Source organism: Saccharothrix sp. (assembly GCF_031180885.1).
GTDB lineage: Bacteria > Actinomycetota > Actinomycetes > Mycobacteriales > Pseudonocardiaceae > Actinosynnema.
The window spans coordinates 115,226-158,216 of record NZ_JAPSLK010000016.1; the positions used below are offsets into that span (position 1 = coordinate 115,226).

At 70.6% G+C, this 42,991-nt stretch carries 42 protein-coding genes and 1 tRNA gene (1 of these 43 only partly in view); 25 read left to right on the forward strand and 18 right to left on the reverse strand.

Features of this window, described 5'->3' with window-relative positions; genetic code table 11:
- From RIN75_RS20500 to RIN75_RS20515, 4 genes are all read left to right on the forward strand, one after another.
- Window positions 1–1,110: the end of a glycoside hydrolase family 2 protein gene (locus RIN75_RS20500; protein ID WP_309113588.1), read on the forward strand. It extends 1,332 nt beyond the left edge of the window; 1,110 of the gene's 2,442 nt are visible here — the last part of the coding sequence; the start codon falls outside the window, past its left edge; the stop codon is at window positions 1,108–1,110.
- Window positions 1,107–1,943, forward strand: coding sequence for a substrate-binding domain-containing protein (locus RIN75_RS20505; protein WP_309113589.1), 837 nt, complete (start codon window positions 1,107–1,109; stop codon window positions 1,941–1,943). The genes RIN75_RS20500 and RIN75_RS20505 overlap by 4 nt, the downstream gene beginning before the upstream one ends.
- 8 nt (window positions 1,944–1,951) lie before the next feature.
- Window positions 1,952–2,938 (forward strand): aldo/keto reductase, encoded by a 987-nt coding sequence (locus RIN75_RS20510; protein WP_309113590.1) that lies wholly within the window; start codon window positions 1,952–1,954, stop codon window positions 2,936–2,938.
- Window positions 2,939–3,014: 76 nt separating this feature from the next.
- The gene (locus RIN75_RS20515; RefSeq protein ID WP_309113591.1) at window positions 3,015–3,950 is read left to right on the forward strand and encodes an ROK family protein; all 936 of its coding nucleotides are present in this window, start codon (window positions 3,015–3,017) and stop codon (window positions 3,948–3,950) included.
- 107 nt (window positions 3,951–4,057) lie between these two features.
- On the opposite strand, the gene RIN75_RS20520 is transcribed toward RIN75_RS20515, so the two are convergent.
- The 3 genes from RIN75_RS20520 to RIN75_RS20530 form a co-directional block, all read right to left on the reverse strand.
- A complete protein-coding gene (locus RIN75_RS20520) occupies window positions 4,058–4,723 on the reverse strand; it encodes a lytic polysaccharide monooxygenase (RefSeq protein WP_309113592.1) in 666 nt (221 codons plus the stop codon).
- 136 nt (window positions 4,724–4,859) lie between these two features.
- Window positions 4,860–5,297, reverse strand: a complete 438-nt coding sequence (locus RIN75_RS20525) for a nucleoside deaminase (protein ID WP_309113593.1) — start codon at window positions 5,295–5,297, stop codon at window positions 4,860–4,862.
- The gene (locus RIN75_RS20530; RefSeq protein WP_309113594.1) at window positions 5,294–6,094 is read right to left on the reverse strand and encodes an LLM class flavin-dependent oxidoreductase; all 801 of its coding nucleotides are present in this window, start codon (window positions 6,092–6,094) and stop codon (window positions 5,294–5,296) included. The genes RIN75_RS20525 and RIN75_RS20530 overlap by 4 nt, the downstream gene beginning before the upstream one ends.
- 93 nt (window positions 6,095–6,187) lie before the next feature.
- On the opposite strand from RIN75_RS20530, the gene RIN75_RS20535 reads away from it, so the two are divergent.
- Window positions 6,188–6,631: an Lrp/AsnC family transcriptional regulator gene (locus RIN75_RS20535; protein WP_309113595.1), complete on the forward strand. Its 444-nt coding sequence runs from the start codon at window positions 6,188–6,190 to the stop codon at window positions 6,629–6,631.
- A 4-nt stretch (window positions 6,632–6,635) separates the two neighbouring features.
- On the opposite strand, the gene RIN75_RS20540 is transcribed toward RIN75_RS20535, so the two are convergent.
- Window positions 6,636–7,517, reverse strand: coding sequence for a hypothetical protein (locus RIN75_RS20540; protein WP_309113596.1), 882 nt, complete (start codon window positions 7,515–7,517; stop codon window positions 6,636–6,638).
- Window positions 7,514–8,113, reverse strand: coding sequence for a sigma-70 family RNA polymerase sigma factor (locus RIN75_RS20545; protein ID WP_309113597.1), 600 nt, complete (start codon window positions 8,111–8,113; stop codon window positions 7,514–7,516). The genes RIN75_RS20540 and RIN75_RS20545 overlap by 4 nt, the downstream gene beginning before the upstream one ends.
- An 88-nt stretch (window positions 8,114–8,201) precedes the next feature.
- Here RIN75_RS20545 and RIN75_RS20550 point away from each other — a divergent pair, with 88 nt between their 5' ends.
- Together RIN75_RS20550 and RIN75_RS20555 are read left to right on the forward strand one after the other, a co-directional pair.
- Window positions 8,202–8,780, forward strand: a complete 579-nt coding sequence (locus RIN75_RS20550) for a DUF6891 domain-containing protein (protein WP_309113598.1) — start codon at window positions 8,202–8,204, stop codon at window positions 8,778–8,780.
- 163 nt (window positions 8,781–8,943) lie between these two features.
- A complete protein-coding gene (locus tag RIN75_RS20555; RefSeq protein ID WP_309113599.1) occupies window positions 8,944–11,562 on the forward strand; it encodes an exo 1,3/1,4-beta-D-glucan glucohydrolase in 2,619 nt (872 codons plus the stop codon).
- A gap of 10 nt (window positions 11,563–11,572) precedes the next feature.
- Here RIN75_RS20555 and RIN75_RS20560 read toward each other — a convergent pair whose 3' ends face one another.
- Entirely contained in the window at window positions 11,573–11,866 is a 294-nt protein-coding gene (locus RIN75_RS20560) for a hypothetical protein (RefSeq protein ID WP_309113600.1), read from the reverse strand.
- Window positions 11,867–11,910: 44 nt separating this feature from the next.
- On the opposite strand from RIN75_RS20560, the gene RIN75_RS20565 reads away from it, so the two are divergent.
- The gene (locus RIN75_RS20565) at window positions 11,911–12,036 is read left to right on the forward strand and encodes a hypothetical protein (RefSeq protein WP_309113601.1); all 126 of its coding nucleotides are present in this window, start codon (window positions 11,911–11,913) and stop codon (window positions 12,034–12,036) included.
- Here RIN75_RS20565 and RIN75_RS20570 read toward each other — a convergent pair.
- Window positions 12,033–12,641 carry an NAD(P)H-binding protein gene (locus RIN75_RS20570; protein ID WP_309113602.1) on the reverse strand — a complete coding sequence of 203 codons (609 nt, stop codon included), beginning with the start codon at window positions 12,639–12,641 and terminating at the stop codon, window positions 12,033–12,035. The genes RIN75_RS20565 and RIN75_RS20570 overlap by 4 nt on opposite strands.
- The gene (locus tag RIN75_RS20575; protein WP_309113603.1) at window positions 12,565–13,500 is read right to left on the reverse strand and encodes an EamA family transporter; all 936 of its coding nucleotides are present in this window, start codon (window positions 13,498–13,500) and stop codon (window positions 12,565–12,567) included. The genes RIN75_RS20570 and RIN75_RS20575 overlap by 77 nt, the downstream gene beginning before the upstream one ends.
- A 66-nt stretch (window positions 13,501–13,566) precedes the next feature.
- Here RIN75_RS20575 and RIN75_RS20580 point away from each other — a divergent pair, with 66 nt between their 5' ends.
- Window positions 13,567–14,052, forward strand: a complete 486-nt coding sequence (locus RIN75_RS20580; RefSeq protein WP_309113604.1) for a MarR family transcriptional regulator — start codon at window positions 13,567–13,569, stop codon at window positions 14,050–14,052.
- A 4-nt stretch (window positions 14,053–14,056) separates the two neighbouring features.
- Here RIN75_RS20580 and RIN75_RS20585 read toward each other — a convergent pair whose 3' ends face one another.
- Genes RIN75_RS20585 through RIN75_RS20595 form a run of 3 tightly spaced genes read right to left on the reverse strand, consistent with a single transcriptional unit; the run spans window position 14,057 to window position 15,152 of the window.
- Window positions 14,057–14,452: a hypothetical protein gene (locus tag RIN75_RS20585; protein WP_309113605.1), complete on the reverse strand. Its 396-nt coding sequence runs from the start codon at window positions 14,450–14,452 to the stop codon at window positions 14,057–14,059.
- Window positions 14,445–14,825 carry a hypothetical protein gene (locus tag RIN75_RS20590; protein ID WP_309113606.1) on the reverse strand — a complete coding sequence of 127 codons (381 nt, stop codon included), beginning with the start codon at window positions 14,823–14,825 and terminating at the stop codon, window positions 14,445–14,447. Before RIN75_RS20590 ends, RIN75_RS20585 begins: the two co-directional genes overlap by 8 nt.
- Window positions 14,826–14,852: 27 nt before the next feature.
- Window positions 14,853–15,152, reverse strand: a complete 300-nt coding sequence (locus RIN75_RS20595; protein WP_309113607.1) for a hypothetical protein — start codon at window positions 15,150–15,152, stop codon at window positions 14,853–14,855.
- Between the two features lie 269 nt (window positions 15,153–15,421).
- On the opposite strand from RIN75_RS20595, the gene RIN75_RS44165 reads away from it, so the two are divergent.
- Together RIN75_RS44165 and RIN75_RS20610 are read left to right on the forward strand one after the other, a co-directional pair.
- A complete protein-coding gene (locus RIN75_RS44165; protein ID WP_375295991.1) occupies window positions 15,422–16,513 on the forward strand; it encodes an endonuclease in 1,092 nt (363 codons plus the stop codon).
- 135 nt (window positions 16,514–16,648) lie between these two features.
- Window positions 16,649–18,541 (forward strand): acyl-CoA dehydrogenase family protein, encoded by a 1,893-nt coding sequence (locus RIN75_RS20610; protein ID WP_309113608.1) that lies wholly within the window; start codon window positions 16,649–16,651, stop codon window positions 18,539–18,541.
- Between the two features lie 759 nt (window positions 18,542–19,300).
- Here RIN75_RS20610 and RIN75_RS20615 read toward each other — a convergent pair.
- Complete coding sequence (locus RIN75_RS20615; protein ID WP_375295992.1) at window positions 19,301–20,503, reverse strand: ROK family protein; 1,203 nt, start codon at window positions 20,501–20,503, stop codon at window positions 19,301–19,303.
- Between the two features lie 213 nt (window positions 20,504–20,716).
- Here RIN75_RS20615 and RIN75_RS20620 point away from each other — a divergent pair, with 213 nt between their 5' ends.
- On the forward strand, window positions 20,717–24,982 hold the full coding sequence (locus RIN75_RS20620; protein ID WP_375295987.1) for a GH92 family glycosyl hydrolase: 4,266 nt from the start codon (window positions 20,717–20,719) through the stop codon (window positions 24,980–24,982).
- A gap of 110 nt (window positions 24,983–25,092) precedes the next feature.
- Here the strand turns inward: RIN75_RS20620 and RIN75_RS20625 are convergent, their stop codons facing one another.
- Complete coding sequence (locus RIN75_RS20625) at window positions 25,093–25,995, reverse strand: cation diffusion facilitator family transporter (protein WP_309113611.1); 903 nt, start codon at window positions 25,993–25,995, stop codon at window positions 25,093–25,095.
- Window positions 25,996–26,037: 42 nt separating this feature from the next.
- A complete protein-coding gene (locus tag RIN75_RS20630; RefSeq protein ID WP_309113612.1) occupies window positions 26,038–27,714 on the reverse strand; it encodes an SDR family oxidoreductase in 1,677 nt (558 codons plus the stop codon).
- Here RIN75_RS20630 and RIN75_RS20635 point away from each other — a divergent pair.
- The 3 genes from RIN75_RS20635 to RIN75_RS20645 all read left to right on the forward strand — a co-directional run bounded on the left by RIN75_RS20635 (window position 27,688) and on the right by RIN75_RS20645 (window position 29,588).
- A tRNA-Arg gene (locus RIN75_RS20635) sits at window positions 27,688–27,759 on the forward strand. The genes RIN75_RS20630 and RIN75_RS20635 overlap by 27 nt on opposite strands.
- A gap of 296 nt (window positions 27,760–28,055) precedes the next feature.
- Window positions 28,056–28,202: a hypothetical protein gene (locus tag RIN75_RS20640; RefSeq protein WP_309113613.1), complete on the forward strand. Its 147-nt coding sequence runs from the start codon at window positions 28,056–28,058 to the stop codon at window positions 28,200–28,202.
- Window positions 28,203–28,919: 717 nt separating this feature from the next.
- Complete coding sequence (locus RIN75_RS20645; RefSeq protein WP_309113630.1) at window positions 28,920–29,588, forward strand: FMN-binding negative transcriptional regulator; 669 nt, start codon at window positions 28,920–28,922, stop codon at window positions 29,586–29,588.
- Between the two features lie 180 nt (window positions 29,589–29,768).
- Here RIN75_RS20645 and RIN75_RS20650 read toward each other — a convergent pair whose 3' ends face one another.
- From RIN75_RS20650 to RIN75_RS20660, 3 genes are all read right to left on the reverse strand, one after another.
- Window positions 29,769–30,251 (reverse strand): MFS transporter, encoded by a 483-nt coding sequence (locus RIN75_RS20650; RefSeq protein ID WP_309113614.1) that lies wholly within the window; start codon window positions 30,249–30,251, stop codon window positions 29,769–29,771.
- 36 nt (window positions 30,252–30,287) lie between these two features.
- Window positions 30,288–30,770: a carboxymuconolactone decarboxylase family protein gene (locus RIN75_RS20655; RefSeq protein WP_309113615.1), complete on the reverse strand. Its 483-nt coding sequence runs from the start codon at window positions 30,768–30,770 to the stop codon at window positions 30,288–30,290.
- Window positions 30,771–30,850: 80 nt separating this feature from the next.
- A complete protein-coding gene (locus RIN75_RS20660) occupies window positions 30,851–31,255 on the reverse strand; it encodes a TetR/AcrR family transcriptional regulator C-terminal domain-containing protein (protein ID WP_309113616.1) in 405 nt (134 codons plus the stop codon).
- A 12-nt stretch (window positions 31,256–31,267) separates the two neighbouring features.
- Here RIN75_RS20660 and RIN75_RS20665 point away from each other — a divergent pair, with 12 nt between their 5' ends.
- The 5 genes from RIN75_RS20665 (at window position 31,268) to RIN75_RS20685 (ending at window position 34,505) form a co-directional block, all read left to right on the forward strand.
- Window positions 31,268–32,323 (forward strand): MFS transporter, encoded by a 1,056-nt coding sequence (locus RIN75_RS20665; RefSeq protein ID WP_309113617.1) that lies wholly within the window; start codon window positions 31,268–31,270, stop codon window positions 32,321–32,323.
- 107 nt (window positions 32,324–32,430) lie between these two features.
- Window positions 32,431–32,769 (forward strand): DoxX family protein, encoded by a 339-nt coding sequence (locus RIN75_RS20670; RefSeq protein ID WP_309113618.1) that lies wholly within the window; start codon window positions 32,431–32,433, stop codon window positions 32,767–32,769.
- Window positions 32,770–32,972: 203 nt separating this feature from the next.
- Window positions 32,973–33,338 carry a hypothetical protein gene (locus RIN75_RS20675; RefSeq protein WP_309113619.1) on the forward strand — a complete coding sequence of 122 codons (366 nt, stop codon included), beginning with the start codon at window positions 32,973–32,975 and terminating at the stop codon, window positions 33,336–33,338.
- A 42-nt stretch (window positions 33,339–33,380) separates the two neighbouring features.
- Entirely contained in the window at window positions 33,381–33,944 is a 564-nt protein-coding gene (locus RIN75_RS20680) for a DUF1062 domain-containing protein (protein ID WP_309113620.1), read from the forward strand.
- Window positions 33,945–34,133: 189 nt separating this feature from the next.
- The gene (locus tag RIN75_RS20685) at window positions 34,134–34,505 is read left to right on the forward strand and encodes a type VII secretion protein EccB (protein ID WP_309113621.1); all 372 of its coding nucleotides are present in this window, start codon (window positions 34,134–34,136) and stop codon (window positions 34,503–34,505) included.
- A gap of 6 nt (window positions 34,506–34,511) precedes the next feature.
- On the opposite strand, the gene RIN75_RS44170 is transcribed toward RIN75_RS20685, so the two are convergent.
- Window positions 34,512–34,787 carry a TetR family transcriptional regulator gene (locus RIN75_RS44170; RefSeq protein ID WP_375295988.1) on the reverse strand — a complete coding sequence of 92 codons (276 nt, stop codon included), beginning with the start codon at window positions 34,785–34,787 and terminating at the stop codon, window positions 34,512–34,514.
- 197 nt (window positions 34,788–34,984) lie between these two features.
- On the opposite strand from RIN75_RS44170, the gene RIN75_RS20690 reads away from it, so the two are divergent.
- The 5 genes from RIN75_RS20690 to RIN75_RS20710 all read left to right on the forward strand — a co-directional run bounded on the left by RIN75_RS20690 (window position 34,985) and on the right by RIN75_RS20710 (window position 42,778).
- The gene (locus tag RIN75_RS20690) at window positions 34,985–38,038 is read left to right on the forward strand and encodes a S8 family serine peptidase (protein ID WP_309113622.1); all 3,054 of its coding nucleotides are present in this window, start codon (window positions 34,985–34,987) and stop codon (window positions 38,036–38,038) included.
- Window positions 38,039–38,166: 128 nt separating this feature from the next.
- A complete protein-coding gene (locus tag RIN75_RS20695) occupies window positions 38,167–39,354 on the forward strand; it encodes a helix-turn-helix domain-containing protein (protein ID WP_309113623.1) in 1,188 nt (395 codons plus the stop codon).
- A 242-nt stretch (window positions 39,355–39,596) separates the two neighbouring features.
- Entirely contained in the window at window positions 39,597–40,352 is a 756-nt protein-coding gene (locus RIN75_RS20700) for a glycosyltransferase family 2 protein (protein WP_309113624.1), read from the forward strand.
- Window positions 40,353–41,729 carry a glycosyltransferase family 4 protein gene (locus RIN75_RS20705; RefSeq protein ID WP_309113625.1) on the forward strand — a complete coding sequence of 459 codons (1,377 nt, stop codon included), beginning with the start codon at window positions 40,353–40,355 and terminating at the stop codon, window positions 41,727–41,729. It abuts the gene before it with no gap.
- 17 nt (window positions 41,730–41,746) lie between these two features.
- On the forward strand, window positions 41,747–42,778 hold the full coding sequence (locus RIN75_RS20710; RefSeq protein WP_309113626.1) for a DUF3068 domain-containing protein: 1,032 nt from the start codon (window positions 41,747–41,749) through the stop codon (window positions 42,776–42,778).
- The last annotated feature ends 213 nt before the right edge of the window (window positions 42,779–42,991 follow it).

Here is a 42,991-nt window from a genome sequence, read left to right on the forward strand (position 1 = left end):
TACTACCGGGAGCTGCTCCCCGCCATCGTCGCCGAACTCGACCCCACCCGGCCCTACGCGCCGGGCAGCCCGTACAGCCCGGGCGACCTGCACCCGAACCTCGACACCCACGGCACGCGTCACGAGTGGGAAGTCTGGAACCGGATCGACTACACGCGCTACCGTGATTTCACGCCCCGGTTCTGCTCGGAGTTCGGGTTCCAGGGTCCACCGACCTGGGCCACGCTCACCACGTGGATCCACGACGAGCCGCTGTCGCCCACCAGCCCGGCGTTCCTGCTGCACCAGAAGGCCGAGGACGGCAACGGCAAGCTGGCCCGCGGCCTGGCGCCGCACCTGCCGGTGCCCGAGGCGTTCGAGGACTGGCACTGGGCGACCCAGCTCAACCAGGCCCGCGCGGTGGCGTTCGGGGTGGAGCACTTCCGGTCGCACTGGCCGCGCACGGCAGGGGCGCTGGTGTGGCAGCTCAACGACTGCTGGCCGGTCACGTCGTGGGCGGCCGTCGACAGCGAGGAGCGGCCGAAACCGCTGTACTACGCCCTGCGGCACGCCTTCGCGCCGCGCCTGCTGACCGTGCAGCCGCGGGACGGGCGGGACGTGCTGGTCGCCGTCAACGACACCGACGAGGTGTGGACCGGCGAGGTCACCGCCACGCGGCAGACGTTCGCGGGGGAGGAACGGGCGGCGGCTAAGCTCGTGCTGGACGTGCCCGCCCGGTCGGTGGCCGTCCTGGACCTGGCGCCGGAGCTGCTGACCCCGGCGGACGCGGAGCGGGAGGTGCTGGTGGCGACCACGGCGGACGCGCGTGCCGTGCACCTGTTCCGCGAGGACGTCGACCTGGCCTACGACCCGTCGCCGCTGACCGCGACCGCCGTCGCGGTGCCCGGCGGGTACCGGGTGGACGTGCGGGCCACGTCGTTCGCGCGGGACGTCGCCGTGCTGGCCGACCGGGTGGCGCCCGACGCCGAGACCGACGACGCCCTGGTCACGCTGACCGCCGGCGAAACGCACTCGTTCACCGTCCGCACCGCCCGCGCCGTCGACCCGTCCGCGCTGACCGGTCCGCTGGTGCTGCGGTCGGCGAACAGCCTGTGCGCGGTGCGGGCATGAGCACCGGATCCATCGGCCTGGTCCTGGCCCGGCCCGCGCGGCTGCTGGGCACCGAGCCGTTCTTCATGGAGTTCATCGCGGGCATCGAGGAGCGGCTGGCCGAGCGCGACCAGTCCGTGCTGCTGCACGTCGTGGGCGCGGAGGACGCGGAGATCGCGGCCTACCGGCGCTGGGCCGCGGGCGGCGTGGTGGACGCGGTGGTCGTGGTGAACCGGACCGCGGACGACCACCGCCCGGCCGTGCTGCGCGAGCTGGGCCTGCCCGCCGTGTACGTGGGGGAGCCCGACGACCTGGCGGTGCCGGCCGTGCGCACCGACGACGCCGGGCCGGTCCGCGAGGCCCTGTCCTACCTGCTGGAGCTGGGCCACCGCCGGATCGCCCGGGTCAGCGGCCCGGAGAACCTCCTGCACACCCGGGCGCGCACCGCCGCGCTGCTCGAAGGGTGCGCGGAGGCCGGGGTCGAGCCGGTGATCGTCGAGGGCGACTACTCGGAGGAGTCCGGCGCGAAGCTCACCGCCGCGCTGCTGGACGCCGCCGAGCCGCCGACCGCGATCCTGTACGACAACGACGTCATGGCGGTCGCCGGCCTGGGCGCCGCCAAGTCCCGCGGCGTGGCCGTGCCCGACCGGCTGAGCCTGGTCGCCTGGGACGACTCCACGCTGTGCCGGCTGGCCTCGCCCGCGCTCACCACCATGAGCGTGGACGTGCACCAGTTCGGCGTGACGGTCGCCGAGTCCGTGCTGGAACTGATCGACGGCTCGCCGGTCACCGAGCGCTGGTCGCCGACCGCGACCCTGGTGCCGCGCGAGAGCACCACCGCACCTCCCCCCTGAGGAGAACCATGAGCCACACCGCCGCGCCGACCCGGTACGACGCCATGCCCTACCGCCGTTGCGGCCGCAGCGGCCTCAAGCTGCCGGCGGTGTCGCTGGGCCTGTGGCACAACTTCGGCCACGACAAGGCGCTGGACGGCCAGCGGGCGATCGTGCGCCGGGCGTTCGACCTCGGGGTGACCCACTTCGACCTGGCCAACAACTACGGCCCGCCGCCCGGTTCGGCGGAGGAGAGCTTCGGCCGGATCTTCGCCGACGACCTCAGCCGCCACCGCGACGAGATCCTGATCTCCACCAAGGCGGGTTACCACATGTGGGAAGGCCCCTACGGAGAGTGGGGCTCCCGCAAGTACCTGGTGTCCTCTTTGGACCAATCCCTGCGCCGCCTCAAGGTCGACTACGTCGACATCTTCTACCACCACCGCCCGGACCCGGACACCCCGCTCGAAGAGACGATGGCCGCGCTGGACCACGTTGTGCGGCAAGGCAAAGCTCTCTACGTCGGCATCTCGAACTACTCCGCCGACCAGACCCGCGCCGCCGCCGCGCTCCTGCGCGACCTGGGCACGCCGCTGCTGATCCACCAGCCGTCGTACTCGATGGTCAACCGGTGGATCGAGGACGGCCTGCTGGAGGCGCTGGACGAGGTGGGCGCGGGCAGCATCGCGTTCTCCCCGCTGGCGCAGGGCATTCTGACCGACCGCTACCTCGGCGGCATCCCCGAGGGCTCGCGGGCGGCCGGTCCCAGCCCGTTCCTGGGCACCGCGAACCTCGACGAGGGCACCCTGGCCAAGGTCAAGGCGCTCAACGACATCGCGGCCCGCCGCGGCCAGACCCTGGCCCAGACGGCGATCGCGTGGGTGCTCCGCAGCGTCACCTCGGCCCTGGTCGGCGCGTCCAGCGTGCGCCAACTGGAGGACAACGTGGCGGCGACCGGCAACCTCGACTTCACCGTCGCCGAACTGGACGAGATCGAACGGGCGCTCCGTGGCTGAACCGCTTGCCCCGCCGGAGATTCCTGTCCTGTTTGTCATCTTGCCCCGACCCTGCTTAATCGGTTAACTCGACGACATGGCCTCAGCACACGACCCGCTCGCGCTCGCCGTGGACGTCGGCGGCACGAAGCTCGCCGCGGCGCTGGTAGCCCCCGACGGCACGATCACCGCCCGCCGCACCACGCCGACGCCCGCGGGTGCCGGCGAGGTCGTGTGGCGGGCGTTGGCGGACATCGTCCGAGACCTGCTCGCCCTCGACCCGGTCCTGCTGGGCGCGGGCATCGCGTCCGCCGCGCCGATGGACCTGCGCACCGGCACGGTCAGCCCGGTGAACATCGCGGGCTGGCGCGGGTTCCCGATCGTGGATCGGGTCGGCGAGCTGGTGCCGGGCCTGCCGGTCCGGCTGGGCGGCGACGCGCAGTGCATGGCGCTGGCCGAGTACCACCACGGCACCGGCCGGGGGAGCCGGTGCCTGCTCGGCATGGTGGTGTCCACCGGCATCGGCGGTGGTTTCGTGTTCGACGGCAAGGCCCACTTCGGCACGTCCGGCAACGCCGGGCACGTCGGCCACTTCGTCGTGGACCCGGCCGGCCCGGAATGCCGTTGCGGCGCAAGGGGTTGCGCGGAGGCGATCGCCAGCGGCCCGTCCATGGTCCGCTGGGCGACCGACCAGGGCTGGCGGCCCGTCGGCCAGGCCGACGGCGTGGCACTGGCGGCGGCGGCCCGCGCCGGCGACCCGGTGGCGCGCGCCGCGTTCGACCGGTCCGGCAAGGCGGTGGCCCACGTGATCACCGTGGCGTCCGCGCTGTGCGAGATCGACCGGGTGGTGATCGGCGGCGGCGTGGCCCAGGCGTGGGACCTCTTGGAGCCCGCGATCACCGGTGCGCTGGGTCAGTGGCCGGGTCTGGAGTTCATGCGCGCGGTGGAGGTCCGCCCCGCGACCCTGGGCGTGGACGCCGGGCTCATCGGCGCGGCGGCACTGGTGGGGGACCGAACCCCGGCGGTGCTCTGAGTCGGCCTTCCTGCCCACGGCCGCAAGACCGAGGTGACCGGGCTCCGGCCAGGCCCGCTGGGCGACGACGGGCGCCTGAGCACCCGTCGTCGCCCTTACCCGAGCGGTCACTGGAAGATGACGTCACTGCACAGGTAGTAGGCCTGGTCCATGTGGCTGGCCTGCCAGATCGTGAACACCACGTGTCGCCCGGTCCGGCTGCCCGCGTTGACCTGGGCCTGGTAGAGGCCCGTGGTCGGGTAGCGGCCGGTGGAGGCGACCAGCTCCAGGTTGCTCCAGCTCAGCGGCTGGGTGGTCGGGTTGAACCCCTGGCGCGTGATGTAGATGCGCAGGTAGTCCGCACCGTGCCGGGCCTGGTCGGTGATGGTGAGCGTGAACTGGCGCGGCTTGGTCGCGGCCTGCCAGGCGCCGACGGCGTCCAGCGCCCGGTACCGGCCGCCCTCGGTGAGCCCGCCGCTGCACAGCTGGCCGTTGGGCAGCGCGCCCTGGTGGTTGCCGCCGACGCCGTTGCGGTACAGGCCGTTCCAGTTCCACATGGCGTTCGGGTCGGTCTTCCACGCCTGGGCGCACATCGGGTCGGTCTGGCCCATGTTCGGGTTCAGGTGGTCGCTGCCCCAGCGCTGCCAGCAGCCGTAGTTGCGCGACGGCGGGTCGGTGACCGACCCGTGCGCACCGGCCACGCCCGGCGTGAACAGCGCGACGAGCCCTGCGGCGAAGACCGCCAGTACCGCCGAAACGACACCGAGGCTCCGGAAACCGCGTCTGAAGGTCATGTGTGTCCTCCACGATGAGGATGTCCTCTGACTGGGAGCGCTCCCAGTTCCTCAAGGTAGCGGAACCATCACCAACTGTGAACCCCAGCCGCCAGTCGAGACGCACCCGGGGAAGGCGATTCCGCAGCGCGCGGGCCTAGGGGTAGTACCCCGCCACGGGAACACGGGCTTCGTCGTACAAGTACGGCCCCTCCGTCGGCACCACCGGGAACCCGCCGGACGTCTTCAACCCGTTGAGCTGGTCGGCCGACAGCGCGAACACCACCCGCCCGATCCCCGACCGCGCCAACGCCCCCGCGCACATCCCGCACGGCTCGCAGCTGGTGTACATGGTCGTGCCGGCGGCCGTCTCGGCGTCCAGCTCCCGCCCCGCCCACCGCGCCAGCTTCAGCTCGGGGTGGGCGGTGATGTCCGAGTCCGTGATGCTGGAGTTCCGCTCCTCCACCAGCACCGACCCGTCCGGCCCGACCAGCAGCGACCCGAACGGCGGGTTCCCGCCCTCCCTCGCCTCCGCCGCCAGGGCGATCGCCCGCCGCAAGTGCCCTTCCGCCACCGCACCGATCCCCGAACTCACCGGATCTCCTTCCGCACCGTCGCCAACGCCTGCCAAGCCACCTCGGGGTGCCGGGTCTCGTCCGGATCTCCCACGAACGGGTCCAGCACCACCGCCTCCACCCCGTCCTCCCGCAACGCCTCCAGATCCGCCACGACGTCCTCAATGGACCCTTCGCCCATCCGCCGATCCGCCCCCACCGAATCGGTCAGCCGCAACAGGATCCGGGGCGCCAACGCGGGCATCGGCCGGTCCTCCGCCACCGCGACCGCCGCCAACCGGTCCACCCCTTCCCGCCAGGCCGACCGGGTGAGCCGCAACGGGTGCCACGCGTCGCCCAACCGCACCGTTCGCCGCAACGCCCCGTCGCTCTGCCCGCCGACCCACACCGGCACCCCGACCTCGCGCAGGGCGGTCACCACCTCGTCCGTCAACCGCCCGCGAGCGGAGAACGGCACCCCCAGCGCCTCGAACTCCTGCCGAGCCCACCCGACGCCGACCCCCATCACCAGCCGGTCCCCGCTCAACGCCCGCAGGTTCGCCGCCATCCGCGCCACCAGCAACGGGTGCCGGTAGGGCGCGATCAGGACGGTCGTCCCCAACGTGATCCGCTCGGTCACCCCGGCCAGCCAGGACAACGTGGTGAACGGCTCGTAGAACGGCTCCGGGTACTGCTCCGCCACGTCCGGCGTGACCACCACGTGGTCGGACACCATGAGCAGGTCGAACCCGAGCCCCTCCACCGTCCGCGCCCAGTCGCGCAGCACCGCGGGGTTGGTCCCGGGCCCGAAGTTCGGGACGTTCACACCGATTCGCACGACCCCAACACTAGGCCCGCCAAACCGTGACCCAAAGGCAGAACTCACGGTCTGAAGCGGCCAACGCCGCAAAATCCACGGTAATCTCGGCCGATGACCCTCGACCCCACCGACTGGGCGATCCTGACCGAACTCCAGTCCGACGGCCGGATCGCGCTCACCGAACTGGGCCGCCGGGTCAACCTCAGCCCCTCCGCGACCACCGAACGGGTCAAGCGGCTGGAAGCCGCCGGCGTCATCACCGGCTACCGCGCCACCGTCGACCTGGCCAAGGCGGGTTACGCGGTGTTGGCCGTGGTGCGCCTCAAGTACCCCGGCAACCGGCACGAACCCCTGCACCGGCTGCTCGCCGAACGCACCGAGGTGCTGGAGTGCCTGCGCGTCACCGGCGAGGACTGCTACACGCTCAAGGTCGCCGCCACCTCCATGCCCCACCTGGAGCGGGTGGTCAACGAGCTGACCGCGTTCGGCAGCACCACGACCAACGTCGTCTACCGCGAGACCCTGCCCTACCGGGGCGTCGCCGACCCCGGTTGACAACTCACTTCCAGCGAGCGGCGGGTTCGCACTTCGTGGTGTCGTCGTCCTTCATGTTCCACGCGCCGAAGACGACCCGGTTGTCCGGCGCGACGAAGCACTTCTTCCCCAGGTCGACGCTCGACGCCAGCAGCTTCCCGTTCCGGTCGTACGCGCGCACCTCGAACCCCTCCGACTCGGGGATCGTCCAGTGGGTGGGGAAGATGTTGCGGGCGACGAAGGTGCCGTTGGCGATGGTGGCGTCCACGGTCTGGCCGTCGTAGGTGAAGGTCACCCGGCCGACCTCGGGGGTGACCCGGCCGCCGGCCGTCGCGGTGCCGTGCTGTCCCCGGTAGATCTCCTTGTTGCCCGGGACGTCACCGCCCGCGCTGCCGCCGTTGGTGTCGATCGCGATCGGGTTCGACATCCACTCCAGGTCGAAGCCGCTGGTGAAGCCCGCGTTGTAGGGCATCCCGGGTCCGTCGATGGTGCACAGCAGCGCGGCGTTCTCGGTGTAGATCAAGGCCCACTTGCCGGCCTCGTCCTCGCCGTACTGGTAGAGCGTGCCCTTGCCGGAGCCGGTGGAGATCTGGACGCAGCCCGCCTCGATCTCGGCGATCCGCTCGGGGGTCAGCCCGTGGACCACCGGCTTCGTCGGCGTGGGGGCCGGCGCGGAAGTCGGCACCGACGTCGTGGTCACCTGCTGGGCCGGGCCGACCGCCTCGGTCCGCTGCCACGGCTGGACGAACGCCACGACCGCGACCACCGCGCCCACCGCGGTGACGGCCGTGACCAGGGGCGCGAAGCGGAACGGCCGGCGCGCGGTCACGGCGCGCTCGACCTCGGCGCGGATCTCGGCCCGGCGACCGGGGGGCAGGTCGCGGGCCGGGGGGAGCGTGGTGTTCATCGGTCCTCCACGGTGAGAGCGGCGAGCGGTACGACCTCGGGACGCTGGGCGAACATCCGGCCGAGCCGAGCCTTGGCCTTGCTGACCCGGGACCGGACGCTGACCTCGGCGATGCCCAGCACGGCCGCCGCGTCCTGGTAGGACACGCCGGACCACACGCACAGGGCCAGCGCCTCGCGCTCGCTGCGCGGCAACCGGTTCACGGCCTCCAGCAACTGCCGCATCCGGTGCTGGTCGTCGACCCGTTCGGCGACCAGGTCGGCGTGGTCGGGCACCCGGTCCTCCACCGGGACGCGGTGGAACAGCCGCAGCCGCCGCGCCGCCGAGCGCCGGTCGCTGCGCACCACGTTGGTGGCCACGGCCAGCAGCCACGGCAGGGCCGAGTCGCGCTCCAGCCGCAGCCGGTCCCGCTTGCGCCAGGCCAGCAGGAACGTGGCCTGGAGGTGGTCCTCGGCGGCGGCCCAGGACGCGGTGAGCCGGAAGCAGTGGTTGTAGACCGCCTTGGCGTGCCGGTCGAACAGCACCCCGAAGGCGTGCCCGCTGCCCGCCGCGGCCTGGGCCCACAGCGCGCGGTCGTCGGGGTCTTCGGTCGTCATGCCTCTTCGTGCCCGCCGGGAGGGGATGTGTTGCCGCCCAGTTTCGTCGGTGCCGGTTTTGTCGGGGATGGCCGGCAGGATTCCGCGGGTGGAGAACACGAACGACAAGCCGCTGCCCGAGGACGTCCGCGCCGAGGCGGTGGAGTTCGCCCTGGAACTGGTCCACGGCGGGTTCCGCTCCCGCGAGGAGATCGTCTTCAACGTGCTCGACCACGTAGAGGACGTGCTGCCGGAGTCGGAGGTGACCGCGACGGTGGACCGGCTGTGGGCGGCGCGGGTGGCCGAGCAGGCGGGCTGGCCCGCGACCACCGACGTCGACCGGCTGCTCACCGCCTTCGAGAAGCTGGACGTGCAGGGCGTGGTGGCGCGGGCGGACTTCGCGTGCTGCCGGTCGTGCGGGCTGGCCGAGATCGGGGACGAGGCCGGGCCGGGCGCCCGCGGGTTCGTGTTCTTCCACCAGCAGGACACCGTCCGGGCGGTCGCCGGCGGCGGGTTGTACCTGGCCTACGGGGCGCTGCCGGGCTCGCCGGACGACACCGCCGCGGTGGGCCGGGAGGTGGTCGCGGCGCTGCGGGCGGTCGGCCTGCCGGTGGAGTGGGACGGTTCGCCCGACACGCGCATCCACGTCGAGCCCCTGGACTGGCGGGCCCGGCTGCCGGTCGGCTGAGCGGCGGCGAGCGGCGCTGTCGGCTGAGCGGCCCAGTCCCGGTACGCGACCCGGAGTACCGAAACGCTGACCTGCGCGGAAACGCTCCCACGAAACTCTTGACCGAGACAGTGGGGCCGATCAGGATCGGGCGCGACAAAGCCGTCGAGGAACGGACGAACCGATGTCCCGCACACGTCGCAGACACCTGAGCGCCCTGCTCGCCGCCGCGGTCCTGACCTCGGTGACGTCGGCGGTCGCGACCGCCGAGCCCGAGTCGCGGCAGCCCGTGGTCGGCGAACCCCGCACCGAGCACGGCTGCGCCCGGATCGAGAAGACCCTGCCCGCGCTGCCCGACTGGCCGAAGGTGACCAGCCGGGTCAAGTCGTCACCGGGCGACGAGCGCCGGATCAAGCAGATCGTCGAGGGCATGACGCTGGCCGAGAAGGTCGGCCAGATGACCCAGCCGGAGATCGGCGCGATCACCCCGGACGAGGTGCGCGAGTACCACATCGGGTCGGTCCTCAACGGCGGCGGCTCGTGGCCGAACCGGGACAAGCACGCCTCCCCGCAGGCGTGGCTGGACCTCGCCGACGCGTACTGGAACGCGTCCAAGGCCACCCGCACCGGCATCCCGGTGGTCTGGGGCATCGACGCCGTCCACGGCAACAACAACGTCTACGGCGCCACGCTCTTCCCGCACAACATCGGCCTGGGCGCGGCGCACGACCCGTGCCTGATCCGGGACATCTCGAAGGCGACCGCCGACCAGGTCCGGGCCACCGGCCAGGACTGGGCGTTCGCGCCGACCCTGGCCGTGGTCCGCGACGACCGCTGGGGCCGCACCTACGAGGGCTACTCGGAGGACCCGCGGATCACCCGCGCCTACGGCTACGAGGCCGTGAAGGGCCTTCAGGGCGACAGCCGCCGCCGGGTCGACGTGCTGGCCACCGCCAAGCACTTCATCGGCGACGGCGGCACGATCGGCGGCAAGGACCAGGGCGTGAACCCGTCGTCCGAGGCCGAGATGATCAACCTGCACGGCCAGGGCTACTACGGCGCGCTCGCGGCCGGCGCCCAGACCGTCATGGTGTCGTTCAACAGCTGGACCAACACGGACCTGGGCATCAACGAGGGCAAGCTGCACGGCTCCAAGCTGGCCGTGAACGACATCCTCAAGGGCAAGATCGGCTTCGACGGCCTGGTGGTCTCCGACTGGAACGGCCACGGCCAGGTCGCCGGCTGCACCAACGCCAGCTGCCCGCAGGCGGTCAACGCCGGCATCGACGTCTTCATGGTGCCCAACGACTGGAAGGCGTTCATCGCCAACACGATCGCGCAGGTCGAGGCGGGCGAGATCCCGATGTCCCGCATCGACGACGCGGTCACCCGCATCCTGCGCGTCAAGCTGCGCAGCGGCGTCCTGGACGGGGTCAAGCCGTCCGAGCGCGAGCACGCCGGGTCGCAGGACGCGTTGGAGGCCAAGCGACTCGCCCGCGAGGCGGTCCGCAGGTCCCAGGTGCTGCTGAAGAACAACAACCGCGTGCTGCCGCTTTCCCCGCGCGCCAAGGTGTTGGTCGTCGGCAAGAGCGCGGACAGCATGCAGAACCAGACCGGCGGCTGGACGCTGTCCTGGCAGGGCACCGGCAACACCAACGCCGACTTCCCCAACGGCACCACGGTTCTCGGCGGGCTGCGGGAGGCGCTGGGCGCGGAGAACGTGGTGTTCTCCGAGACCGGTGACGTCGACCCGGCGGGCTTCGACGCGGTGATCGCGGTGATCGGCGAGACCCCGTACGCCGAGGGCGTGGGCGACATCGGCAAGCGCTCGCTGGAGGCGGCCAAGCTGTACCCGCAGGACCTGGCCGTGCTGGACAAGGTCCGCGGCAAGGGCGCGCCGGTCGTCACCGTCTACATCTCGGGCCGTCCGCTGCACGTCAACAAGGAACTCAACCGCTCCGACGCGTTCGTGGCGGCGTTCCTGCCCGGCACCGAGGGCGGCGGCGTGGCGGACCTGCTGGTGCGCGGGCGCCACACGTTCCCCGGCTACACCGGCACGCTGTCCTACTCGTGGCCGCGCAGCGCGTGCCAGACGCCGCTCAACCCCGGCGCGGAGGGCTACGACCCGCTGTTCAAGGCGGGCTACGGCCTGCGGTCGTGGCAGACCGGCAACGTCGGCCTGCTGGACGAGTCGGCCCCGGTGTTCGGCTGCTCGGGCGACGGCGGCGGCGGCACGGCGACCGAGGACCTTGAGCTGTTCGTGCGCCAGGACATCGCGCCGTACAAGAGCTACATCGGCTCGCCGGAGAACTGGGGCCTGGAGATCGGCCCGGACGGCGAGGCGGCGCAGGCGAACATCAGCACCGTGCCGGCGGACGTCAACGTGCAGGGCGACGCGCTGAAGACGACGTGGACGGGCACCGGCCCGGGCCAGGTCTACGTGCAGAACCCGGCGGGTGGCACGGACTTGCGCGGCTACCTCAACGCGAACGCCGCGCTGGTGTTCGACGTGATCGTCCACCAGGCCCCGGCGGCGCGCACCGTGCTGAGCACGCACTGCGTGTACCCGTGCCTGGCGGAGGTCGAGGCGACCAACCTGTTCACCGGCCTGGCCGGGGACGGGAAGGCGACGGTGAAGATCCCGCTGTCCTGCTTCGCGCAGGGCGGGCTGGACCTGGAGAACGTCAACACGCCGTTCCTGGTCTACACCGAGGGGGCGTTCCAGGCGTCGTTCGCCAACGTCCGGTGGGTGCCCAAGGCGGCGCTCGACCCGGACGCGCGGTCGTGCGCTGACGTGGGCTAGCGCCCTGTGCTCATGGGGCGGTCACTTCGGTGGCCGCCCCTTTTTCATGTTCGCGAACAGGTGTGCAAATGTGCACAAAGGTCCAGTACTCCGAGCGGTAATCGACATCACGGTGACGGTGCCCACGCTGGTCTGAACCACTTCCGGCCACCTCGGGAGCCGCCGTGTTCAGGACGTTCGTGGTGTCGGCGCTGGTCGCCGGCCTGCTCACCACCCCGCACGCCGCCGCGCAGCCGGCCTTCGACACCGCGCCCGCCGCGGCGGTGCTCCAGCGGCTGCTGCCCGCCCACGCGAGCCAGTTCACCCTCCAGGCCGCTTCGGCGGTCCGGTGTCCGACCATCGGTCGACGTGCCTCGCGCTGCCCGAGCGGTGCAGGACGCCTTGCAAACCGCCCACCCCGGTGCCATCTCCACCCAACTCATCATCTGGACCTGCCACAACGGCCCGAACCAGACCTGGCAGCTCCCCGCCTAGTAAGCGGCGGTGAAGCGCATCCGCCGGTACTTCTGGTGGAGGACTTCGTCGAGCAGCGCGACGGCGAAGTCCTCCATCGAGATCTCCGACTTCCCCTCGGCGTCGACCAGCAGGTCGTCCAGGCCCAGCCGGTAGGTCCCGGTCCGCTCGCCGGGCTCGATCACCGCCGGCGGGCTCGCGTACGTCCAGTCCACTTCGGACTCCTCGGTGAACACCGCGTGCTGCTCCGCACAAGCCAGCGCGATCGGCAGGATGTCCGCCGGGAACCCGGGCTCCTCGTGCACCAGAACCCCGTTGGGCGTCCGCAGGGTCGCCGCCCCGCCCACGACGATCAGTCTCGCCGCGCTGCGCCGCACACCCTCCAGCAGCGCCTTCGCGGTGACCACGAGGTCCCGCTCCGACCCCGGCACCGGCCGGGTCGCGCTGATCACGACGTCACTCTCGCCGGCCAACCGAGCCACCTGCGCGACATCGGTCGCGTCGGCCACCACGAAACCCTCGCGGGGCGATCGGGTCACCGGGGTGACGTCATGCCCTCGCCGGAGCGCTTCGGTCACCACTCGACTGCCGACGGCTCCCGCCGCCCCGAACACCGTGATCCGCATCGGTCTTCCCTCCCTGTTTCTGCGAGACCTGTTTTTGGGCGACCACCAGAGAAGCGAGCACCACGACCGCGCCCAGCACCTGCAACACGGTCAGGTCCTGACCCAGCGCGAGCCACCCGACGAGCGTCGCCACGACCGGGCTGAGCAGGCCGAGGAACGTCACGTCGGTGGCCTTGAGCAACCGGATGCCGCGGAACCACAAGCTGTACGACAGCGCCGCGCCGATGAGGCCCAGGTACGCGTACCCGGCCCAGTTGCGGGCGGTGATCGTCGCGGGCAGGCCCTCCACCACCAGCGTCACCGGCACCAGCAGCAACCCGCCCCAGACGAGTTGCCACCCGGTCGACGCCGGCAGCGGTGCGGGCGACGGCCACCGCTTGCTGAGCACCACACCGGCCGCCATCACGGCCGCGCCACCCAGTGCGGCGGCGACCCCCAGCCAGTCCAGTGCCGCGTTGGCCCGCAGCACGAGCAGGCTGACCCCGGCAACACCGGCGACGGCCGCCAGGGCGACCCGCAAGGTCATCCGCTGGCCGAGCAGCGCGGCGGACAACCCGGCGACGAACAGCGGCTGGATCGCGCCGACGGTCGCGGCGACCCCGCCGGGCAGGCGGTAGGCGGCCAGGAACAGCAGCGGCAGGAACGCGCCGATGTTCAAGGCGCCCAATATCAGCGACCGCCACCACCAGTCGCCGGTGGGCAATCGCCGGGTGATCAGGACCAGCAGCACCCCGGCGGGCAGGGCGCGCAGCAGGCCGGCCAGCAGTGGCCGGTCGGGCGGCAGGTACTCGGTGGTGACGTAGTAGGTGGTGCCCCAGATGGCCGGGGCGAGGGCGGTGAGGAGGCGGTTGCTTAGCACTAAGCCAAACTAGCTCATCGCTAAGCTACCCAGGCAGGTGATTTGCCTCACCGCTAAGGTAGATGCGTGGCAGACCACGTCGACCTCGTCCTGAGCCAGTGGCACGCGCGGCGGCCCGACCTGGACGTTTCCCCGATGGCCGTGCTGGGCCGCCTGAACCGCTTCGCCCGCGTGGTGGAGGCGGCGCAGCGCGAGACGTTCGCCCGGCACGGCCTGGACCGGGCGTCCTTCGACGTCCTGGCCACCCTGCGCCGCAGCGACCCGCCGCACTGCCTGACGCCCACCGAGCTGATGCGCGCCTCGATGGTCACCTCCGGCGCCATCACCCAGCGCCTCGACCGCCTCGAAGCCCGTGGCCTGGTCACCCGCAAGCCGAGCGAGGTGGACGGCCGCGGCGTCGTCGTCTCGCTGACCGACGAGGGCCGCCGCCTGGTCGACGCCGCCCTGCCCGACCACCTCGCCACCGGCCGGCGCCTGCTCGCGGCCCTGGATCAGGACGCCCGCACCGCCCTGGCCGACACCCTGCGGACCCTCCTGGAGTCGGCGGAGTAGACCCCTACACCGCGGTGGCCGCCGTCCGGCGCAGCCAGAGCAGCCCCAGCACCGGCAGCACCAGCGGGATGAACAGGTAGCCGCTGCCGAAGTGCGACCACACCGTCGCCTGCGGGAACCACGACGGCACCAGGTAGCTCACCGCGCCGACTACGACGACACCGACCAACTCCACCGCGCACGACACCCACGCCACCCGCCGGGACGTCCGGCTGCCCACCGCCAACGTCACGGTCGCCACCACGTACACCACCGCCGCGAACGCGGACAGCAGGTAGGCCACCGGCGCCTCGGCGAACCGGGTCGCGATCTGCACGCCCGACCGCGCCGTCGCCGCCACCGCGAACAGCCCGTAGACGGCGATCAGCAGCCGCCCGGGCCCGGACCGCGTGTCAGGCATGGCCCGCCCAGATCTGCTGGAGCCGCACGATCATCACCGGCACGCTCAGGCACCCCACCACGAGCACCGCCGCACCCCACCGGGACCGTTCCGCGATGGCCCAGAACCCGGCCAGCGGCAGCACGACCACCGGCCCGATCAGGTAGCCGACGAACGTGGCGGACGCGATGTCGCGGTCGAGCCCGATCAGCTTGACGACCCCGATCACGGCCTGCACCAGCAGCCCGAACTCCAGCAGCACCACCGCGCCCGCGATGCCCAGGGTCAGCTTGGTGTCCAGCGTCAGCGGCTTGTCCAGCACCGCGAGCAGCAGCGCCCAGGCGGCGCAGACCAGCGCGAGCACGATCAGCGCCGTGGCCAGGAAGTCGATCATCGAAGCAGGTCCTCCACGGGGAGAACTCTAGGCGCACTCCACGTAGGCGGCGGTCAGCGGCGGCACCTCCAAGCGCGCGTCGACCCGCAGGCAGCGGCCCAGCGGCGGCCGGTCCGCCACGTACTCCGCCACGACCTCGGCGAACGTCGGGCAGCCCAGCTTCAGCCAGCCCGGCGCGACCCGCCGGCACAACGCGGCCGGCGCAGGCTCCCCGCCCGCCACCACGACGTCGTGGATGCGCTGGGTGGTGTCCCGGTCGAACGTGTGCCCGAGCCGCTCCGACGCGGGCGGCGAGACCAGGGCCGGCACCAGCAGCAGCACGCGCATGCGGCCATGGTCCGGACGGAGCAGCGGCCCACCAACCGGTCATGTCCCGGCCACTTCACCGTGAGTAGCTCATCACTCGATCGTGGTCATTCTCGTGCGATGCTGCGGAGGTGATCATCCGCACCTGATCGCGCACAGTCAGGACCTCTGACGCGTGCTGTCACCCTGCGACGCCGCTATCGGGGAGAGGACACCCAACCGTGCGAACCTCCACCTGGCGACTGGCCGGCGCACTCACCGCCACGGCCGCGGTCGTCACCACCCTGCTCGTGTCCACGGCCGCCTCCGGCGCGGCCACGCCCATCACGGTCAGCCAGGCCATCAGCCAGCAGAACGGCTCGACCGCCACCGTGCGCGGCTACGTCGTCGGCCAGCCGACCGCCACCACCACCGTCGTCCGGTCGAACTTCCCCAACGACTACGCCCTGGCCCTCGCCGACACCGCGAGCCAGACCAGCACCAGTCAGATGATCTACGTGCAGATCCCGTCGGCGTTCCGGTCCGCGTGGGGCCTGCGCACGAACCCCAGCCTCATGGGCAAGCGCATCGACGTCACCGGCACCCTCTCCGCGTACTTCGCCCACCCCGGCCTGACGTCGTCCACGGCCTTCGCGTTCGCCGGCACCACCACCACGCCGACGACCACGGCCACGACCACCACCAGCGCCCCGCCGACCGACGACTACTACCGCGACGCGGCGGGCAAGACCGGTTCGGCGCTGAAGACCGCGCTGCACCAGATCATCCGCACGAACACCAAGCTGTCCTACGACCAGGTGTGGAACGCGCTGAAGGTCACCGACGAGGACCCGAACAACCCGGCCAACGTCATCCTGCTCTACAGCGGCCGGTCGCAGAGCAAGACGCTCAACGGCGGTGACGTCGACGACTGGAACCGGGAGCACGTCTGGGCCAAGTCCCACGGCGACTTCGGCACCGCCACCGGCCCCGGCACCGACCTGCACCACCTGCGGCCGGAGGACGTGACGGTCAACGCCGACCGCGGCAACAAGGACTTCGACAACGGCGGCACCGCCGCGGCCGAGGCGCCCGGGAACTACACCGACAGCGACTCGTGGGAGCCGCGCAACGCCGTCAAGGGTGATGTGGCCCGGATGCTGTTCTACATGGCGGTCCGGTACGAGGGCACCGACGGCTTCGCCAACCTGGAGCTGAACAACAACGTCAACAACGGCACCGCCCCGTACCACGGCCGGCTCTCGGTGCTGGTCCAGTGGCACCAGCAGGACCCGCCGGACGCGTTCGAGAAGCGCCGCAACCAGGTCATCTACGACACCTACCAGCGCAACCGCAACCCGTTCATCGACCACCCCGAGTGGGTAGCGGCGATCTGGAGCTGATCCGTCAGGCGGCGTGGGGGTCGCCTCCACGCCGCCCTTTGCGCCTGATCCGGTGGAGGAGCCGGGTTTCCTGTCACCCGGATGGGGCTACCCGCCGGTAGTAACGTGGGAAGCCCGGCTCCAGGGAGGTCCGTGATGACGGCAGTGGACCCCGACCGGCACGTGGACGAGCGAGTCGCCCGCAAGGTCGCCGAGCAGGCGCGCGAGACGAGGTGGAAGCACCCGAGCTTCGGCCGGGAGCTGTTCCTCGGCCACTTCCGCCTCGACCTGATCCACCCCCACCCCTCCGGCTCCGCCGACGACCGCGAGCGCGGCGAGAAGTTCCTCGGCGAACTGCGCGAGTACTGCGAGACCATCGACGGCGCGCGGATCGAGCGCGACGCCCTCATCCCGGACGAGGTCCTGGTCGGCCTCAAGCGGCTCGGCGCGTTCGGCATGAAGATCAAGCCCGAGTACGGCGGCCTGGGCCTGTCCCAGGTGTACTACAACCGCGCCCTGATGCTGGTCGGGTCGGTCAACCCGGCGCTGGGCGCGATGCTGTCCGCGCACCAGTCGATCGGCGTGCCCCAGCCGCTGGCGATGTTCGGCACGGACGAGCAGAAGGCCGAGTACCTGCCGAGGTGCGCGGCGGGCGAGATCAGCGCGTTCCTGCTGACCGAGCCGGACGTCGGCAGCGACCCGGCCCGCCTGGGCACGACGGCGACCCCGGTCGACGGCGGGTACGTGCTCAACGGAGTGAAGCTGTGGACGACGAATGGTGTCGTCGCGGACCTGCTGGTCGTGATGGCGCAGGTGCCGGGCAAGGGCATCACGGCGTTCGTGGTCGAGGGCGACTCGCCGGGCATCACCGTGGAGAACCGCAACGAGTTCATGGGCCTGCGCGGCCTGGAGAACGGGGTGACCCGGTTCCACGAGGTGCACGTGCCCGAGGCGAACCGGATCGGCAAGGAGGGGGCGGGGCTCAAGATCGCCCTGACCACCTTGAACACCGGGCGGTTGTCGTTGCCGGCGTTGTGCGCGGGGGCGGCCAAGTGGTGCTTGAAGATCGCGCGCGAGTGGTCGTCCGAGCGGGTGCAGTGGGGGTTGCCGGTCGGGAAGCACGAGGCCATCGCGGGCAAGGTCGCGTTCATCGCGGCGACGGCGTACGCGCTGGAGGCGGTGCTGGACCTGTCGAGCGAGCTGGCCGACGCCGGTGGTCACGACATCCGGATCGAGGCGGCGCTGGCCAAGCTGTACGGGTCGGAGATGGCGTGGCTGGTCGCGGACGAACTGGTGCAGCTGCGGGGTGGCCGGGGGTACGAGACGGCCGAGTCGATGGCACGGCGGGGTGAGCGGGGTGTGCCGGCCGAGCAGTTGTTGCGGGATCTGCGGATCAACCGGATCTTCGAGGGGTCCACGGAGATCATGCACTTGCTCATCGCGCGGGAGGCGGTGGACGCGCACCTGGCGGTGGCGGGGGACATCATCGATCCCGAGGCGGACGGTCGTGCGAAGGCGCGGGCGGTGGCTCGGGCGGGCGGGTTCTACGCGAAGTGGCTGCCGACCCTGGTGGTGGGGCGGGGGCAGGTGCCCAAGGCGTACGGGGAGTTTGGTCCACTCGCGACGCACTTGCGGTTCGTGGAGCGGTCGAGCCGGAAGCTGGCGCGGCACACGTTCTACGCGATGTCGCGGTGGCAGGGGCGGATGGAGCGGAAGCAGCGGTTCCTGGCGCGGGTGGTGGACATCGGGGCGGAGCTGTTCGCCATCAGTGCGTCGTGCGTGAAGGCGGCGGCGGACGGGGACCGCGCGGTGGAGTTGGCGGACGCTTTCGCGAAGCAGTCTCGCGTTCGGGTGGACGAGTTGTTCGAGCGCTTGTGGACCAACGCGGACGAGTCCGATGTGGTGTTGGCGCGGCACGTGTTGGAGGGGCGGTTCACGTGGTTGGAGGAGGGGGTGCTGGATCCGTCGACTCCGGGGCCGTGGATCGCGGATTCGACGCACCACGCCTCGACTGCGGAGAACGTGCACCGGCCGACGCCTAGGCCATAACCGCAGGTCGAGCGGGGTATCTCACTTCGGGTTCCTGCCTGCCCTTCTTCGTCTCGCGTTGGGCGTTCGCGCCGGCCCTTCGCCGTGTCACGTCGGGCGTTCCGCCCGCCCACCCCCACCCAGGCCACCTCGCTAAAGCCACCAAAAGCACCCGCCTTCGGCGGGGCCGCCTGCGGCGGCCGGCACGGCCCGGCTCCGCCGGGCCGTGCGACCCGAGCGCGCAGCGCTCGGGTCTGCGCGCGAAGCGCGCTTGGCGCGCACCGCGCGCCCGGCTTGTGCCAGGGGGCCTGGGAGGGGGTGGACGGGCGGAACGCCCAACGCGAGATGACCTCGTCCACCCCGCGCAATGCCCAACGCGAGATGACCTCATCCACCCCGCGGACGCCCAACGTGAGAAGACTTCATCCACCCACGAGCAGGGCTCATCCACCCACGAGCACGGCGGAACACCCAACGCGAAAGGAACTCACTTACGTGGCAAGGAAGGCGCGGGCCGGCCCTGAGCCGTTGGGGCGGCGGCTCAGGGCGGGGTGGCGCACGGTCCGTTGTCACACGGGGCAGGTGTTTGCGGGCGCGGCACCTGCCCCGTGTACGGCCGGAAGGGGACCACGTCCCCCGTACTCCCCGTCCGACTCCCCTTTGCAACAACGGAAGGACACACACCCTCCAGGAGGAGGTGTGGTAACGCTATGCCACTACTGTCCAGTTGACACCTACGACAATTGAGTGAATTACCAGGTGAGGGGCGCTCGACTACTCTCAGAGAGTAACGGCACCTCGCCGGTCGAACACAAGATCGCGGGCCGCCGCCAAGCCCATCGCGACCGCACCGCTGAGCACCGCCCCGTCACCCAGCTCGCCCGCCGCGATCCGGGGCGCCAACGGCGTCAGCCGGCCCAGCGCCTCCGCCAGCGGCGGCCCCAGCAGATCGGTGTTGCCGCCGATCCCGCCACCCAGCACCACCAACTCGGGATCGATCACCGCCGCGACCGACGCCACCACGAACGCCAACCGCTCGGCCTCGTCCCGCACGACGTCCAACGCCTTCGGATCCCCACCACGCGCCAACGCGAACACGTCCCGCGCCGACTTCACGCCCAACCCGGCCGACCGAGCCGCCTCGACCACGGCCTCCGCCGCCACCGCCGACTCCAACCGCCCCCGCGAACTGCCCACACCACCCGCACTGCCCGCAGCCCCCACGCCACCCGCACCGCCAACAGCACCCGCACCACCGGTACTGTCCACATCGGACGGATATGGCAAGTACCCCACCTCACCCGCCGCCCCGTGCGCCCCCCGGAACAACTGCCCGTCCACCACGATCCCCATGCCGATCCCGGTCCCGACGGTCACGTGCACGAACACGTCCACGCCCCGCGCCGCCCCGTACGCCCGCTCACCCACCGCCGCCAGGTTCGCGTCGTTCTCCACCACCAGGTCCGGCCCCAGCAGGGTCTCCAGCTCGTCCAGCAACCCGGGCCGCTCCCACCCCGGCAGGTTCGGCGCGTGCAGCAGCGTCCGGTCGCGCGGCACGCCCGGCGTCCCGACGACCTTCACCACCATCTCGTCCAACGACAACCCGGCGTCCGACACCGTCCGCACCGCCAGGTCCCGCACCGTCCGCACCAGCGCACCCGCCGTCCGGCACCGGTTGCGCTCGTCGACCCGCGCGATCACCGACCCGGCCAGGTCCGCCACCGCGACCCGGATGCGCTGCCGCCCGATGTCCACCCCCAGCACGTGCCCGGCCGCCGGGTTCACCTCGTACACCATCGCCGACCGCCCCGGCCCGGCCGTCGTGCGGCCGATGGGGCGCACCAGCCGGTGCTGCTCCAGGTCCAGCAGCGCCTGGCCGACGGTCGGTTTGGACAGTCCGGTGTCCTTCGCGATCTGCGGTCGGGTCGCCGGACCGCCGCGGCGCAGCCGGTCCAGCACCGCCCGCTGGTTCAGCACGCGCATGCCCGCGGGGGTGCCCACCTGAGGGGACTTCCGGACCGTCACAGCGAGTGAGTCTAGATCGGGTGGAGCAACAACCGGACAGGCTTGTGGACAAGCCGGGTGATCAGTCTTGACAACGATGTCAGCGGGCCGTTTCCCTGACCGGCGAGTTCGGCCGGCGACAAAGGCGAGCCCGAGGCGGGTCAAGGTCAGTCAAGGCGAGAGGCGTGCGCGATGAGGCACATGCGACGAAGTCGGAGATCCCTGGTCATCCTGATGACCGCTGCGCTGGCCGCGGGGTCCGTGGGAGGCTGGTCCCCAGCGACCGCCGCACCGGGGGAGCCAGCCGTGAGCGAGACCCTGTTCGCCACGTCGTTCGAGGACGGGCAGCCGCAGCCCAAGTGGGCGAGCACCGTGGAGACCGGTCCCGACGGCGCCCCGAAGACCTCGGGCGTCAACGGTTCCGACTCGACCGGCATCCCGGGCAACGTCACCGACCGGATCGTCGACGTGGCGGCCAACTCCGAGTACGTGGAAGCCGGTGAGGTCAAGGAGAACCTCGTCGACGGCAACACCGCGTCGAAGTGGCTGACCTTCACCCGCACCGGCTGGGTCCGGTTCACCTTCCCGGAACCGGTGGCGGTCAAGCGGTACGCGATGACCTCCGCCAACGACGCCCCCGAGCGCGACCCGAAGGACTGGACCCTGCGCGGGTCCAACGACGGCTCGACCTGGACCACGGTCGACACCCGCACCGGCGAGGCGTTCACCGAACGCTTCCAGACCAAGACCTACGACACCACCAACACCGAGGCGTTCCGCCTCTACCAGCTCGACATCAGCGCCAACTACGGCGGCGTCGGCCTGATCCAGCTCGCCGAGGTCCAGTTCTCCGACGGCTCCACCACCCCGCCCGCGCAGAACATGCGCACCACGGTCGGCAAGGGGGCCAACGGTGGGTACAACGCGAAGGCGGGCATGGGCTTCACCGGCGTGAAAGCCCTGCGCTACCAGGGCACCCACGTCGCCGCCGAGCGCGGCTACTCGTACAACAAGGTGTTCGAGGTCGACATCCCGGTCACCGACACGACCGAGCTGTCCTACCTCGTGTTCCCGTCGTTCATCACCGACGACCTGAACTACCCGAGCACCCACGTCGCACTGGACCTCGCGTTCTCGGACGGCACCTACCTGTCCGACCTCGGCGCGCGCGACCAGCACGGGTTCGAGCTGTCCCCGCGCGGCCAGGGCGCGGCGAAGTCCTTGTACACCAACCAGTGGAACCGGGTCGCGTCCGTGATCGGGAAGGTCGCGGCGGGCAAGACGATCAAGCGCATCCTGGTGGCGTACGACAACCCGCGCGGCCCGGCCGCGTTCAACGGCTGGCTCGACGACATCGCGGTGAAGTCCGCGCCGGCGACGGTCGACAAGCCACGCCCGTCCGACCACGTCCTGACCACCCGGGGCACCAACTCCAGCGGCAGCTTCTCGCGCGGCAACAACTTCCCGGCCACCGCCGTGCCGCACGGGTTCAACTTCTGGTCCCCGATGACCAACGCGGGCTCGATCAGCTGGCTCTACGAGTACGCCAAGGCCAACAACCGGGACAACCTGCCGACGCTCCAGGCGTTCACCGCCAGCCACGAGCCCAGCCCGTGGATGGGCGACCGGCAGACCTTCCAGGTCATGCCGTCCACCGGCACCCCCACCGCCGACCGCGCGATGCGGGCGTTGCCGTTCCGGCACGAGAACGAGACCGCGCAGGCGCACTACTACGGCGTGAGGTTCGAGAACGGGATGCGCACCGAGATCGCGCCGACCGACCACGCCGCCGTGTTCCGCTTCACCTTCACCGGCGACACGTCGAACCTGGTGTTCGACAACGTCAACAACAGCGGCGGCCTGACCCTGGACGCGGCGAACGGCGTCGTGACCGGGTTCTCGGACGTCAAGAGCGGCCTGTCCACCGGCGCCACCCGTCTGTTCGTGTACGGCAAGGTCAACCGGCCGGTGACCGCGAGCGGCAGGCTGACCGGCGTCGGCCGGGACAACGTGGCGGGCTACCTCCAGTTCGACACGTCGTCGGACAAGACGGTCGAGCTGCGCATCGCCACCTCGTTGCTGGGCGTCGACCAGGCGCGCCGCAACCTGGAGCTGGAGGTGTCCACTTCGGACACCTTCGAGTCGGTGCGCGACCGCGCCCAGCAGGCGTGGGACGAGGTCCTGGGCATGATCGAGGTCGAGGGCGCCACCGAGGACCAGCTCACCACCCTGTACTCCAACCTCTACCGGCTCTACCTGTACCCGAACTCGGGCTTCGAGAACGTCGGCACCGCCGAGAACCCGAAGTACCAGTACGCCTCGCCCGTGCAGCCCGCCGGCCCGTCGACACCCACTCGAACGGGCGCGAAGGTCGTGGACGGCAAGATCTACGTCAACAACGGGTTCTGGGACACCTACCGCACCACCTGGCCCGCGTACAGCCTGTTCACGCCTCGAAAAGCAGGTGAACTGGCGGACGGGTTCGTGCAGCAGTACCGGGACGGCGGCTGGGTCGCCCGCTGGTCGTCGCCCGGCTACGCCAACCTGATGACCGGCACCAGCTCCGACGTGGCCTTCGCGGACGCGTACGTCAAGGGCGTCAAGGACTTCGACGTCAAGGCGGCGTTCGACGCGGCGGTGAAGAACGCGACCGTCGCGCCGCCGAACGCGGGCGTCGGCCGGAAGGGCCTGGACACCTCGATCTTCCTCGGCTACACGTCCACCGCCACCGGCGAGGGCATGTCGTGGGCGATCGAGGGTTACGTCAACGACTACGGCATCGCCAACATGGCGAAGGCGCTGTACCAGGAGACCGGTGACGCGGAATACCTGGCGCAGAGCGAGTACTTCGCGAACCGGGCGCAGAACTACATCCACATGTTCGACCCGGCCACGAAGTTCTTCCAGGGCCGCAAGCCCGACGGCACGTGGCGCGAGTCGCCCGAGCACTACGACCCGCGCGAATGGGGCCACGACTACACCGAGACCGACGGCTGGAACATGGCGTTCTCGGTGCCGCACGACGGCCAGGGCCTGGCCAACCTGTACGGCGGTCGGGAGGGCTTGGCGTCGAAGCTCGACGAGTTCTTCGCGACGCCGGAGACCGCGAAGTTCCCGGGTTCCTACGGCGGTGTCATCCACGAGATGACCGAGGCGCGGGACGTGCGGATGGGGCAGTTGGGGCACAGCAACCAGGTGTCCCACCACATCACCTACATGTACGACTACGCCGGGCAGCCGTGGAAGACGCAGGAGAAGGTGCGGGAGATCCTGTCGCGGCTCTACATCGGCAGCGACATCGGGCAGGGTTACCCCGGTGACGAGGACAACGGTGAGCAGTCGGCGTGGTGGCTGTTCAGCGCGCTGGGCTTCTACCCGTTGCAGATGGGCAACTCCACGTACGCGATCGGGTCGCCGTTGTTCAAGAAGGCGACCGTGCACCTGGAGAACGGCTCCACGTTGGTGGTGAACGCGCCGAACAACAGCGCGCGCAACATCTACGTGCAGTCGTTGAAGGTCAACGGGAAGGCGTGGGACAAGGCGTACCTGCCGCACTCGGCCATCGCCTCCGGTGGCACGCTCGACTTCGAGATGGGGTCCTCGCCGTCGCGGTGGGCCACCGGTGCGGACGCCGCGCCACCGTCGTTGACCAGCGGGAACGAGCCGCCCAAGCCGCTGCGGGACGTGACTTCTGCTTCGGTCGTCACGGGTGCTCCGGCCGCAGTGCTGGACAATTCGTCCCAGACGGCCGGCAGCCTGTCCTGGCTCCAGGTGGACCTCAAGGACAAGAAGGAGAAGGCCGAGTTCTACACGCTGACGTCCGGAAAGGGGTCCGGTGACCCGTCGTCGTGGGTGCTGAAGGGTTCGTACGACGGCAAGAACTGGTCCACTGTGGACGAACGGTCCGGTGTGACGTACGCGCACCGGCAGCAGACCCGCGCGTTCAAGATCGCTCGGGCCGGGCACTACCAGCACTACCGGCTGGAGTTCCCCGGCGCGGTGTCGGTGGCCGAGGTGGAACTGCTCGCCAAGCCGTTCGTGACGTGCACGTCCACCATCACCGGCGAGCACGCCGGGCCGCTGCGGGTCGAGGGCGTGGTGTGCGTGGACGGCGGTTCGGTGACCGGGCCGGTGACCGTGGCCGAGGGCGCGTCGCTGTACGCGTTCGGCGCGCGGCTGGAGGGTCCCGTGTCCGCGTCCGGCGCGGCGGCCGTGGTGCTGGTGGAGACCTCGGTGGGCGGGCCGGTGACCGTGACCGGCGCGTCGGGCGAGGTGTCGCTGGAGCGGACCACCGTGGGCGGGCCGGTCAACCTGGTCGGCAACCGCGGCGGCACGGTGGTCGCGGGCAACACCGTCGGCGGACCGCTGTCCTGCGGGACCAGCAGCCCGCCGCCGGTCGACAACGGGTGGGCGAACGACGTGCGGGGGCCGAAGTCCGGCCAGTGCTCGGCGTTCTAGACGGTCGTCACCGTTCGGAGGTCGTCACCGTCCGGTGGGCGTCACCGTCCGGTGGGCGTCACCGTCCGGTGGGCGCCACCGTTCGGAGGGCGCCACCGATCGGAGGGTCGTCACCAGGAGATTTCGCGGCAGCGTTCCGCGGAGTCTCCTGGTTCGACCTGGAGCGTGGCGTGCTCGATGCGGTACCGGTCGACCAGCAGCGACTGGGCCGCCTTGAGCACCTGCGCCGGGTCGGCGTCGCGGCACGTGGTGAGGTGGGCGGAGGCGACCTCCATGCCCGAGGTGAGCGTCCAGACGTGCAGGTCGTGGGCCTCCTCGACGCCGGGCAGGTCGCCCAGGTCGGTCTGCATCGCGGCGACGTCGACCCGCGCGGGGGCGTGCTGGAACAGGATGCGCAGCGCGCCCGCCGCCAGCTTCCACGTGCGGGGGAGTACGAACAGGCCGATCGCGACACCCATGATCGGGTCGGCGTAGCGCCACCCGAAGATCAGCATCAGCGCGCCGCTGATGAGCACGCCGACCGAGCCGACGAGGTCGGCCAGGACCTCCAGGTACGCGCCGCGGACGTTGATGCTGTCCTTCGCGCCGTCGCGCAGCAGGAGGAACGAGACGAGGTTGGCGAGCAGACCGCCCACCGCGACCAGCACCACCGGCAGGCCGGGCACCTCCGGCGGGTTGCCGAACCGCCCCACGGCCTCGAAGACGACATAACCGGCGACCCCGAACAGCAGCACGGCGTTGGCCAGCGCGGCCAGGACCTCGGCCCGGTACATGCCGAACGTCCGGCTGCCGCTGATCTTGGCCCGGCGGGCGAGGAGGATCGCGGTGAGCGCCATGCCGACGCCCAGGACGTCGGTGAGCATGTGCGCGGCGTCGGAGATGACCGCAAGCGATTGCGTGGCGAAGCCGACGACGAACTCGACCACCATGAACGCCGCGCCGATGCCGAACGCGACCCACAGCTTGCCGAGGTGCTGCGCGCTCGCTGACCCGTGGCCGTGACCATGACCCATGGTTTGGAACATATAGTCACATGCGCATGAGTGCAACCGGGCTCAGGTGAACCTTCCCAGCAGCCGGACCAGTGAGGGTGCGATCCGGTTCGCGACCTGTACGAACCTGGCCTCGGGCGTGACCGGCACCACCGCCCTTCCAGTCCGGACCGCCTGCACCACCTGCTCGGCCACCCTGTCCGCGGTGTACCCCCGCAACCGGTACGCCTTCGCCGCCTTCTTCCTCTTCTCGGCCTGCTGGGCGTCATCCGCCCCGGCGAACCGGGTGGTCGCCGCGATGTTGGTGTCCACCACTCCGGGGCAGATCGCGCTCACCCGGATCCGGTGCTTGCGCAGCTCCGCGTCCAGGCACTGCGCCAACATCAACACCGCCGCTTTGGTGGTCGAGTAGGCCGGAAGGGAGACCATCGGGAAGTAGCCCGCTGCCGAGGCGGTGACCACGAGGTTCCCTCCTTGTCCCCGCTCGACCATGTACGGCGCGAACGCCCGCAGCGTGTGCACGACACCCCACAGGTTGACGTCGACCGCCCGCCGCCAGTCCTCTTCGGACGTGTCCAGAAACGTGCCCGCCACCGCGATCCCCGCGTTGGCCATCACCACATCCGGCACCCCGTGCTTGTGGACGACCTCCCGCGCGAGGGCATGCGTAGCCGCACCGTCGGCCACATCCAGCCGATACCCCACCCCACCGACCTCAGCGGCCGTCCTCTCCGCTCCCTCCAAGTCCACATCAAGCACCACCACAAACGCCCCATCGCGCGCGAACCGCAACGCGGAGGCCCGCCCAATCCCACTCGCGCCCCCCGTGACAACCACGACCTCCCGCCGCTGCCTCCCTTCCACGAAGTCCTCGATCACCCGCGCCACCTGCTCCGGATGCGTCCGCGGCGCCCAATGCCCCGCCACAAGCCGAGACCGCGAGAGTTCATCCGTCCACTTCTCCGCCGCCTCAAGGTGCCCAGCCCTTACAAACGGGTCTTCCGTCAACTCGATCTGATGCACCGGCACGGTCACCCTGCGCGCTTCAGCTCTTGCCCCCAGATTGGCCCGATACAACTCCAACCCGTTGACCAGCTCCCGATGCCCGGCCCCCACCCGCCTCCGAACCCACGGCACCCGCCACAAGCCCTCGGCCACCCCCGGCACCAGAAACCCACCGATGTACCAGGACCGGCCCAACGTCCCCAAAACCTTCCCCGGCCTCCGATGCCAGTTCCTCCGCACCCAGTCCCGCACATGCCCCAGATCAGGCCCAGAGATTGACACAAACGACCGAAACACGTGCGGATACCGCGCAACCGCCGCCCACCCGATCACCGACCCCCAGTCATGCCCCACGAGGTGCACCGCCCCGGCCCCCTCGACAACCGCAACCAGGTCGTCAACCACCTCGGCCACCCGGTACCCACCCCGCTCCGCAGGCGCCCCCGACCCACCGGCCCCCCGAAGATCAACCCGAACAACCCGGTACCGCTCCACCAGCCGCTCGACGACCCCGTCCCACACCCGCGAGTCATCCGGGTACCCGTGCACCAACAGCACCACAGCCGCCCCGCGCACCCCACCCTCAACCACCCGAACCCGCAGGTCACCGCGCCGCACGAACCGCTCCACTGCCGGATCCACACCCAGGAGGGTAGGGGGTTGCGAACCCGCCCCGACACTCCTGCTAAGCTTCCCCCCGTAGCTACGGCCCCCGTAGCTCAGGGGATAGAGCACCGCCCTCCGGAGGCGGGTGCGCAGGTTCGAATCCTGCCGGGGGCACCCAGGTTGATCATTACGAAAAGGCCCTTGACCAGCGCGAACGCGGTCAAGGGCCTTACTCGTGTTTCCGGCCGTCTACGGCTGGTTGTGCCAGTTGCCGTTCCGGCGGTGGTCGGGCGTCATCCTGAGTGGCGCCGTGCCGGGGCTGTGTTCGCCGTTCGTCAGCTTGAGGCGCGACGTGATGGGGCGGCCAGTGGGGTTAGGGCGGCGGTGATGGTGTCGGTTGGGCGGTGGGGGTTGGGTTCGGCGCGGGCTAGGACGTGTAGGCCCTGCATCAGTGCCAGCAGCAGGCGGGCTTGGGCCTCGCAGTCCACGTCGGGGTGGATCTCGCCGGAGCGTTGTTCCCCGGCAACGTCGAGGCCTCTCTCGTCGTCAACAGCGGCATCGACGGCGGGGCCAATCCGTGCTCCCTCCTGGCTGCGGCGATCAAGTCCGGGAGCTGACCCCCTGTTCGCAACCCGACGGCGGTGCCGAAGATCCCGGCGCCGCCGTCGAACTCTTTGGCAGCGACCACCCGGGAGGGCCACTTCTTGTGGTCAGGGGTTGTGCCAGGGTGGGTTGAGGATCTCGCTCCAGCGGGTGCCGGCGGGGATTGTCGCGTGGTGGTTGTGGGGGTCTCGGATCGGGGTCAGGGTGGTCATGGTGAGGATCACGCCGGTGGGGGTGTGGGCTTTTCCGTTGGTGGGATGGCGGTTTGCGGGTGGTAGGTCGTGTTTCGACGTGAAGTGGGCGATGGTGCGGATGTCGTTCAGGGTTCGTGCGTGGAGGACGGTTAAGGGGCGGCGGTGGGTGGTGTAGCCGTGCGTCTCGGCGGGGTTTGGTCTCGGTGAGGGTTCGTCCTCGGCCACTCGGGAATTCCCCTTTCGGGTTAGGGGATCGAGCACGTCATTAGCGCAGGTGTGGCGTGAGACGTCCGGTGTGTGCAGCGGACCGCGCTAGTGGCGGAGGTGTTCGGCGAGGCGGCGTTGGATGGCTTCCGCCTCGGGGGTGCCTTGCCGGGCGTGGGTGATCGAGGAGAGGAAGACGTCGGGGGGAGGGGCGGCTGTGGTGGTGCGGGGTGCGGGCCGGTCACGAGGGCATGTTAGTTGTTTGCGACGGACGGTGGTTGTGGGCGACGGTCGCTCGATGGGGTGAGGGTCGAGGGTAAGTGGACCTTTGGGATGAGGTCCGGGTGGATATTTGGGGAGGCCACTTTACTGGGGGAAGGTGGTGGGGTGTATGTGCCTGGGCATTTTGCTGTTGGGGATGACGCCGTGCGGGAGTTGTTGGTGCGGCGTGGGGTGGGGGATTTGATCACTGCCACTGGGGCTGGGGTGGTGGCTACGTTCTTGCCCTTCGTGTTCGACGAGGAGGCAAGGGTGTTGCGGGGCCACCTTGCTCGGAACAACGAGCAGTGGAAGTCGGGGGTGGTTGGGGAAGGGTTGCTGATCGTGCATGGGAGCGACAGTTATGTGTCGCCGTCCTGGTATGCGACCAAGGCTGAGCACGGACGCGTTGTGCCTACTTGGAACTACGTCACTGCCCATGTCTACGGAAAAGTTCGGTTCCATGACGACCCGGTCTGGGTGGGGCGGGTTGTTCGGGAGTTGACCGAGAGGCACGAAGGAGCCGGCGGGTGGTCGGTGGACGACGCGCCTGCTGGGTTCGTGGAGGGGCAGTTGCGGGCGGTTGTCGGTGTTGAGGTTGTGGTTTCTCGGGTTGAGGGGAAGTGGAAGCTCAGTCAGAACCGGTCTGGGGCGGACATCGACGGGGTTGTGGCTGGGTTGCGCGGGGTGGGGGACGTTGTGGGGGCGGAGGAGGTTGAGAGGGCTCGGCCGGTGGGGAAGTAAGAGTCCTCGGCGCAGTGCCAAGGGTGGCTGCGTGGGCCCGGCGACGGGAACCCGGTGTGTTGGGCTCTCGTCGCGGGGTCAGGTGGTGACGAGGCCGGGTGTGGTGGGGGGTGGGGGTGTGGAGGGGGATTAGGAGGAGGGTCAGGAGGGCGGCGGCTAGGGCGGTTGAGGCGGCTGCCGTCAGGGCTGATTGGTAGCCGTTGGCCAAAGCGGTGGGGTGGCGGTGCCGGTTGTGGCGGTGGCGGTGGTTACGGCGATGGCCAGGCCCAACGAGCCGCCGAATTGTTGGGCTGTGGTGAAGATGCCGGACGTCAGGCCCGCTTGGGACGGAGTGCCGCCGGTGGTCGCGCCGACCGTGTTGGTGACGAAGGCGTTGGGGGACAAGGCACCCAGCAGCGAAGCGGCAGTGAACAGGGCCATGCCGGTCATGTACATCCGGCGGCGGCCAAGGAGGTCTGCGGCTCGGCCGCCCAGGAGGAGAAGGCCGCCGAACGCCAGCACGTAGGCGTTGGCGACCCAGGACAGGCCGTCGGGGGTGAAGTCAAGGGCTGCACCGATCGACGGCAGGGCCACGCCGACGATCGATGCGTCCAGTACGAGCACGAACTGGGTGGCGGCGAGGAGGGCTGGAGCGAACCCCGCCCGCCGAGCGGTTTGGTCCATCGGGGATCATTTTGGCAAAATGTCTAATGTGGACGATCAGGACTTGTTCCACTGCTCTGCGGGAGAGACGCCCGGGAGCGGCTTGCCGATCAGGGCCAGGGGCACGAAGAAGTTGACCTGGCCGATGGCGACGGCCAGTGCGGCGATGCCCTCGTCGTCGTAGTGCTCGGCCACCTCGGCGTACAGCGCGTCGGGCACGCGCTCGCCCTGCGTGGACGGCTGGAGGACGGCCTCGACCAAGGCCAGGGCGGCGCGCTCGGCCGGCGTGTAGTACGGCGCGTCCCGCCAGGTCGCGACGCCGGTGATGCGCTCCTCCGTGTCGCCGGCGCGGCGGAGGTTGGTGGTGTGCAGGACGGTCAGATAGGTGTTGCCGACGATCTGCCCGGCCCGCAACTGGATCAGGCCGATCGTCGTGCGCGGCAGCGGGCCGGTGCCGGTCGCGGTGAACAGCGCCTTGGAGATGTCCTTCAGGGCCGGGACGAGGTCCTGCGGGTTGGCCAGGCGCGAGGTGTTCGACATTGCGGTGTTTCCTTCCGAGTTGGGTTACGTCTGGCTGACGTACCGCTCGGCGCGGATGTGACCGCTGTGCCGAAAAGTTTCTAGGGGAGCGCGGCGGCCAGTCCGTCGAGGACTCGTTCGAGGCCATAGGTGAAGGTCTCGTCGCGTGACTGCACCGGGTCGGAGTCCACGTATGCGGCGAGTTGCTGCTGCATGTGCGGGTGGTCGGTGGCGGCCTGTTCGATGGCCGGGCGCAGGTCGGTCAGCAGGTCCTCCTCGGACCGGCCGCTGCGGGTCAGGGTGGACAGCCACGCGGCCTCGTTGACGCCGACGCCGATCACGTACGCCATGACCGTGCTGATCGCGTGGTTGGCCTCGCCGGCCGGGAACCCCGCGGTCCGGAACAGCCCGAGCATCCGGTCGCTCAGGTTCATCACGTGGGGGCCGAGGTAGGCCAGGCCGACCTGCCCGAGCAGGGTCGCGATCCACGGGTGCCGCAGGATCATCGACCGCACGCTGTGCGCGCACGCATCCTGGACTCCTACATCCTCGTGTTCGCGGGCCTCCTGCTCACCGCGGGCAGCCTGTCCGACCGGTTCGGCCGCCGCCGGCTGCTGGTGGTCGGCCTGGTGCTGTTCGGGGCGGGCTCGCTGTTCGGGGCGTTGGCGTCCACGTCCGGGCTGCTCATCGCGGCCCGCGTCGGCATGGGTGTCGGCGGCGCGCTGATGATGCCGAGCATGTTGTCGATCCTGATCACCGTGTTCCACGAAGAAGAGCGCCGCAAGGCGATGGCGGTGTGGAGCGCGGTCGCGACGCTGGGGCTCATCGGCGGCCCGATCCTCGGCGGTCTGCTGGTCGACTGGTTCGGGTGGGGCGCGGTGTTCCTGGTCAACGTGCCGATCGTGGTCGTGTCGATCGCCGCGGCGGTGGCGTGGATGCCCGAGTCGCGCGGCCCGTGGCGCGAGCCCGACCCGTTGGGCGCGGTGCTGTCCGTGGTCGGCCTGACCGCCCTGATCTGGATGATCATCGAGCTGCCGAAGAACGGTCTGGCGCACCCGGGCACGTTGGCCGCATTGGCCGTCGCGGTGCTGGGGCTGGGTGGGTTCGTGTGGTGGGAGTCGCGAGTCGCCTCGCCGATGGTGCCGCTGGGCCTGTTCCGCGACCGCAACATCAGCGGTGGCAGCCTGTCGCTGACCCTGGTGCAGATCGGCAACGGCGGTCTGCTGCTCGTGGTGACGCAGTACCTCCAGTTCGTGCTCGACTACACGCCGATGCAGGCCGGCGCGGCGCTCGGCGTGGCCATCCTGGGCAGCGTCCTGTCCGGCGCGTACACGGCGGCGATGCCGGAGTCGGCGCCCGAGGCCGCGCACCGGTCGATCCAGGACGCCTTCGCGGTGGCCGCGGCGACCGGTGACGCGGGCCTGGCGACGACCGCGCGGGACGCCTTCACCTCGGCGATGTCGATCAGCTTCGTGGCGGCGGCGATCGGGGCCTTCGCGGGGGCGGTGCTGTCGCTGGTGATGATCCGCGACCGCAAGCGCGAGGCCGTTGAAGAGGAGTTGGTTGCGGCCTGACGAGGTGTGGGCGGCGTCACAGCGGTGGCGCCGCCCATCTGTCACAACCGCGGCACGGCCGGGGTCGTGGGGGTGAAGGACGAAGAACCTCGCGAAGGAGTTGCGCCATGTCGACCGCCTACGTCGTCGCCACCATCCTCGGAGCTTTCCTGGCCGGCTTCTCGGCCGTGTCGGTCTTCGCCGGCGCCAAGTGGGTCGTCGAGCCGCTGGCCGCGTACGGCGTGCCGCGCTCGTGGTGGACCTGGTTGGGGGTCGCCAAGGCGCTGGGGGCGATCGGGCTGGTGGCGGGCCTGTTCGTGCCGGCCGTGGGGGTGGCCGCCGCGATTGGCCTGGTCCTCTACTTCACGGGTGCGGTGATCACGGTGTTGCGGGCGAAGTCGTACGGGCACGTCGCGTTTCCGTTGATCTACATGGCTCCTGCGGTCGCTGCTTTGATCCTGGTGTGAGTCGCAGCAAGGGGAGCGCCTTCTTGGCGCTCCCCTTGTCGTTGTGCGGTCAGCGGGATGCGTGGTTGCGGATGAGTTGCCACAGCTCGTCGTCCAGGGGCTGGCCCGAGTGCGGTCGACAGTGACAGCAGGCCGACAACAGGAGCGTCGTCGCGAACCCGTACGAGTCGGTCGACGCCGACCGCAACCAGGTGGTCGGCGGCGTGAGCCACGGCGTCGCCGCCGCATCAACCGCTGAGCGGAAGGGGACCGGCATGACCGAGATCAGGATGGTGTTCGACACCATCGCCGGCGCGGTGGGCCAGGTGCAGAGCACCGCGAGCCAGAACATGGACACGGCGGCGCAGCAGTTCCGCTACGTGCAGGACGCCGTGGGGTCGTACTTCACCGACGCGGCGGGCTCGGAGCTGGACACGACGCAGCAGATCTGGTCGAAGCACGCCGACCAGCACGACGTGTGCCGCGGAATTCGGTTGCCGGGCGGATCACGGGATCAACATCATGGCGGGCATGGAGATCTGAGCAGTGGGGTTCCGCGCCTGAGGGCGTGTTTTCGCAACGCGACGTGAGGTGTGCCGTCGCGTTCTCCTTCACTGCTTTGGAGTTTTCGCATGTCCGAATCCGGTGTTGACCGGAAAGCGCTGTGGGTGGTTCGGGAGCTGGGGTTGCCGGCCATCGTCAAGCCCTGTGTGTCGTGCCGGTCGACGCGGCACCGCCCCACTGACAAGTTCCGGGTGAACGCGAGCGGGAAGCTGCTCGACGTGTGGATGCTGATCTCGTGCGAGGGGTGCGGTCGCACGTCGAAGATCCCGATCCACGAACGCATCCACGTGCAGGCATTGGCGCATGAACGGCTGTTGATGTTCGAACGCAACGATCCGGCGATGGTGCGGCGCTTGCTCGTCGAAGAGCCGTTCGCGTTCCGGCTCGACTGGAGCGGGACGTGGGTGTTGGAGACGGACATGCCGTTCTACCAATTCGACGGGGACGCGGTGCCGCTGGAGGTCCTTGTCCGGTTCGAACTTCCGGTGCCGGTTCGGGTGGAGCGGCTGGTCATGGCCGGGTTCGGGCTGAGTCGGGCGGTGGTGCGCGGGATGGTGGCGGACGGGCGGGTTCGGTTGCCGGTGGCGGTGGACGCGAAGGTGCATGAGGACTTCGGGTTCTTCGTCGGGTGACGTCAGGGGTCGGTCACCAGGAAGGCCTGCTCGGGAGGTTCCACGACGGCTGGGCTGCTGGGGAGGGCGCGGCCCAGGTCGGTTTCCAGTGGTGCCGTCGGGCGCGGCGGCGGATGACGGCCAGGAGGGCCACCAGCACGACGGCGGCCCCGGCCGTTGCGCGCCCCACTTGGCTGTGGTGCCGGTGGTTTGCAGCCAGGCGGCCTGGGCGAGAGCGGTCTGGTCGGGTGGTCACACCGCATCGACGACTACCCGGCGGTGGACACGGGCCTGGCGCTGAGCGCGCAGCCGTGGGCGCGGGTGGGCAGGTCGTGGCTGGACGTGCTGCCGGAGGGCGCGGCCATCGGCCCGATCGCGGTGCCCGGCGCGGGCGAGCCGTCGACCGCCGTGCCCGGCCGCGCGGACCTGCTGGTGGGCACCCTGCTGGTGGTCCGGACGTCCGGCGGCGGCACGCAGCACCACCTGGCGGGCCGCGACACGTTGCAACCGATCACCGAACTCCAGTACGCGGCAGGAACCAGTCCGGGTTCTCCTTCAGGTCGACCATGGACCAGTCGGTGACGACCTTCATCCGCTCCCGCAGCGTGCCCTCGGCGGCCAGGAACACCTGCGCCGGCCGTTCGGCGCGCTGGGTGGTGGTCTGCTCGTAGAGCGCGAAGAACAGGTCCTGCTTGTTCCGGAACTGCGAGTAGACCGCCCCGTGCGTGTCCCGGCCTCTTCCGCGATGTCGCCCACCGACGCGCTGGAGTAGCCCTTGCGCGCGAACACCCGGGCCGCCGAGTCCAGCAGCTCCACACGGGTCCGCGCGGCGCGCTCGGCGCGGGACTGTCGGTTCTGGGTCACTGCGTACGTCCCCGATCCGGATCGCGCTTGTAATGTGAACGACGGGCTCCACGATAGCCGGCCGCCACCCCGGACACCGAGTCACTGCGGTCGAGACCCCTGGACTGTGAAAGTCCCGCCCCGACTGGCCCCTGTGCGCGTCACCGAAATTGGCGTAGACCAATTGTGACCACGCACAGACCTTGGAGCGCAACGAGATGAGACGCCTCACCCTCGTGGTGGCCGCCTGCCTGCTGGGCGCGTCGACCACCACCGCCCAAGCCCACCCCCGTCCCTCCACACCGGACACCACCATCCCGCTCGTCACCGGCGACGAGGTGGTGGTGCACGAGGTGGCCGGTCGGGACGTGTACGTGCCGCGCGCCGGCAAGGGCCGCGAGCACATCCGGTTCGCGCAGTACGAACTGCCCGGCCGCCACCTCGTCGTCCCGTCCGACGCGGTCGCCGCCGTCGCCGCCGGCACCGTGGACGAGCACCTTTTCGACGTGGACGCTCTCGCAAAAATCGGGGGCGAACTTCCACTCATCGTCCAACACCGCACATCCGACCTCACCCTGCGCAGCCTGTCCGGCGCGGCCCTGCGGGTCGACCGGGCGGAGGCGGCGCGGCTGTGGGCGGCCCGCCTGCCCGCCCAGAAGCTGTGGCTGGACCGCGAGGTCCAGGTCACGTTGGACCGCAGCATGCCCCAGATCGGCGTGCCCGAGGTGTGGGCGGGCGGCCTCACCGGCCGGGGCGTCAAGGTGGCCGTGCTGGACACCGGGATCGACGCCGACCACCCCGACCTCGCGGTCGCCGACGCCCAGGATTTCACCGGCAGCGGCGCCGACGACCGCCACGGCCACGGCACGCACGTCGCCTCCACCATCGCGGGCGCGGGCGACACCCGCTACCGGGGCGGCGCGCCCGGTGCCACCCTGCTGTCGGGCAAGGTGCTGGACGACAGCGGCACCGGTTACCTGTCGTGGGTCGTGGCGGGAATGGAGTGGGCGACGGCGCAGGGCGCGCAGGTCGTCAACCTGAGCCTGGGCACCAATGCGCCCAGCGCCGGCGACGACGTGATGTCCCTGGCCGTCGACCGGCTGACCAAGGAGACCGGGGCGTTGTTCGTCGTGGCGGCCGGCAACAACCCCGCCGTCATCGGGTCACCCGCCGCCGCGAGCGAGGCGTTGACCGTCGGCGCGGTGGACCGGCAGGACGTCGTCGCCGACTTCTCGGCCCGTGGTCCCCGAGCTTTGGACGGCCTGCTCAAACCGGAGATCACCGCGCCGGGCGTGGGCATCACCGCCGCACGCGCCAAGGACACCGCGATGGGCACGCCGGTGGACGACCGCTACACCACCGCGTCCGGCACGTCCATGGCCACACCGCACGTGGCCGCCGTCGCCGCACTGCTCGCCGAGCACCGCCCCGACTGGCGCGCACCGGACCTGAAGTCGGCCTTGATGAGCACGGCCAAGGCGTTGCCCGGCGCAACGGTCTACGACCAGGGCGCGGGCCGGGTCGACGCGGCCGCTTTGTTACGCCAACCCGTCCACGCAAGCCCCGGCGTCCTCAACTTCGGCCAAGTCCACGAGGGCCGCCCAACCCGCGAAGTCACCTTCCACAACACCGGACCTCGCCCGATCACCCTCAAGGCCAACGCCCCCAACCTGTTCACCACAAACCCCGAGATCTTCATCCCACCCCGCTCAACCACCACAGCCACCATCCGCGCCGACATCGACGGCTCCGTCCATCCCGGCCCATACAGCGGGTGGCTGACCGCGTCTTCTGTGGACGGATCACTCCTAAGCATCCCGATCGCGTTCACCAAAGAGGCAGTGCCGCACCGCAACATGACGATCAAAGCGTTGGACAGCAACGGGAACCCGTTCACCGCCTACCCGTTGTGCGTCAACCTGGACACCGGCGAGCGCTGCCGGTTCGCCCACCGCGAGGACAGCACGCTCCGCACCAGGGTCCCGGTGGGCCGGTACCTGGTGGCCGCCAACGTCTTCGAGCAGGACCGGGTCTCGGCGCTGGTCCACCCCGGCCTCGACCTCCGCGACGACACCGAGGTCACCCTCGACGCCCGCACCGCCAAGCAGTCCTCCGTCACGCTCGACCGCCCCGTCACCGACCAGGGCGCCATGCTCACCGTCGCCTGCGACACCCCGGCGGGGAAGGTGATGTTCGGCGCGACCACCGCCCGCACACCGGACCTCCACATCACCCCGACCGCAGGCGATCCCCGCTGTCGCAGCACTTTCGGGACCGTCCACCAGTCCGAAAAGGACAGTTATCACCTGGTCTTCCGCCACCCCGGCGCGATCCCCGACCCGACCTGGCGGCCGAAAGACCTCGCCACCGTCGAAGTGCGCCACGCCGCGCAGGGCAAGCGCCCGCAGCACGTCGTGAAGAGCACCGCCCCGATCGTGGACGGCTGGTTCGCCGTCCCGTGGAACACCACCACCCTCCCGCAACCCACCACCCGCACCGAACACCGCTCGCCCGGCCCGTGGACCTGGTACACCTACGCGAACTCCTTCACGGGCGACACCTTCCTGTCCCAACAACTCGCGTACACCACCCACGACAAGCCCGGCCGAACCGCGGAACGCTGGAACGCCGCCGTCTTCGGCCCGAGCCTCGCCCCGGTGGACAGCGCCGCCTACCGCTACGGCGACACGATGTTCTTCCAGATCCCCCTCTACGGCGACCAGAACCCCGACCACGCCGGGTTCGTGCCGGAGATGACGGGCACGGTCGGCCTCTACCGCGACCACGACCTGATCGCACCCGGCTCCCTCCCGTACGGCAACGTCAGCGCGTGGGCGCAGGCGCCGCCCGACCCGGGCCGCTACCGCCTGGTCGTGGACGCGGAGCAGAAGACGAACCCGCTGTCGACGCGGATCACCGCCGAGTGGGTCTTCCACTCCGCCCACACCACCGACCAACTCCCACTGCCGCTCCGCGTGATCCGCTTCGCCCCACCGGTCGACGACCACAACACCGCCCCACGGGGCCGCGAGGTGCGCGTGCCCCTCACCGTCCAAGGCACCGGAGCGCCCGTCATGGGCATCTCCGCCTTCGCCTCCTACGACGAGGGCGGCACCTGGCACCCCGTCCACCTCCTGCCGACCGAACACGCTTGGGAGGCCGTTCTGAACCACCCGGCGGACGCGCGCACGGTGTCCCTGCGCGCCACGGCCACCGACGCCCACGACAACAGCGTGAGCCAGACGATCCTGCGTGCCTACGACTTGGAGTAACAGGAAAATCGCGGTGGACGGCCGGCCGGAACCGGTCGTCCACCGGATCGGTCCAGAGGGGCGGGTCACCCTGTGTCCGTGAAACTTCAAGGGTCTCCGCCGGCCGCGCCCGGCGTTATGGTGTCTGGATGGTCGCCACGACGTCGACGATGTCGCCGCTGCCACCCGAGCTGAACGAGATCGTGCGCGGTCAGCTTGGCCGGCTGCCCCAGCTCGCGGACGAGTTGGCCCGCCTGCTGAGCGAAAAAGAGGAGTTCTACCGGAGGCTGGAGCACAGCTCGCCGCACGAGCTGCGCAAGGTCTGCGAGGTGAACCTGGGGCGGGCCTTCCGCGCCTTCCTGGAAGCGCGCGAGGTCGACGTGGAGACCGCCCGCAAGACCGGGCGGGCACAGGCGCGGCTCGGCATCCCGATCTCGGCGGCGCTGCGGGCGTTCCGGATCGCGGGCACGTTCGCCTACGAGCGGATGCTGGAGCACGCCGTGGGGCCGCGCCAGCTCACGCCCGAGCAGCTGCTGTCGGCCAGTGCGACCGTCTGGCACATCATCGACTCGTTCTCGGACGTCATCGCCGAGGCCTACACGGAGGTCGCGACCGACTCCGCCCGGTACGACAACAAGGCCCGCCTCGCGCTCATCGACGGGCTGCTGGACGGCCGGTTCACCCGGCCGGAGGAATTCGAGGACGCCGCACGCGTGCTCCGGCTCCCCCCGGAAGGCCCTTTCGTGGTCGTCTACGCCGAGCCCAAGCCGGACGACGACCGGGGCCTGTCCGGGCTCGTGGACCCCCGCTCGCGGGCGGTGTGGCGGCGGACGACGGACGGCGAGGTCGGCGTGGTGCCGGTGGAGCGCTCGGCGGACCTGCGCGCGCTGCGCCAAGCCCTGGACGCCGTCGCGCTGCCGGTCGGCGTGAGCCCGGCCGTGGCCGGTCTGCGGCTGCTGCCCGCGGCGCTGCGCCGGGCCCGCATCGCGCGGGCGTGCCTGGCGCCGGGGGAGACCGGGGCCGTCGGCTTCGGCGACCGGCCGGTCACCACGATGGTCGCCGGCGCGCCCAAGCTGGCCCGCGAGCTGGCCAAGGAGGTGCTCAAGGACCTCCTCGCGCTGCCCGAGGCCGAGCGGGAGCCGTTGCTGCGGACGATGCAGGTGTGGTTCGCCGAGCACGGGTCCGCGCGGGACGCGGCCGAGCGGCTGTTCGTGCACCCGAACACCGTCCGTTACCGCATCCGGCGGGTGCAGGAACTCACGGGACGCGACCTCACCGATCCGCGCGGTATTTCCGAGCTGTACCTGGCGGTGGAGAGCGTCCGGCTGGAGCCCTGAGCCGAACCCCTGTCTCCGCGCACAAAGCCGGGAGCGCCGGTTATCCCCGGGGACAATGTTGGTTGTTCCACTGGACCGTTCGTACGCACCGCAAACCCGCTGAACGGCCTGTGACGCGCCTCGCAGCGGGTGTTCCGCCGGCTCTGTGGCTCCGATCACATTTTTCCCGGTGACTCGCGGGTTTTACCGTTGAGTAACTTCCGGGCGGTGTGACCTGCGTCTCAGTGTTGAGGAGCTAGCCGATGCGCCATGTGGGCCTCGAACTGTCCGTCGTGGTGCCCGTCTACAACGAGGAACGGCGTCTCGGCGCCAGCCTGGTCGGCCTGGCCATCGCGCTGGCCGGGATCGCGGCGGAGATCGTCGTGGTCGACAACGCGAGCACGGACGGGACGGTGGACGTCGTCCGGGAGAACTCCCGGCCGGCGGTGCCCGTGCGGCTCGTGCACTGCCCGGACCGCGGCAAGGGCGCCGCGGTCCGGGCCGGTGTGCTGGCCGCGCGCGGCCGGTTCGTCGGGTTCTGCGACGCCGACCTGGCGGCCGGGGTGGACGCCGTGCCGGACGTGCTGCGCCGGCTGCGGCGGGGCGTCGAGGTGGTCGTGGGATCGCGGGCGCACCCGGGGTCCGACGTGCGGGCCCGGCACAGCGTGCTGCGGCAGGTCGGAGCGTGGGCGTTCCGCCGGGCGGTGTCCTCGATCGTGCCCGGCATCGGCGACACCCAGTGCGGCTTCAAGTTCTTCACCGCCGAGGTGGCGCACGCGGTCTTCGAACCCCTGCGCACCGCCGGCTTCAGCTTCGACGTGGAGGTCCTGGCCCGTGCCCAGCGCCTGGGCGCGGTGATCGAGGAGGTCCCGGTCCGCTGGATCGACGTCCCCGGCTCCACGTTCGCACCCCTGCGCCACGGCCTGCGCAGCTTCACCGACCTGCGCCGCGTCCGCGAAGCCCTGGCCGGTGAGCCGCGCCCCGCGTGGCACCCCACCCCGATCGCGGAGGCCGCGTAGATGGGCACGAGACTGCGCGGCGCCCGGGTCGTCGTGGTGAACTGGCGCGACCTCGGCCACCGCTACGCCGGCGGGGCCGAGGTCTACGCGATGCGCACCGCCGAAGCCTTCGCCGAAGCCGGTGCGAAGGTCACCTACCTCACCGCCCGCGACCAGGGACAGCCGCCGTCGGACCACACGGGCACCGTTCACATCGTCCGCCGAGGCAGCCGCTGGACCGTCTACCCCTTGGCACTCCTCTGGCTCCTGACTCACCGACGCCGAATCGACCTCGTCATCGACTGCCAGAACGGCATCCCCTTCTTCAGTCCACTGGCCGTCGCCCGCCGCACCAAGGTCGTCCAAGTCCTGCACCACGTCCACGACGCCCAGTTCAAGGTCCACTTCCCGCCATGGCTGGCCGCCATCGGCCAGTGGCTGGAAGGCCCGGTGGCCCGCCTCGTCTACCGCAGGTCGACCACCGTCGCCGTCTCACCCTCCACAGTGGACGCCATGCGCTCCCGCCTCGACTGGCGCGGCCCGGTCCACGTGGTCCCCAACGGCTCAACCCCCGCCCCGCACGGTCTCCCAACCCGTGCGGCCGAGCCAACTGTCGTATGCCTGGGCCGCCTGGTCCCACAAAAACGCGTAGACCGCCTGATCGACGCAGTCGATGCCCTACGCTCCCGCGTCCCCAACCTGAACCTGCACATCATCGGCGGCGGCCCAGAGGAAGACGCCCTAAAAGCCCGCGCCCACCTCTGCGAAGGCGCAGTCAAAGTCCACGGCCACCTCCCAGAAGCCCAAAAGTCCCAAATCCTTGCCCAATCCTGGATCAACGTGACGCTGTCCGACGGCGAAGGCTGGGGCTTGGCAGTCGTAGAAGCAGCCGGCCACGGCGTACCCACCCTCTGCCACGACGTGGACGGCCTGCGTGACTCGGTCCGCCACGACGAAACCGGCTGGCTGATTGCCCCCGACGAGGACGTGACCGAGGCCCTGCACCGAGTCCTCAAGGAACTGGTCGACCCGACCTACGCCCGCGACACCGCGAACCGCTGCCGCGCCTGGGCGTCCCGCTTCTCCTGGGACCACTCGGGCACCCGTTTCACCACCCTCGCCGCCGACCTGCTGACCGGTTCGCACACCGGCGGCTGGCTCCCCGGCATGCCCGAAGCGACCGTCGCCCGCTTCACCCCGGGCACGACACCGCTGCTGCGCTGGCCGGGCGCCCGGGTGGGCGACGGTTGGGCGCTGGTCGAGCAGTGCCGCCCAGCGGACCTGCTGGTGGCGCTGCGCGCCGCGGGCGCACAGGACGTCACCGTGCGCGCGGCGAGCGCGGCGGAACGGCTGCACGGCGTCGTCGCCGGCACACAGACCCGGCCGGTTCGGCCGTGAACGTTGGAGGAGGACAGTTGCGTCGCTACGTCACCTTCGCCCTGCTGGGCCTGGGGGTGTTCGCCGTGGCCGCCGGCTTGATGCTGAGCCAGTACGCCTACCCGAAGCTCGCCAAGGCCCCGCACGACATCGACACCATGTCGGTGGCCAAGGGCGACCGCATCACCGCGCTGGTCTACGTGCCGCAGGGGGACCGGGCCGTCCCCGAGATCCGCCGCGACCTGAGCCTCACGTCGACCCGGAAGGTCACCGGTGACCGCCGGGCGGAGGAGGTCACCCGGGACGGCGACGTGACCGTGTGGGTCGAGGCGTCCAAGCTCGTGTCCGACAAGGACGGCCTGACCGTGACCGCGGGCGTGCGGTCCGTGTGCCTCGACCGGCACAGCGGCGAGATGGTGACGCCGTGCGAGAACCAGTACTACGAGAAGGAAACCGGCAAGCGCGTCAAGGCCGACCGGGGCGAGGCGCAGCAGCCGGGCCTGAGCTTCAAGTTCCCGTTCAACACGGAGAAGAAGACCTACCGCTGGTACGACGGCACGGTCCGCCAGGCCCGCGACGCCAGGTTCGTCGGCGAGGAGACGATCAAGGACCTGCCGGTGTACAAGTTCGTGCAGGAGATCCCGTCCACGAAGATCGAGGACCGTGAGGTGCCGGGCGCGCTGATCGGAAAGCCCGGCGTGCCGACGGTGAAGGCGGCCCTGCACTACGAGGTCGTGCGCACGTTCTGGGTGGAACCGGTGACCGGCAAGGTCATCAACGGCAGCGAACAGGTCAAGCAGGAACTCCGCGACGGCACCGGCCCCGCCACCACGGTCTTCGAGGGAACGCTCAAGATGACCGAGGAAACCGTGGCGGCGAACGTCAAGGAGTCCAACGACAACCTGGGCAAGCTCTTCGTGATCACGACCTTGCCGACGATCCTGTACATCGCCGGCGGCATCATGACCGCGATCGCCGTGCTCCTCCTGGCCACCAGCCGCCCCGGCCGCCACCAACGCAATCCCGGCGGCCCAGCCCCGACCCGCGTCCAAACCCCGGTCAACGCCTGACCCGCCCGCCGCCCCAGTGCCACCACCACTGGGGCGGCACCACCCTCCCGCACGCGGCGCGGCCGCATTTCGCGCCGCAGGCGCCGTTTTGGTCGGGCTTGCCAAGCCACAGGAAGGGCCTCGGTTCGTCCCCCGTACGGCCTGGGCGCAGCCCAACCGCGCTTTGGTCTTCTCCGCAACCAGCTTTTCCGGTTGCGGAGAAGACCAAAGGGT

Excerpts from the sequence above, each read along its gene's own strand:
- RIN75_RS20690 (WP_309113622.1), top strand. The coding sequence starts at position 34,985 with ATGAGACGCCTCACCCTCGTGGTGGCCGCCTGCCTGCTGGGCGCGTCG.
- RIN75_RS20680 (WP_309113620.1), top strand. The coding sequence starts at position 33,381 with ATGTCCGAATCCGGTGTTGACCGGAAAGCGCTGTGGGTGGTTCGGGAG.
- RIN75_RS20625 (WP_309113611.1), bottom strand. The coding sequence starts at position 25,995 with ATGGGTCATGGTCACGGCCACGGGTCAGCGAGCGCGCAGCACCTCGGC.
- RIN75_RS20670 (WP_309113618.1), top strand. The coding sequence starts at position 32,431 with ATGTCGACCGCCTACGTCGTCGCCACCATCCTCGGAGCTTTCCTGGCC.
- RIN75_RS20535 (WP_309113595.1), top strand. The coding sequence starts at position 6,188 with ATGACCCTCGACCCCACCGACTGGGCGATCCTGACCGAACTCCAGTCC.
- RIN75_RS20510 (WP_309113590.1), top strand. The coding sequence starts at position 1,952 with ATGAGCCACACCGCCGCGCCGACCCGGTACGACGCCATGCCCTACCGC.
- RIN75_RS20540 (WP_309113596.1), bottom strand. The coding sequence starts at position 7,517 with ATGAACACCACGCTCCCCCCGGCCCGCGACCTGCCCCCCGGTCGCCGG.
- RIN75_RS20645 (WP_309113630.1), top strand. The coding sequence starts at position 28,920 with ATGAGGTCCGGGTGGATATTTGGGGAGGCCACTTTACTGGGGGAAGGT.
- RIN75_RS20655 (WP_309113615.1), bottom strand. The coding sequence starts at position 30,770 with ATGTCGAACACCTCGCGCCTGGCCAACCCGCAGGACCTCGTCCCGGCC.
- RIN75_RS20650 (WP_309113614.1), bottom strand. The coding sequence starts at position 30,251 with ATGGACCAAACCGCTCGGCGGGCGGGGTTCGCTCCAGCCCTCCTCGCC.
- RIN75_RS20620 (WP_375295987.1), top strand. The coding sequence starts at position 20,717 with ATGAGGCACATGCGACGAAGTCGGAGATCCCTGGTCATCCTGATGACC.
- RIN75_RS20615 (WP_375295992.1), bottom strand. The coding sequence starts at position 20,503 with ATGCGCGTGCTGAACCAGCGGGCGGTGCTGGACCGGCTGCGCCGCGGC.
- RIN75_RS20660 (WP_309113616.1), bottom strand. The coding sequence starts at position 31,255 with ATGATCCTGCGGCACCCGTGGATCGCGACCCTGCTCGGGCAGGTCGGC.
- RIN75_RS20570 (WP_309113602.1), bottom strand. The coding sequence starts at position 12,641 with ATGCGGATCACGGTGTTCGGGGCGGCGGGAGCCGTCGGCAGTCGAGTG.
- RIN75_RS20700 (WP_309113624.1), top strand. The coding sequence starts at position 39,597 with ATGCGCCATGTGGGCCTCGAACTGTCCGTCGTGGTGCCCGTCTACAAC.
- RIN75_RS20610 (WP_309113608.1), top strand. The coding sequence starts at position 16,649 with ATGACGGCAGTGGACCCCGACCGGCACGTGGACGAGCGAGTCGCCCGC.
- RIN75_RS20545 (WP_309113597.1), bottom strand. The coding sequence starts at position 8,113 with ATGACGACCGAAGACCCCGACGACCGCGCGCTGTGGGCCCAGGCCGCG.
- RIN75_RS20505 (WP_309113589.1), top strand. The coding sequence starts at position 1,107 with ATGAGCACCGGATCCATCGGCCTGGTCCTGGCCCGGCCCGCGCGGCTG.
- RIN75_RS20515 (WP_309113591.1), top strand. The coding sequence starts at position 3,015 with ATGGCCTCAGCACACGACCCGCTCGCGCTCGCCGTGGACGTCGGCGGC.
- RIN75_RS20695 (WP_309113623.1), top strand. The coding sequence starts at position 38,167 with ATGGTCGCCACGACGTCGACGATGTCGCCGCTGCCACCCGAGCTGAAC.
- RIN75_RS20555 (WP_309113599.1), top strand. The coding sequence starts at position 8,944 with ATGTCCCGCACACGTCGCAGACACCTGAGCGCCCTGCTCGCCGCCGCG.
- RIN75_RS20585 (WP_309113605.1), bottom strand. The coding sequence starts at position 14,452 with ATGCCTGACACGCGGTCCGGGCCCGGGCGGCTGCTGATCGCCGTCTAC.
- RIN75_RS20705 (WP_309113625.1), top strand. The coding sequence starts at position 40,353 with ATGGGCACGAGACTGCGCGGCGCCCGGGTCGTCGTGGTGAACTGGCGC.
- RIN75_RS20520 (WP_309113592.1), bottom strand. The coding sequence starts at position 4,723 with ATGACCTTCAGACGCGGTTTCCGGAGCCTCGGTGTCGTTTCGGCGGTA.
- RIN75_RS20595 (WP_309113607.1), bottom strand. The coding sequence starts at position 15,152 with ATGCGCGTGCTGCTGCTGGTGCCGGCCCTGGTCTCGCCGCCCGCGTCG.
- RIN75_RS20590 (WP_309113606.1), bottom strand. The coding sequence starts at position 14,825 with ATGATCGACTTCCTGGCCACGGCGCTGATCGTGCTCGCGCTGGTCTGC.